Source organism: Thalassotalea nanhaiensis, assembly GCF_031583575.1.
GTDB classification, from domain to species: domain Bacteria; phylum Pseudomonadota; class Gammaproteobacteria; order Enterobacterales; family Alteromonadaceae; genus Thalassotalea_A; species Thalassotalea_A nanhaiensis.
On the sequence record NZ_CP134146.1, the window covers coordinates 922745 to 980415 of the forward strand.

At 38.5% G+C, this 57671-nt stretch carries 56 protein-coding genes and 1 tRNA gene (2 of these 57 running past the window's edge); 32 read left to right on the top strand and 25 right to left on the bottom strand.

From position 1 onward, the window contains the following. From ndk to RI845_RS04230, 13 genes are all read left to right on the top strand, one after another. On the top strand, positions 1-180 hold the end of the coding sequence (ndk, locus tag RI845_RS04170; RefSeq protein ID WP_348388497.1) for a nucleoside-diphosphate kinase. It extends 252 nt beyond the left edge of the window; the window shows 180 of its 432 coding nt (coding positions 253-432); the start codon falls outside the window, past its left edge; it ends in the stop codon at positions 178-180. Between the two features lie 219 nt (positions 181-399). Then, a complete protein-coding gene (locus tag RI845_RS04175; protein ID WP_348388498.1) occupies positions 400-1527 on the top strand; it encodes a bifunctional tRNA (adenosine(37)-C2)-methyltransferase TrmG/ribosomal RNA large subunit methyltransferase RlmN in 1128 nt (375 codons plus the stop codon). 78 nt (positions 1528-1605) lie between these two features. Beyond that, positions 1606-2976, top strand: coding sequence for a type IV pilus biogenesis/stability protein PilW (gene pilW, locus RI845_RS04180; RefSeq protein WP_348388499.1), 1371 nt, complete (start codon positions 1606-1608; stop codon positions 2974-2976). Between the two features lie 12 nt (positions 2977-2988). Beyond that, a complete protein-coding gene (locus RI845_RS04185) occupies positions 2989-3924 on the top strand; it encodes a RodZ domain-containing protein (RefSeq protein ID WP_348388500.1) in 936 nt (311 codons plus the stop codon). A 75-nt stretch (positions 3925-3999) separates the two neighbouring features. Further along, a complete protein-coding gene (gene ispG, locus RI845_RS04190; RefSeq protein ID WP_348388501.1) occupies positions 4000-5115 on the top strand; it encodes a flavodoxin-dependent (E)-4-hydroxy-3-methylbut-2-enyl-diphosphate synthase in 1116 nt (371 codons plus the stop codon). A gap of 136 nt (positions 5116-5251) precedes the next feature. Then, positions 5252-6532: a histidine--tRNA ligase gene (gene hisS, locus RI845_RS04195; RefSeq protein WP_348389496.1), complete on the top strand. Its 1281-nt coding sequence runs from the start codon at positions 5252-5254 to the stop codon at positions 6530-6532. Positions 6533-6539: 7 nt separating this feature from the next. Then, positions 6540-7172, top strand: a complete 633-nt coding sequence (locus RI845_RS04200; RefSeq protein ID WP_348388502.1) for a YfgM family protein — start codon at positions 6540-6542, stop codon at positions 7170-7172. An 11-nt stretch (positions 7173-7183) separates the two neighbouring features. After that, a complete protein-coding gene (gene bamB, locus RI845_RS04205) occupies positions 7184-8404 on the top strand; it encodes an outer membrane protein assembly factor BamB (RefSeq protein WP_348388503.1) in 1221 nt (406 codons plus the stop codon). Between the two features lie 139 nt (positions 8405-8543). Continuing rightward, on the top strand, positions 8544-10007 hold the full coding sequence (der, locus tag RI845_RS04210) for a ribosome biogenesis GTPase Der (RefSeq protein ID WP_348388504.1): 1464 nt from the start codon (positions 8544-8546) through the stop codon (positions 10005-10007). Between the two features lie 453 nt (positions 10008-10460). Continuing rightward, the gene (locus RI845_RS04215; protein ID WP_348388505.1) at positions 10461-11144 is read left to right on the top strand and encodes a MaoC family dehydratase; all 684 of its coding nucleotides are present in this window, start codon (positions 10461-10463) and stop codon (positions 11142-11144) included. Positions 11145-11256: 112 nt separating this feature from the next. Continuing rightward, positions 11257-11341, top strand: a tRNA-Leu gene (locus RI845_RS04220). 263 nt (positions 11342-11604) lie between these two features. Further along, positions 11605-12966, top strand: a complete 1362-nt coding sequence (locus RI845_RS04225; protein ID WP_348388506.1) for a diguanylate cyclase — start codon at positions 11605-11607, stop codon at positions 12964-12966. Positions 12967-13181: 215 nt separating this feature from the next. Beyond that, the gene (locus RI845_RS04230) at positions 13182-13514 is read left to right on the top strand and encodes a hypothetical protein (protein WP_348388507.1); all 333 of its coding nucleotides are present in this window, start codon (positions 13182-13184) and stop codon (positions 13512-13514) included. A gap of 183 nt (positions 13515-13697) precedes the next feature. Here RI845_RS04230 and RI845_RS04235 read toward each other — a convergent pair whose 3' ends face one another. Genes RI845_RS04235 through RI845_RS04255 form a run of 5 tightly spaced genes read right to left on the bottom strand, consistent with a single transcriptional unit; the run spans position 13698 to position 19750 of the window. Next, positions 13698-13916, bottom strand: coding sequence for a formate dehydrogenase subunit delta (locus RI845_RS04235; protein WP_348388508.1), 219 nt, complete (start codon positions 13914-13916; stop codon positions 13698-13700). 31 nt (positions 13917-13947) lie between these two features. Next, on the bottom strand, positions 13948-14742 hold the full coding sequence (gene fdhD, locus RI845_RS04240) for a formate dehydrogenase accessory sulfurtransferase FdhD (protein WP_348388509.1): 795 nt from the start codon (positions 14740-14742) through the stop codon (positions 13948-13950). Continuing rightward, positions 14739-17630, bottom strand: coding sequence for a formate dehydrogenase subunit alpha (gene fdhF, locus RI845_RS04245; protein ID WP_348388510.1), 2892 nt, complete (start codon positions 17628-17630; stop codon positions 14739-14741). The genes fdhD and fdhF overlap by 4 nt, the downstream gene beginning before the upstream one ends. Continuing rightward, positions 17630-19255, bottom strand: a complete 1626-nt coding sequence (locus RI845_RS04250) for a formate dehydrogenase beta subunit (protein ID WP_348388511.1) — start codon at positions 19253-19255, stop codon at positions 17630-17632. The genes fdhF and RI845_RS04250 overlap by 1 nt, the downstream gene beginning before the upstream one ends. Next, on the bottom strand, positions 19256-19750 hold the full coding sequence (locus RI845_RS04255) for a formate dehydrogenase subunit gamma (protein ID WP_348388512.1): 495 nt from the start codon (positions 19748-19750) through the stop codon (positions 19256-19258). 296 nt (positions 19751-20046) lie between these two features. Between RI845_RS04255 and RI845_RS04260 the strand changes: the two genes are divergently transcribed. Further along, complete coding sequence (locus tag RI845_RS04260) at positions 20047-20856, top strand: alpha/beta fold hydrolase (protein WP_348388513.1); 810 nt, start codon at positions 20047-20049, stop codon at positions 20854-20856. Positions 20857-20858: 2 nt separating this feature from the next. Here the strand turns inward: RI845_RS04260 and RI845_RS04265 are convergent, their stop codons facing one another. The 3 genes from RI845_RS04265 to RI845_RS04275 all read right to left on the bottom strand — a co-directional run bounded on the left by RI845_RS04265 (position 20859) and on the right by RI845_RS04275 (position 22738). Beyond that, positions 20859-21491: a DUF2182 domain-containing protein gene (locus RI845_RS04265; RefSeq protein ID WP_348388514.1), complete on the bottom strand. Its 633-nt coding sequence runs from the start codon at positions 21489-21491 to the stop codon at positions 20859-20861. Positions 21492-21605: 114 nt separating this feature from the next. Then, positions 21606-22229: a DUF1326 domain-containing protein gene (locus tag RI845_RS04270; RefSeq protein ID WP_348388515.1), complete on the bottom strand. Its 624-nt coding sequence runs from the start codon at positions 22227-22229 to the stop codon at positions 21606-21608. 137 nt (positions 22230-22366) lie between these two features. Then, the gene (locus tag RI845_RS04275; RefSeq protein ID WP_348388516.1) at positions 22367-22738 is read right to left on the bottom strand and encodes a DUF3718 domain-containing protein; all 372 of its coding nucleotides are present in this window, start codon (positions 22736-22738) and stop codon (positions 22367-22369) included. Positions 22739-22935: 197 nt separating this feature from the next. Here RI845_RS04275 and RI845_RS04280 point away from each other — a divergent pair, with 197 nt between their 5' ends. Continuing rightward, positions 22936-23472 (top strand): DsrE family protein, encoded by a 537-nt coding sequence (locus RI845_RS04280; RefSeq protein WP_348388517.1) that lies wholly within the window; start codon positions 22936-22938, stop codon positions 23470-23472. A 108-nt stretch (positions 23473-23580) separates the two neighbouring features. On the opposite strand, the gene RI845_RS04285 is transcribed toward RI845_RS04280, so the two are convergent. The 6 genes from RI845_RS04285 to ubiU form a co-directional block, all read right to left on the bottom strand. Next, entirely contained in the window at positions 23581-23841 is a 261-nt protein-coding gene (locus RI845_RS04285) for a DUF5062 family protein (protein WP_348388518.1), read from the bottom strand. Between the two features lie 39 nt (positions 23842-23880). Beyond that, positions 23881-24561 carry a GTP cyclohydrolase I FolE gene (gene folE / locus RI845_RS04290; protein WP_348389497.1) on the bottom strand — a complete coding sequence of 227 codons (681 nt, stop codon included), beginning with the start codon at positions 24559-24561 and terminating at the stop codon, positions 23881-23883. 47 nt (positions 24562-24608) lie between these two features. Beyond that, the gene (gene folM / locus RI845_RS04295; RefSeq protein ID WP_405054091.1) at positions 24609-25331 is read right to left on the bottom strand and encodes a dihydromonapterin reductase; all 723 of its coding nucleotides are present in this window, start codon (positions 25329-25331) and stop codon (positions 24609-24611) included. A gap of 3 nt (positions 25332-25334) precedes the next feature. After that, complete coding sequence (folX, locus tag RI845_RS04300; protein WP_348389499.1) at positions 25335-25694, bottom strand: dihydroneopterin triphosphate 2'-epimerase; 360 nt, start codon at positions 25692-25694, stop codon at positions 25335-25337. A 168-nt stretch (positions 25695-25862) separates the two neighbouring features. After that, positions 25863-26735, bottom strand: a complete 873-nt coding sequence (locus RI845_RS04305) for a U32 family peptidase (RefSeq protein ID WP_348388519.1) — start codon at positions 26733-26735, stop codon at positions 25863-25865. Between the two features lie 10 nt (positions 26736-26745). Further along, entirely contained in the window at positions 26746-27741 is a 996-nt protein-coding gene (gene ubiU, locus RI845_RS04310; protein ID WP_348389500.1) for a ubiquinone anaerobic biosynthesis protein UbiU, read from the bottom strand. Positions 27742-27879: 138 nt separating this feature from the next. On the opposite strand from ubiU, the gene ubiT reads away from it, so the two are divergent. Together ubiT and RI845_RS04320 are read left to right on the top strand one after the other, a co-directional pair. Then, positions 27880-28353, top strand: coding sequence for a ubiquinone anaerobic biosynthesis accessory factor UbiT (gene ubiT, locus RI845_RS04315; RefSeq protein ID WP_348388520.1), 474 nt, complete (start codon positions 27880-27882; stop codon positions 28351-28353). A gap of 142 nt (positions 28354-28495) precedes the next feature. Beyond that, a complete protein-coding gene (locus tag RI845_RS04320; RefSeq protein WP_348388521.1) occupies positions 28496-29170 on the top strand; it encodes a GAF domain-containing protein in 675 nt (224 codons plus the stop codon). Here RI845_RS04320 and RI845_RS04325 read toward each other — a convergent pair. From RI845_RS04325 to pdsR, 3 genes are read right to left on the bottom strand one after another with little or no spacing between them, the layout of a single operon-like run. Then, the gene (locus RI845_RS04325) at positions 29167-29751 is read right to left on the bottom strand and encodes an SOS response-associated peptidase (RefSeq protein ID WP_348388522.1); all 585 of its coding nucleotides are present in this window, start codon (positions 29749-29751) and stop codon (positions 29167-29169) included. The genes RI845_RS04320 and RI845_RS04325 overlap by 4 nt on opposite strands. A gap of 35 nt (positions 29752-29786) precedes the next feature. Continuing rightward, a complete protein-coding gene (gene pdsS, locus RI845_RS04330; protein ID WP_348388523.1) occupies positions 29787-31949 on the bottom strand; it encodes a proteobacterial dedicated sortase system histidine kinase in 2163 nt (720 codons plus the stop codon). 12 nt (positions 31950-31961) lie between these two features. Then, positions 31962-32654, bottom strand: coding sequence for a proteobacterial dedicated sortase system response regulator (gene pdsR / locus RI845_RS04335; RefSeq protein ID WP_348388524.1), 693 nt, complete (start codon positions 32652-32654; stop codon positions 31962-31964). A gap of 211 nt (positions 32655-32865) precedes the next feature. Between pdsR and pdsO the strand changes: the two genes are divergently transcribed. The 10 genes from pdsO to RI845_RS04385 all read left to right on the top strand — a co-directional run bounded on the left by pdsO (position 32866) and on the right by RI845_RS04385 (position 44783). Further along, positions 32866-33633: a sortase-associated OmpA-like protein PdsO gene (gene pdsO, locus RI845_RS04340; protein ID WP_348388525.1), complete on the top strand. Its 768-nt coding sequence runs from the start codon at positions 32866-32868 to the stop codon at positions 33631-33633. Between the two features lie 280 nt (positions 33634-33913). Further along, positions 33914-34264, top strand: coding sequence for a DUF6249 domain-containing protein (locus tag RI845_RS04345; protein ID WP_348388526.1), 351 nt, complete (start codon positions 33914-33916; stop codon positions 34262-34264). Positions 34265-34288: 24 nt separating this feature from the next. After that, positions 34289-34807 (top strand): RNA polymerase sigma factor, encoded by a 519-nt coding sequence (locus RI845_RS04350; protein ID WP_348388527.1) that lies wholly within the window; start codon positions 34289-34291, stop codon positions 34805-34807. Next, entirely contained in the window at positions 34807-35121 is a 315-nt protein-coding gene (locus RI845_RS04355) for a hypothetical protein (protein WP_348388528.1), read from the top strand. Before RI845_RS04350 ends, RI845_RS04355 begins: the two co-directional genes overlap by 1 nt. Before the next feature lie 109 nt (positions 35122-35230). Next, complete coding sequence (locus tag RI845_RS04360) at positions 35231-37450, top strand: marine proteobacterial sortase target protein (RefSeq protein WP_348388529.1); 2220 nt, start codon at positions 35231-35233, stop codon at positions 37448-37450. Between the two features lie 2 nt (positions 37451-37452). Then, positions 37453-38181, top strand: coding sequence for a class GN sortase (locus RI845_RS04365; RefSeq protein ID WP_348388530.1), 729 nt, complete (start codon positions 37453-37455; stop codon positions 38179-38181). A 177-nt stretch (positions 38182-38358) separates the two neighbouring features. Then, positions 38359-39738, top strand: coding sequence for an MFS transporter (locus tag RI845_RS04370; protein WP_348388531.1), 1380 nt, complete (start codon positions 38359-38361; stop codon positions 39736-39738). Continuing rightward, positions 39731-42610 (top strand): gluconokinase, GntK/IdnK-type, encoded by a 2880-nt coding sequence (locus RI845_RS04375; protein ID WP_348388532.1) that lies wholly within the window; start codon positions 39731-39733, stop codon positions 42608-42610. The genes RI845_RS04370 and RI845_RS04375 overlap by 8 nt, the downstream gene beginning before the upstream one ends. Next, a complete protein-coding gene (locus RI845_RS04380) occupies positions 42607-43371 on the top strand; it encodes a CBM9 family sugar-binding protein (protein WP_348388533.1) in 765 nt (254 codons plus the stop codon). Before RI845_RS04375 ends, RI845_RS04380 begins: the two co-directional genes overlap by 4 nt. A 41-nt stretch (positions 43372-43412) precedes the next feature. Beyond that, positions 43413-44783, top strand: coding sequence for an ADP-ribosylglycohydrolase family protein (locus RI845_RS04385; protein ID WP_348388534.1), 1371 nt, complete (start codon positions 43413-43415; stop codon positions 44781-44783). 42 nt (positions 44784-44825) lie between these two features. On the opposite strand, the gene RI845_RS04390 is transcribed toward RI845_RS04385, so the two are convergent. From RI845_RS04390 to RI845_RS04400, 3 genes are all read right to left on the bottom strand, one after another. Continuing rightward, positions 44826-45821, bottom strand: a complete 996-nt coding sequence (locus tag RI845_RS04390) for a LacI family DNA-binding transcriptional regulator (protein WP_348388535.1) — start codon at positions 45819-45821, stop codon at positions 44826-44828. A gap of 88 nt (positions 45822-45909) precedes the next feature. After that, entirely contained in the window at positions 45910-47238 is a 1329-nt protein-coding gene (locus RI845_RS04395) for a glycoside-pentoside-hexuronide (GPH):cation symporter (protein WP_348388536.1), read from the bottom strand. 47 nt (positions 47239-47285) lie between these two features. Further along, positions 47286-48617 (bottom strand): GH1 family beta-glucosidase, encoded by a 1332-nt coding sequence (locus tag RI845_RS04400; protein WP_348388537.1) that lies wholly within the window; start codon positions 48615-48617, stop codon positions 47286-47288. 366 nt (positions 48618-48983) lie between these two features. Between RI845_RS04400 and RI845_RS04405 the strand changes: the two genes are divergently transcribed. Both RI845_RS04405 and RI845_RS04410 read left to right on the top strand, forming a co-directional pair. Then, a complete protein-coding gene (locus RI845_RS04405) occupies positions 48984-50252 on the top strand; it encodes a sugar MFS transporter (RefSeq protein WP_348388538.1) in 1269 nt (422 codons plus the stop codon). A 12-nt stretch (positions 50253-50264) separates the two neighbouring features. Further along, complete coding sequence (locus tag RI845_RS04410; protein WP_348388539.1) at positions 50265-52820, top strand: glycoside hydrolase family 3 protein; 2556 nt, start codon at positions 50265-50267, stop codon at positions 52818-52820. A 264-nt stretch (positions 52821-53084) separates the two neighbouring features. On the opposite strand, the gene RI845_RS04415 is transcribed toward RI845_RS04410, so the two are convergent. Beyond that, the gene (locus RI845_RS04415; protein WP_348388540.1) at positions 53085-53438 is read right to left on the bottom strand and encodes a hypothetical protein; all 354 of its coding nucleotides are present in this window, start codon (positions 53436-53438) and stop codon (positions 53085-53087) included. A 60-nt stretch (positions 53439-53498) separates the two neighbouring features. After that, positions 53499-53966: a hypothetical protein gene (locus RI845_RS04420; protein ID WP_348388541.1), complete on the bottom strand. Its 468-nt coding sequence runs from the start codon at positions 53964-53966 to the stop codon at positions 53499-53501. Between the two features lie 178 nt (positions 53967-54144). Here RI845_RS04420 and RI845_RS04425 point away from each other — a divergent pair, with 178 nt between their 5' ends. The 3 genes from RI845_RS04425 (at position 54145) to RI845_RS04435 (ending at position 55275) form a co-directional block, all read left to right on the top strand. Continuing rightward, on the top strand, positions 54145-54420 hold the full coding sequence (locus tag RI845_RS04425; protein WP_348388542.1) for a hypothetical protein: 276 nt from the start codon (positions 54145-54147) through the stop codon (positions 54418-54420). Between the two features lie 65 nt (positions 54421-54485). After that, positions 54486-54797, top strand: a complete 312-nt coding sequence (locus RI845_RS04430; protein WP_348388543.1) for a hypothetical protein — start codon at positions 54486-54488, stop codon at positions 54795-54797. A gap of 58 nt (positions 54798-54855) precedes the next feature. After that, positions 54856-55275, top strand: coding sequence for a DUF6559 family protein (locus RI845_RS04435; RefSeq protein WP_348388544.1), 420 nt, complete (start codon positions 54856-54858; stop codon positions 55273-55275). A 167-nt stretch (positions 55276-55442) separates the two neighbouring features. Here RI845_RS04435 and RI845_RS04440 read toward each other — a convergent pair whose 3' ends face one another. From RI845_RS04440 to ygfZ, 3 genes are all read right to left on the bottom strand, one after another. After that, positions 55443-56090, bottom strand: a complete 648-nt coding sequence (locus RI845_RS04440) for a hypothetical protein (RefSeq protein WP_348388545.1) — start codon at positions 56088-56090, stop codon at positions 55443-55445. A gap of 437 nt (positions 56091-56527) precedes the next feature. Next, positions 56528-57016, bottom strand: a complete 489-nt coding sequence (locus RI845_RS04445; protein ID WP_348388546.1) for an FKBP-type peptidyl-prolyl cis-trans isomerase — start codon at positions 57014-57016, stop codon at positions 56528-56530. 32 nt (positions 57017-57048) lie between these two features. Further along, positions 57049-57671 carry the 3' portion of a tRNA-modifying protein YgfZ gene (gene ygfZ, locus RI845_RS04450; RefSeq protein WP_348388547.1) on the bottom strand. 370 nt of this gene lie beyond the right edge of the window, so only the last 623 of its 993 coding nucleotides appear in the window; its start codon lies beyond the right edge, outside the window; its stop codon occupies positions 57049-57051.

A 57671-nucleotide genomic window follows, 5' to 3' on the forward strand; every position in this document is an offset into this window, starting at 1 on the left:
AAAAACCGTGAAATCATGGGTGCTACTAACCCAGCTGAAGCATTAGCTGGTACTTTACGTCACGATTTCGCTGAGTCAATTGACGAAAACGCATGTCACGGTTCAGATGCACTAGAATCTGCTGCACGTGAAATTGCTTACTTCTTCTCTGACGAAGAAGTTTGTTCACGTACTCGTTAATTTAAACGAGCACTGAACTAGGAATAAGACAAGCGGTATTACTACCTCTACTTGTTCCACAGAAGGATTTTACTTTTTAAAGTAAAATCCTTTTGTTGTTTTAAGGCCTATTAACTTAAATGTTACCGGCTGTAACAAAATCATAACAAAGCTAAATTGTTTCACTTGCCTGAAAAGTGTACAATTTGCACCCTTAAAATATTAAGTGAAGAGATTTACATGACCGACAATGCTATTAAAAAGGTTAACTTATTAAATTTTGATCATCAGATGATGCGCGAATTTTTCGAATCTATTGGCGAAAAGGCGTTTCGAGCTGACCAAGTGATGAAGTGGATTTATCATTTTGGTTATGAAGACTTTGAGCAAATGACTAACCTTAATAAAGCATTAAAGCAAAAGCTTGCTCGATTATGTGAAATTAAAGCGCCAACTATCTCAGAAAAACAAGTTTCAGAAGATGGCACCATCAAATACGCATTATTGCTTGAAGGTGGCCAAGAAGTAGAAACAGTGTGGATCCCTGAAAAAGAACGTGCAACGCTATGTGTATCATCACAAGTAGGTTGTGCATTGGAGTGTACGTTCTGTGCCACCGCTACTCAGGGGTTTAACCGTAATCTAAATGTTTCTGAAATTATCGGCCAAGTGTGGCGTGTCGCTAATGACATTGGTGCCACTCGTATAGCCGGTACTCGTCCAATTACCAACATTGTAATGATGGGAATGGGTGAACCACTGCTTAATATGAAAAACCTTATTCCTTCATTAGATACGTTTTTAAATGACTTGGGTTACGGTTTATCAAAACGCCGTGTAACAGTAAGTACATCAGGTGTTGTACCTGCATTAGCTATGCTGAAAGAAAAAATTGATTGTGCTTTGGCTATTTCAGTACATGCGCCAGATAATGCATTGCGTGATGTATTGGTACCTATCAATAAAAAATACCCACTGGAAGACTTTTTAAAAGCAAGTCGTGACTATATTGATGGTTCTAAAGCCAATAAACAAGTAACTGTTGAATACGTAATGTTAGATCACGTAAATGATTCAACTGAGCAAGCGCATGAACTGGCAAAAGTACTTGAAGGTACACCAAGTAAAATTAATTTAATTCCATTTAATCCATATCCAGGGTCTCCTTACTCAAGACCAAGTAACTCTCGTATCGACAGGTTCGATAAAGTCCTACAAAGTTATGGGCTTACAGTTATCACTCGTCGCCCTAGAGGTGAGGATATTGACGCAGCGTGTGGTCAATTGGCTGGGGATGTTTTTGATAGAACTAAACGTAGCGTTAAAAAACAGATGCAAGCTGACGAAATTTCAGTGAAAATGGTGTAATAGGTTTAATAGCAGGGTACACTGATGTTAAGTGTCACCTGCTTTATAACAATAACAATTACACCAGTGAGTTGCCGTATGCGAAAATTAGTACAAAATTCAGGGAAGATAGCATTTATTTTTATAGCCCTTACGGGGCTGAGTGCCTGCGTTACTCAGAACTTTGCTGAGGATAAACCGGTTGTTGAACGAGATTTTAATGACGATCAAATAGCCCGTACCCGTATTTCTTTAGCATTAGGCTATTTACGAATGGGCAACACTGCGCAAGCCAAATTTAACCTAGAGAAAGCCAAGCAGTACTCTCCTAACCTCGTCGATGTTTACACCGCTTTTGCTCATTATTATGAGAGTGTGGGCGAGTTTGAAAAAACTGAATTGTCTTATTTAGAAGCCCTGTCTATAGAAGATGAAGATGCCGACACGCTAAATAACTTTGGTGTATTCTTATGTCGTCAAAACCGTGTAGACGAAGCAGAAAAATATTTTTTAAAAGCGATTGAAGTACCAACCTATATTCGCGTTTCCGAAAGCTATCAAAACATTGCGCTTTGTCATTTAAAAGTCGAACAATTTACTAAAGCAGAAAAGGCCTTAAAACGAAGTATTGCCCATAGCCCTAATAGTTCGGCAAGTTTAATGCAAATGGCGCAGCTGCAATATGCTAAAGGGAGTTATGAAAAAAGTGCTAACTATTTAAGTCGTTTTGAATTAGCAACTAGACGCTTTACTCCGCAAGCAATTGCATTAGCATTTAAGATACAGAAAAAACTGGGCAATGAAGAAGTGTCGAATAACTACGCGACAATGTTGCTTAAAATGTTTCCTGATTCAAGCCAAGCGAAAGAGTATTTAGATAATGAGCTGGTGCAAATTGAAGCTGACAATCTAGCGCTTAAATACCGTAAATATAAGCTGCTCAATTCTGGTGTTAAAATCAACAAAAAACCAGTGGTTGTTTTGACTAAAGCCGTGCCTAACAAAATAAAATCGGATGGTTTTAAACAAAAACAACCGACCATTAATTTTACTAACGAAAAGTTAGTTGATGATGCAACTATTGCCCAACAAACGGGTCAGAGTATTGCAAAGAATAGCCAAATTGATAGCCAAATGAACGCTAAAACAGGCCATTCTCAACCTGCGTCTAAGCCAGTGAATAATGCCCCTAAAGCAGCTCCTGTTAAGCAAGCGCCGGTCAAAACAGTTGCAGCAAGTGCTAAGCCTAAGGTAAGCAGTCCTGTAAATGCTCCATCTGCTGCAAGTGTGCAAACTAAAAGTATTAGAGTTGCTGATTTAGATAACCCAGTACATACCGTACAAAAGGGGGAAAATCTCTATCAAATATCAGTAAAATATAACATAACCATTAGTACGATTCGCCGTTGGAATGATCTAAAAGAAGAGACCATACAAGTAGGGCAAGTACTAAGACTAACGAAACCATAATTAGATATAAATATGAGCGACAACGAAGAACCTATTGATATCAGTGATGATATTGTTGTTATAGGCCCAGGTCAGATGCTGCGAGATGCCCGCACTGAGCTTGGATTATCAGAAGCAGAGGTTGCTGAGCATTTAAACCTGCGCCTTGCACTTATCATTGATATTGAAAACGAACAATTTGATGCCAATACCCCAACAACATTTTTACGTGGTTATTTAAAAAACTATGCGAAATTTGTTGGTGTTAATCAAACCGATGTTATTGCCAGTTATGAGATGCTGGCTGTTGCTGAGAAGCAGGGCGACGAAATGAAAAGTTTCTCGCAAAGCACTCGCAAAAAAGCTGAAAACAACCGTTTAATGATGGTCATTTATGCAATTGGTTTTGCCTTAGTAGCATTGTTTGTTGTTTGGTGGTGGCAGGAAGCTAAGCAAAAAGAAACTGTACCTGTTACAGATAATGCCGAACAAAGCCAAATTTCTTCTCCTGTAGAGCAACAGCCTGTTATAGATACTACAATAGATGTAAGTAACACCAACAATGAACCTACTCCTGCAGAAGTCGTTATAGCTACTGAAGAAGTGCCAGTCGATGAAGTTTTTGAACAGCATATTGCTAATAATACTGACACTGCAGCTGTTACCGAAAATAGTGTAAATATTGCAGAGAGTGAACCGGAGCCTGTTTTAGAACAAGTGATTGAGCTAGAGCAATTAGTCTTTAAGTTTTCAGGCGATTGCTGGGTAAATATTTTTGATGCCAATGGCGAACGATTGGCTTGGGGCATTAAAAAAGCAGATTATATTATGACCCTAAATGGTAAAGCACCTTTTTCAATTACTTTAGGTAAACCAGAATTGGTGTCAATAGATTATAATGAAGTTGCAATCGATATGAGCCAATTTCAGCAGGGCCAAATAGCCAAGTTTACTTGGCCTAAGTCATAAAGTTTTAATGACAAAGCCTGTGTTATAAATAGATAGAATTAGGCCAAGTAACATTGGTCAAATTATTGAGTAATTATGTTTAGTGAAACCCCAATAAAACGCCGTAAATCCACTCAGATAATGGTAGGCAATGTACCGGTAGGCGGCGATGCCCCTATTACTGTACAGTCAATGACTAATACCTTAACCACCGACGTAGATGCAACTGTTGCACAAATTAGAGCATTGGAAAATGTTGGTGCCGACATCGTACGGGTGAGCGTGCCAACTATGGACGCGGCTGAGGCTTTTAAGTTAATTAAACAGCAAGTGAAGGTTCCATTGGTTGCTGATATTCATTTTGACTACCGTATTGCTTTAAAAGTGGCTGAATACGGCGTTGATTGTTTACGTATCAATCCTGGTAATATCGGTAAAGAAGATAGAATTCGCTCTGTTGTTGAAGCAGCACGCGATAAAAACATTCCAATTAGAATTGGCGTTAACGGTGGTTCTTTAGAAAAAGATCTGCAAGAAAAGTATAAAGAGCCTACGCCAGAAGCGTTGTTAGAATCTGCCCTTAGACATGTTGATATTCTTGATAGACTCAATTTTGATCAATTCAAAGTGAGTGTTAAAGCGTCTGATGTGTTTTTAGCTGTGGGTGCTTATCGCTTACTTGCCAAGCAAATTAATAATCCATTGCATTTAGGTATCACTGAAGCTGGCGGTTTCCGCTCTGGTGCCGTTAAGTCATCAGTAGGCATGGGCATGTTATTAGCTGAAGGTATAGGTGATACATTGCGAGTTTCTTTAGCCGCTGATCCGGTAGAAGAAATTAAAGTTGGCTTTGATATTTTAAAGTCATTACGACTACGTAGCCGAGGTATTAACTTTATTGCCTGTCCAAGTTGCTCTCGACAAGAATTTGATGTTATTTCTACCGTAAACGCATTAGAAGAGCGATTGGAAGACTTAATTACGCCAATGGATGTTTCAATTATTGGTTGTGTTGTAAACGGCCCTGGTGAAGCAACCGTTTCAGATATTGGCTTAACCGGCAGTGCTCGTAAAAGTGGCTTTTATCTAGATGGCGAACGCCAACGTGAGCGTATTGAAAATGATAATATTGTAGATACTCTTGAACAAAAAATTCGTGCTCGAGCCAGCCTTTTAGACGAAAAAAATAAAATAGACGTTAAAGAAGTGTAAATAGCCAGCTTAGTAAGTGCTATTAATGGCGTAATGTGTTGTAAGAATGAGCACTTTTACCCTATAATGCCGCCTTTAATTTAATAAATTGCCAATAGTCTCGATACTATTGGGATAACTGATGAGAACATCAAAAGTGAGTAAAGCGATTCAAGCTATTCGTGGTATGAATGACTGTTTGCCCGGTGAAACCAATAAGTGGCAAATGGTAGAAGACGCAATGCGTCGTGTTGCGGGTAATTATGGTTATGCAGAAATTCGTATGCCGGTTGTTGAATCAACCAACCTTTTTAAACGTGGCATTGGTGAAGTAACCGATATTGTTGAAAAAGAAATGTATACCTTTGACGACAGGAATGGCGATAGCCTAACACTGCGACCTGAAGGGACTGCAAGCTGTGTACGCGCCGGTAACCAACATGGTTTACTTTATAATCAAGAGCAGCGCCTGTGGTACATGGGGCCAATGTTCCGCCATGAACGTCCTCAAAAAGGTCGTTATCGACAGTTCCATCAGTTTGGTATTGAAAGCTTTGGTATTGCAACGCCAGATATTGATGCAGAAGTTATTATGTTAAGTGCTCGACTTTGGCGGGAACTTGGCATCGAAGATTTTGTCACACTAGAGTTGAACTCGTTAGGGTCAAATCAAGCAAGAGCAGATTATCGTGATGCATTAGTTGAATTTTTAACGCTGCATGAAGATAAACTGGACGATGATTCTAAACGTCGTATGCATGCAAACCCGCTACGTGTTTTAGACAGTAAAAATAGAGATGTGCAAGCGTTGCTAGTTGATGCACCTAAGTTATCAGAGTACTTAGATGAAGAATCAACTCAACATTTTGCAAGTTTATGCAAACGTTTAGACGCAGCTGGTATTAAATATACTATCAATGAACGCTTGGTTCGTGGCTTAGACTACTACAACCGTACTGTATTTGAATGGGTAACTGACAGCTTAGGTGCACAAGGTACTGTTTGTGCAGGCGGACGTTACGATGGTTTAGTTGAGCAGTTAGGCGGTAAAGCAACACCCGCAGTAGGTTTTGCGATGGGTATTGAACGCTTAGTGTTGATGCTAACTGAATTAGATAAATTAGAAAATATTAGAGCCACTACAGATGTGTATGTCGCAATGGTTGGTGAAAATGCCGAACTTGCTGGAGTAGCTTTAGCCGAGCAATGGCGTGATGAGGTGCCTGGCATCCGCATTCAAAGTCATTGTGGTGGTGGTAAATTTAATAAACAAATGAAACGTGCAGATAAATCAGGTGCTTTGGTTGCAATTATTTTAGGTGACTCTGAAATAGAACAGCAACAAGCTACGGTTAAATATTTGCGTGAGAATAAAGAACAACAAACTGTGCCATTTAGCAATGTTGCACCGTTACTAGAAGAATTAATTAAAGGGTAGAAGAAAAGTGGAAACGTATCAAACTGAAGAGCAACAAGTAGAAGCAATTAAAGGCTATTGGAAAGAAAATGGCAATTCATTAATTGCTGGTTTAGTGATTGGTTTAGGTGGTTTTATTGGATGGAACTACTATCAAGATAGCGTAGTTGAAGCACAACAAGTTGCGTCTTACCAATATCAGCAGACCATGCAAGCGTTTGAAAGTGAAGAAGCCGATTTCAGAGCCAATACCCAAGCGTTTATTGATGCCAATTCAACAACTGCATATTCAGCCTTTGCAGCATTTGCTTTAGCTAAAGACGCTGTTGAGCACGAAGACTTTGCTGGTGCAGAAACTCAATTAAAGAAAGCTGTTGAACTTGCAGCCAATGAAAATATAAAGGCTATTGCTTACTTACGTTTAGCTCGAGTACAAATACAACTTGAAGCATTCGATAATGCATTAGCTACGTTAGCGCAAACAATGCCAGAAACATTTAAGGCAAGTATTGAAGAAACTAAAGGTGATACTTACCTTAAGCAAGGCAACACTGAACTTGCTCGAACAGCTTATCAAGCTGCAGCGGATGCTGGTGGTTTACAAGCTAACCCAACATTACAAATTAAATTGGATGATTTAGCGGTTAATGTAGCCGGTTAATGGAGAGTTTTGTGACATTTTTTAACAAACGAATTTTAACCGCTTTATTACTTTCCAGCGCTTTAGTCGCTTGTTCATCTGATGATGAAGAAGAAGAGGCGCCGGCCTTTGCCGAGTTAACTGAAATCGAAGCTTTATTTGAGCCTGAAGTTATCTGGGATGAAAGTATTGGTGATGGTGTTGAGCATTATTTCTCACGTTTATCTCCTACAATCGCCTATGGCAAAGTGTATACCGCAGATAGATTAGGTGATGCATACGCGCTTGATTTAGCTACTGGTGATGAGGTTTGGTCTATCGATTTAAGTGACGTTAATGATGAACGTGGCTTTTTTGATGATCGCGTATCTGCTCGCATCGCAGGTGGAGCATCTACAGGTTATGACAAGGTTGTTTGGGGCAGTGAAAATGGCGATGTATTTGCCTTAAATGCTGAAACAGGCGAATTAGAATGGCAAGCGAAAGTTCCTGGAGAAGTAATTTCTAAACCAGAGTTTGATAGTAATTTTGTTATCATCAATACGGCTTCTGGGGCTTTAGTCGCATTAGATGTAACAACCGGTGAAGAAGTATGGAAAGCAGAGCAATCTGTTCCTCCGTTATCATTACGCGGTGTAAGTGGTGTAACCATTAATTCAGGCGGTATATTTGTTGGTTTAGCATCAGGTGAAGTTGGTGTTTATATTGTTGAAAATGGCCAGCAAGGCTGGGCAAAAGAAATAGGTGAACCAAGTGGTTCAACTGAATTACAACGTATCGTAGATGTTGACGTAACCCCGGTTATTTTCGGTGATAAAGTTTTTGCCATTTCATCAAACGGCAATTTAGCAGCAATTGACCTTCGCAGTGGTCGTGAGGTATGGAAGCGTAAATATTCGTCTTACCGTAAATTAACGGTTTCTGGAAATCAGATTTTTGCTACCGATATCCAAGGCCATTTGTATGCAATTAACCGTAATTCTGGTATGGAGTTATGGAGTAATCTAGCGTTAACTAACCGAGGTACTACTGGCGCAGTAAGCGTTGGTGATTATGTCGTTGTTGGTGATTTTGAAGGTTATTTACATTGGATGAGCAAAACTGACGGTACTATTGTTGCTCGTCATCAAGTTGATTCAAGTGGCATTTATGTAACGCCTGTTGTGCACGAAGGCTTGTTGTATGTACAAAGTCGAGATGGTGATTTAGAAGTGATTAAAACACCTGAAATTATTAAGGCAAGTGCCGAGTAAAATTCGAAAGCGATAATTAATCTATCGTCTTTCTGACAATTTGCTAAAATTATAAACGGCTCCGTATTTTTTACGGGGCCGTTATTTGTTTAATTTTATTGAGTTTTTATAGCTCAATATATTCATTTTTGAGGTAGCCATGCTTCCTGTTGTAGCCCTAGTTGGGCGTCCAAATGTTGGTAAATCAACATTATTTAACCGCTTAACACGTACCCGAGATGCGTTAGTTGCTGATTACCCAGGACTAACCCGTGATCGTCAGTATGGTCAAGCGAACGTTGAAGGCTTGCCTTTTATTGTTATTGATACCGGTGGTATTGAAGGTAACGAGCAAGGTATTGATGCCAAAATGGCTGAGCAGTCATTATTAGCCATTGATGAAGCCGATGCTGTGCTATTTATGGTTGACGCTCGTACCGGTTCGACATCTGCTGATATTGCCATCAGTGAGCATTTACGCAAACAAAGTAAAAAAGTATTTTTGGTTGCTAACAAAATTGATGGTGTTGATGCCGACTCTGCCGTTGCCGAATTTTATGACATTGGCCTAGGTGAAGTTCACCCTATTGCTGCGGCTCATAATCGCGGTGTTACGCAGTTAATTAATTTAGCCTTGGCACCTCACATTGAAGAGCTTTCTGCACAAGTTGAAGAAACTGAAATTATCGACCTAGCCGAAGGCGAAGAGTTTGATGATTCAGAAGAAACTCAACAAGATGACAAAATAAAGCTGGCTATCATAGGTAAGCCTAATGTTGGTAAATCAACATTAACCAACCGTATCTTAGGTGAAGAACGTGTTGTTGTTTACGATATGCCAGGTACTACCCGTGATAGCGTATATATACCTATGGAACGCGGCGATCGTGAATATACCCTTATTGACACCGCTGGTGTACGTCGTCGTAAAAATATGACTGACGCAGTTGAGAAGTTCTCGGTAATTAAAACTCTGCAAGCTATCCAAGATGCGAACGTTGTTATGTTACTTATCGATGCTCGTGATGGGATCACTGATCAAGATTTAAGTTTGTTAGGTTTTGTATTGGAAGCTGGCCGTTCATTAGTATTAGTGATTAATAAGTGGGATGGCTTAGACACAGATATAAAAGACAGAGTTAAATCTGAACTTGATCGCCGTTTAGGGTTTATCGATTTTGCTCGTATTCATTTTATTTCAGCATTGCATGGTACTGGTGTAGGTAACTTGTTCGAATCAGTTGAGGAAGCATTTGACTCAGCAACGAAACGTACCTCAACGGCCATGCTTACTAAAATTATGGAAATGGCGGCGTTTGATCATCAACCACCACTTATTCGCGGAAATCGAGTTAAACTGAAATATGCCCATGCTGGTGGTTATAACCCACCTCTGTATGTTATCCATGGCAACTTGGTAGATAGTTTACCGCAATCATACAAACGCTATTTAATTAACTACTTCCGTAAGTCTTTAAAGATTATGGGGACACCAATTAAAGTTGAGTTTAGAGGTACTGCCAACCCATTTGCTAACAAACGTAAGCTTACCTATACCGAGCGTAAGAAGAAAGCTCGCGAAACCCAAGGCTGGAGTGAAGAAGCAAAAGCCAACAAAAAATAATTACGAAAAAGGCGACTGTAACAGTCGCCTTTTTTAATTCAGGGATGAATTAACTTAGAATTGCCAAGGATGGCATTAATTCTGTTACATCAAGGATGATGGAATGCCGACTTGCCAAGGGCCATTCTTTCACATTCCTGCCATCAACAAGCTAACTTTTATACAGGTAAAAAAAATGCCACCTAAAGAGGTGGCATAAAAAAATATAGCATTTCAGGGAGGAAAACTATAAAAGTTAACTGTGATTAATAATACACTAACTCAAAATTAACTCTGTTACCCAAATGTAAAAGTACGCAATAGTTTGTTGTGGGCAGTTTATATGTTGGTTTATTGGTTTGTTAATTCGTTTCGTTGTGAGGGTTCAGCGTACAGGTGTGCTTTGTTCGCCAGCAGTCAGGCGTTACAATAGGAGCATGTCTATCTTTCAAGTTAAATTTTAATGGAACCAGTATGAACGTTGTCGAATTTATTCGCGAACAAAGGGAGCAGTTTCAGCAACGAAACAACGAATTTAGGGCCAGTTTACAGCCTAAGTTTAAAAACATTACTGGTCTTTTGTCAGATAAATTTAAGCCGTTAACAAACACTCTAAATAACCCTTGGTTATCACGTGCAAGTTTTCAAGAACAAGACGAAGACCAAAAAAGTGAACAAGTTGTTCAAACCCCTGCGGCTGCCAAAGCGTATTGCCAATTAAGCGAACAAATAGGCGAAGAAACCCACTTAGGTGAGTGGTTCTCCTTAGATCAAGAATGCATAAATCAATTTGCTAAAGTTACCCATGATGAACAGTGGATTCATACTGATCCTGAACGTGCTGCTAAAGAGTCGCCGTTTAAAGCAACTATAGCGCATGGCTTTTTAACGTTATCGCTTATACCTAAGTTAACCAATACGGTCGAGCCAGAAGCTAATCCATACCCTGATGCTCGTATGGTGATTAATTTTGGTCTAAACCAAGTTCGTTTTCCCTTTCCTGTAAAGGCAAACTCGAGAGTTCGAGCTAGAACGCGATTAATTGAATTAAAACCAATGAAGAAAAGTATTGAAGTCGTGAATGAAATTAGCGTTGAAGTAGAAGGCTCAAAACGCTTGGCCTGCGTTGCAGAAACCGTTTTAAGGCTGTATTACTAATAAATTGGGTGATTTATAAACAAACAAAATAAATAACTGAGAAAATCATTGCCCTAAGTTATTTTTCTCGTATAATTTACCGCAATCAACAAGCGATTGTTGAGCACGTGTTGCCGGAGTGGTGGAATTGGTAGACACGACGGATTCAAAATCCGTTGCCTTCGGGCGTGCCGGTTCAAGTCCGGCTTCCGGTACCATTTATTCTTGTCATTACCACAGACAAGGAAACAATAAACCAGCTTAATGCTGGTTTTTTTGTGTCTAAATTTTATCTTTACACCTTTAATTCAACATTTTAGTTGATAGTGCAGCTTATACATTCGAGCCTTGTTAGTACTTGTCTTTCAAACTTAATTTTGCTTAGTTACATCAGTGTTACACGCGTCTGATTGTATTGATATTTTAGCTGGTAAATAATGGGGATTATATAATCAAAAATAACTAAGGAACGTGGTAGCAAATGAAACTAAACCTACCGCAAATATTATTAATACTTAGCGTTCTATTCTCAGCTAAAGTGTTCGCTGAAAATAAACAAATGGATTTTTACTTTTCTCCCAATTGGTCGCCGCTAAATTGGACTGATGAGCAAGGAAAACTACAGGGTATTAATATTGACTTTGCCAACTTGATTTCGACTAAAGTTGGTTATAAAGCAAACATTTCTAAAGTACCATACTGGCCGCAAGTGCTAGAGAATATTGAATCAGCTAATGGAGACTTAACCTTAGGTGGTACTGCACACGATGATTGGGAAAAACAATTTCTGTTATCAAAGCCTTATGTTAGTTTTCCGCTAGCCATTGCATCACGAAATCAATCTCAGTTTTTCGCCGACATTTCATTTTTAGCGGGAAAAAAAGTGGCCGTGGGTGCTACGTATACCGTTAGGCACATACTAGAAACAGACTATCAAGATGTCATTATCGTGCCCGTTGCAACAACCTATCAAGGATTGGACTTATTAGAGCAAGGTCAAGTTGATGCAGTTTTAGATATTTTGCCGGTACTCATGCAAAGGCTTAGGGATAAGTCTTACAAAAATATAGACATAGGAGGGGTTTTTTCTGAAAAGTTGGAATTGCTGGCTCTTATTAATAAAGATAAGCCTGAAGTGCTGCAGGTGGTTAACCAAGCAATTGATAACATCACAGTAGCAGAGAAAAAGGCGATATTAGACATTTGGTTGCACAATAAGTTACAGGTTGAACACGACGATCAAATCGTTCATCTAATCGTATTAATCCTTTTATTGTTATTGATAGGGTTGTTTGTTCGACAAAGCAAACTAAAGAAAAAACACAGAGCATTATCAAGTGCTTACATTAGAGATACGCTAACAAATACCTATAGCCGAGGTTATGCACAAGAGTTGCTAAGTCGCTGTTTTGCAGATGCTAAACGCAATAATATTATTGCATCAGTTGTTATGTTTGACATTGATTACTTTAAAAACATAAACGACAGTTATAACCATGCCATTGGTGATAAAATTTTAATTGAATTTAGTCAATTAATTGAAAAAAATATTGAGACCAATGACTCCTTCGGGCGATGGGGAGGAGAGGAATTTATCTTAATCTGCCCAAATACCAGCAGTCATCAAGCTGTAGTGTTATCTGAAAAACTGCGTAGCTTAGTGGAAAATCATACCTTTTCTAACGATATTAGGATCAGCTTCAGTGCTGGTGTGGTGCAACTTGATGCCGGTCTGACAATTAAGTTAGCGTTAGATATGGCTGATAACGCGCTATATCAATCGAAACGTAACGGTAGAAATCAGGTAACTCTAGCGAGTGAAGCTGTTACTGGTATTTCATAATTGACCAACGATTTATAAAATTTTTGATCAAAATCAAGCGGAATTATCAATAACACTGCTATTTATTACCCTGGCTAAGAGACAGGGTATGTGAATAAGTACCTATGTTATCTTGATTTGGTTACCCCCAACCAACTTAGTCAACTCCAATGACATCCGATTAATATGCGGACAACTGATAAACAAACCAATTTGGTCAAATTTAAGGTTTAACGATGAAACAACTACTACTTGTCCTTTTGTTAGGGACGACAACTTGCGTGATAGCAAAAACTGGCACGCCTGAGCACTCTAAGGCGATCAAAATTGGAAAATGTTCAACGATAGCAGAACGGCTAGGATACAAAACCGAGGCCAATGAGCTTATCACTGCTGCGGTTAGTCTGGAAATCAATGGGGCCATAACTGGGGATAATTACACTAGGGGTGTTTTGGACACAATTGAGCAAGGATTGATCACCGTAGACGAGTATCGCGAGTATTTAGGTAATGAGTACAGCATGAATAGGTGTGAAACTTTACTCGATGAAATTAGAGGCAATAGATAATAAAACTGGGTTTCAACATGCGTGATTGGCAATTTATTTGGCAATGTCTAAACGTTTTTGTTTAGCTTGTAAAACGCTCGGCCAATTACTCATGCATTTCTCAGGATATCCATAAGCACAATTAAAATGGCTTGATGAACATCACCAGCAAGATGAAGTCGAGTCATTTTAATGTGAGAGGGATTACTGGCTTAACTTTGCTACGGCTAACTTTGAAATATCATTAAGCCCTGAGCCATCATTCTGATAATATTTTATCAAATCAGTTTTCATTGATTTAGCCCAAAATAGGGTTAAATGATTTACTACTTTATCTGCCGCTTGTGTTGGCGTTAGATGATGGCCAATATTATCGGATATTTGATTACACATTTTGATAATGTTGTTTAGTTTTGTGCTCATTAATGTACTTCTCTGAATGTGATCTGGTTAACTAGCTTATTGTGTTATCAGCATAGATAACTTGTCGGGTACTACTTGCAAATGCAATTAAGTTTAATTGATGTTGCTCAGCCCAATCAATTGCTTTACTTGTGGCTGCAGACATACTCACTAAATGATTAATACCCGCAGCAATGGTCTTATCGACCATTTCATAACTTGCTCTGCTGGACACTAATATAAATCCCTTATCAGGCGTCAATTGCTGCTTATTTTTAACTAATGCACCAATTAACTTATCAAGAGAATTATGACGGCCCACATCTTCTCGAATTAACAGCACCTCACCCGTTTCGGTTGAGCAAAAAGCAGCGCCGTGTACACCGCCAACTTTCTGTCTAAGTACCTGCTTATCGATAAACTGCTCAATAGCATGTTGACACGCGGATAAAGTGATCAATGAACTTTTCGGTAAACAGAGGCGTGATTTAACCGTTTGCTCTAATGACTCTACACCACACAAACCACAACCACTATTACCCGCTAAACTACGACGTTTGTTTTTTAAGGCAGAAAACTGTCTAGAGTTAAGGGTAATATTTAACTCTAGACCATTTGTTTGCTGTTTAACCTCAAAATCTAATAAGTCAGTTTCTCGTTCTATAATGCCTTCATTTAAACTAAACCCTAGAGCAAAATCGTGTAAATCATCAGGAGTGGCCATCATTACAGCATGCGAAATACCGTTATACACCAAAGCAATAGCTTGCTCACTAATAACCCAGTCAGTGTCTACCTGAGTTTGTGTTGTCGTTCTTGTTTTTTTCGTTACTTGCTGAACATTCATTGCGTTATTTTTTTCTTTTTGGGCAAGTAATTTGTTTGCTTAATATGGTGTTCTTGATTTCGCTCTTGCCATTTTGAAGGCGATGAAACCTTATTTACCTGTACAGCAGTCACTTTATATTCTGGACAGTTTGTGGCCCAATCTGAATTGTCGGTAGTAACCACATTGGCACCACTTTCAGGGTGATGAAATGTGGTATAAACAACACCAGGTTGCATACGCTCAGTAATTTTTGCAATAAGAACGGTATCACCAGAGCGACTATTTATGCCTAACCAATCGCCATCAACAATACCTCTTTCCTGAGCATCATGTGGATGAATTTCCAATACATCCTTGTCGTGCCAAGCTTGGTTGTCGGTACGTCGTGTTTGAGCACCTACATTGTATTGCGACAGTATGCGTCCAGTTGTTAATAGTAACGGAAATTTACGATTCGCTCGTTCACTTGTCGCGACATATTCTGTAATGGCAAATGTAGCTTTACCAATAGGGAAGTTATCTACATGCATGGTTGGTGTGCCAATTGGATTTTCATCATTACACGGCCACTGAATACTAGTTTGCTGCTCCAACTTTTCATAACTTACACCACTAAAGGTTGGTGTGAGCTGGGCAATTTCATCCATAATTTCACTTGGATGTTGGTAGTTCATTTCATAGCCAAGTGCATTTGAAAGTGCCATCGTCGCTTGCCAGTCAGCTAAGCCGGCAAGTGGAGTCATAACTTTTCTGACGCGGTTAATACGGCGTTCAGCATTGGTAAACGTACCATCTTTTTCTAAAAATGAAGACCCGGGTAAAAACACATGGGCAAATTTTGCCGTTTCGTTAAGGAAAATATCTTGTACGATCAAACATTCCAAAGAGCCTAATGCCGCTTGTACATGATGGGTATTAGGATCAGATTGTGCAATATCTTCACCTTGGCAATATAAACCTTTGAACGTGCCATCAATGGCAGCATCAAACATATTAGGAATACGCAGTCCTGGTTCAGAATCGATGGTAACTTGCCAATGCTGCTCAAATTTATCGCGCAATAAATCATTACTTACATGTTGGTATCCTGGTAGTTCATGAGGGAACGAGCCCATGTCGCATGAGCCCTGTACGTTATTTTGACCACGTAATGGGTTAACGCCAACGCCTTCTCGGCCAATATTGCCGGTGAGTAATGCTAAGTTTGCTATGCCCATAACCATGCTTGAGCCTTGCGAATGCTCTGTCACTCCCAAGCCATAGTAAATGGCTGCATTGTTAGCATTGGCATATAAGCGGGCAGCCAGGCGTAATTCGTTAGCATCAATACCGGTAATTTCGGCAGTACGCTCTGGCGAATGACGAGAGTCTTTTATAAAGTTATACCATTGTTGGTAAGCGTCGGTTTGACAGCGTTGTGCAATAAAGTCTTTATCTTCTAAGCCTTCATCTACAATGACATGTGCCATTGCATTTATAAATGCTACATTGGTGCCAGGGCGTAAAGGTAGGTGATGGTCCAAATGCACATGTGGGCTTTTGCCTAAATCAATTTTACGAGGATCGGCAATAATAAGTTTTGCCCCTTGTCGTAATCGTTTCTTTAATAAAGAGCCAAATACTGGGTGAGCATCGGTTGGGTTAGCGCCAATAACGATAATAGCATCAGCTTTCATTACCGAATCAAACGTTTGCGTACCAGCAGATTCTCCAAGTGTCGCTTTTAAGCCAAAACCGGTTGGTGAATGACATACTCGTGCACAGGTGTCGGTATTGTTGTTACCGAACGCAGCTCTAATCAACTTTTGTACTAGATAGGTTTCTTCATTGGTACAACGAGAAGACGTAATACCACCAATACTATCTTTACCGTATTTTTGTTGAATGCCTTTTAGCTTAGAGGCGGCAAATTGAATTGCTTCTTCCCAGCTCACTTCACGCCAAGGTTGGTCTATATGATCTCTAACCATAGGTGTGGTAATACGGTCTTGATGGGTGGCATAACCAAACGCAAAACGTCCCTTCACACAAGAATGGCCATGGTTGGCTTGGCCATCCTTTGACGGCACCATACGCACAACCTTTTCACCTTGCATATGTGCATCAAATGAACAACCAACACCGCAGTAAGCACAAGTTGTGGTAACTTTATGTTCGGGTTGTCCTTGTTCAATAATGCTATTTTCCATTAAGGTTGATGTCGGGCAGGCTTGTATACAGGCGCCACAAGAAACACAATCTGAACTGATAAAATCGTTGTTATATCCGGTTGATATTTTTGAGTCAAAGCCTCTACCATCAACGGTTAAAGCAAAGGTTCCCTGCACTTGCTCACAGGCACGGACACAACGAGAGCAAACAATACATTTGCTCGGCTCAAAGGTAAAATAAGGGTTAGACGTATCTTTAGCTGCACTAAGGTGATTATCACCATCAAAACCATACCTTACTTCACGTAAACCAACCGTACCAGCCATGTCTTGTAATTCACAATCGCCATTACTTGCACAGGTTAAACAATCCAACGGGTGATCAGAAATGTACAGTTCCATGATATTTTTACGCAGGCGCGCAATTTTGTCATTTTGCGTAGATACTTGCATGTCTTGTTCTACGGGAGTTGTACAGGAAGCAGGCATGCCTTTACGGCCCTCTATTTCCACTGCACAAAGTCGACATGAGCCAAATGATTCTAAATTATCTGAGGCACATAGTTTTGGGATGGCGATATTTAACAAGGCTGCTGCACGCATTACCGAGGTACCTTTGGGTACCGATATACTTTGACCATCTACTGTTAACGTAACCTGCTCAGCAGAATCAACAAATGGTGTTCCTAAATCAACAATGCTGCTCGAGTTTAACCCTTGGTTTTGCTCTGCTTTTGGATCATAAATAGCAACCATTAGTTTATCTCCTTGGCATTGAATTTATCAGCTGTAGCCACGAAGTCATCGCTAAAGTGATTCATAATACTGCGCACAGGGATAGGCGTCATACCTCCCATGGCACATAAAGAGCCATCGACCATTGTATCGCAAAGATCAACCAACAAGGTATTAAGCTCGGCAAGCTCTTCTGCTGAGTTTTCACTTTGTTGTTGAGCCTTTGTCATCTTATTAATAACTTCTACGCCCCTTACCGAGCCAATGCGACATGGAGTACATTTTCCGCAGGATTCGGCTACACAAAATTCCATTGCAAAGCGGGCTTGAGCGGTCATGTCGACGGTATCGTCAAACGCAACAATACCGCCATGACCTAACACAGCGTCAATTTTTGCAAACGCTTCGTAATCAAGTTCAGTAGCCCATTGATTTTCAGGAAGATATGCACCAAGAGGGCCGCCTACTTGAATTGCTTTTAATGGGACTCCGCTATAACTTCCCGCTCCAAAATCATTAATCAATTCAGCTAACGTGGTACCAAATGCCAGTTCAACCAAACCACCTTGCTTTATATTTCCTGCCAATTGAAATGGTAGTGTGCCGCGCGATCGGCCAACGCCAAAATCTTGATAGTATTGAGCGCCTTGGGCAAGAATAGTCGGTATGGTCGCTAAGCTAATCACATTATTAACAATTGTTGGTTGGCCGAATAAGCCTTCAATTGCAGGCAATGGCGGTTTCGCCCGCACTAAACCTCGTTTACCTTCAAGGCTTTCCAGCAATGATGTTTCTTCACCACAGATGTATGCGCCAGCACCTATGCGCACTTCCAAATCAAATTTTTGGCCACTTTGTTGAATGTTATTACCTAGAAAATTCTGTTGGTAGGCGGTATTAATCGCTTGCTCTAAAATAATGTTAGCCTGTGGGTATTCCGAGCGTAAATAAATATAACCTTGGTTGGCACCAACCGCTAAACCAGCGATGATCATCCCTTCAATTAAACTAAACGGATCGGCCTCCATTAATAAACGATCAGAAAATGTTCCTGAGTCGCCTTCATCGGCATTACAAACAATGTATTTTTGTTGTGCTTCAGAGGTTGATTTGGCATCTAGTACGGTTTGCCATTTTATACCTGTCGGAAATGCCGCGCCGCCTCGTCCTCGTAAACCTGAGGTTTTTATTTCATCGACTATTTTTTGCTGGCCGTTGTCACTGCCTTGCTCAAACATTGCTAACGCTTTTGATAAGCCGGAAAAGCCTTCATGTTCGATATAATCGTTGATATTAATCGGGTCGATAATCCCCGCACGACTAAACGTTAAGCGCTGCTGTTTAGCAAGGTAGGGAATTTCTTCAGTCAAGCCTAAATATAAGGGATGATCGGAGTTTCCATTTAATAAACCTTGAGCAAGTAATGACTCAACATCTTCAATTTGCACTGGCCCGTAAGCAACGCGCCCTTTTGGTGTAAGCACTTCTACTAGAGGTTCAAGATAAAACAAGCCCCTAGAGCCATTTCGCACTATTGTTACATCATCGGTTAAGTCTTGGCATTGAAACTTTAACGCTTGAACAACATCGTCCGCACCCATTGATAATGCTGAAGTATCTCGTGGAACAAATAGAGTAATAGCCATCTATGCGAGCTCCCCAACATTTATTTTATAAGTGGCAAGCGTGTCGGTAAGCTTGGTAAATTTTTCACTGTTCATTCGGCCATATACTTTGTCAGCAACTTTTACTGAGGGAGCGCATGCACAGTTGCCTAGGCAGTAAACTGGCTCTAAGGTAAAGTTGTTGTCTTTAGTTGTTTGATTATATTCAATGTTAAGTTGAGATTGAGCTGCAGCCTCTAATGCACCGGAGCCCATTGACTGACAAGCCTCGCCTCGGCATATTTCGATAACGTGACGACCTGTTTGTTTCATTCTAAAGTGAGCATAAAAGCTTATCACGCCAAAAATTTCAGCATCGCTTTGATTTAATGAATAAGCAACGATAGATATTGCTTGCTCAGGAATGAAGCCAAATTCATGTTGAATATCATGAAGAATAGGTAACAGAGCACCAGGTAAGTTTTTTTTATTATCAACAATCTGTTGAATTTTATAGTTTATTTCATCAGTGGTCATGCTTATATCTCATCCTGAACCGATTAAATTATTCGGGCTTAATAATTTATTATATATCTTTTTTGATCCGATTGGTGAAAGCGTTAAATGCATATTTCATTAAAATAACGTCGTTTTAATGTTTTTAAGAACAAAATTATAATTGTGAAAATAAAAAACAAGTAAACTAAACGTTAATTTTTTGTGGGGTATTCAGTCTGTGTTGACTAAATTTTACAAAAATTGTACTAAAAAGTTGTACTAATAGTTAAAATCTACATGGTATGATGCCTCCTTGATTTTTTTATGGACCTTACATGAACACTGCAATGCTTTATCACAAAACTTATTTACACCCAGACAGCAAAGAATGGGTAGTTTTTGTGCATGGCGCTGGCGGCAGTTCTAGTATTTGGTTTAAGCAAATCAAAGAATACAAAAAACACTTCAATTTGGTATTTATTGATTTACGCGGTCATGGCCGTTCGGCTGCGGTTTCCTTCAAAGAGATGCTAAAAAACGGTTACACCTTTAATGATGTTGCGCTGGATATTGTGCAAGTCCTTGATCACTTAAAAATTAAAGGCGCTCACTTTGTTGGTATTTCACTTGGTACAATATTAATTCAAAAGTTAGCTGAACTTGCACCTAACCGAGTTAAAACAATGGTGCTAGGTGGTGCCGTAACTCGCTTTGATTTTCGCTCGAATACACTGGTTAAAATTGGTGACTTCTTTAAGCATGTAATGCCTTATATGTGGTTATATCGATTATTCGCATATATTCTAATGCCTCAAAAGGGGCAGGTTGAATCTCGAGGCATGTTTATTAAAGATGCAAAAAAACTGTGTCAAAAAGAGTTTAAGCGTTGGTTTAAGCTTGCCGCTGATGTGAACCCATTAATGAAGTACTACAAAGAGAATGAAACCAATACGCCAACATTATATTTAATGGGAGAAAATGATCATATGTTCATGCGGCCTGTAAAAGAAATGGTTGCCAAGCATAGTCGTAGTCAATTAACAGAGATTAGTAATTGTGGGCATGTATGTAATGTAGAAAAACCACAAGAGTTTAATCAACACTCCATTGAATTCATTAAAAACAATGGCCAACAAAACAGTTAACGCTAGAATAAGTAACTAAGTCCAAGCAGTATTAACAAAGCCCCTAAATACTTACTAATAATCTCCCCTTTGGGTAAAGCCTTTTCCACCAACACCACTAGCGTAAGAATTAAAATCCATTGTAAGTTCATTACCCCGGTAACAAATAAAATTGCCATTAAAAACCAACAGCAACCCACGCAATAGCTGCCATGTTTTATCCCTAAACTGACTGCACCTTTTATCCCTTCTTGCCAGTCTCCGGTTAACAGGGAAAGTGGCGAGCGGCACAAGTTTAAACATTGTTGTTTAAAAGCACTGAATTGATATATACCGGCAACGATAAGGATGAGGGCACTAAATTGTATATTCGCACTATCCATCATCGGGCTGAGCAACTCCAAGTGATGCAACCAGGTTTGAATGATGGTGATCAGAACACTATAAATAGCCCACGCAATTAGGTAGCCGATAGAAAAGAAAAATGTAGGTGTGAAGCTTGCTCCGTGCTGTTGACGTTGTTGGTTTATTTTATCAATAAGTAAAATAACAGGCAGGGCAGATGGCAACATCATGCCTGCCATCATAATGGCCCACATAATAAATAAAAGCCCAATATCAGCATATGACCAAGTAGCCACTGGCTCCATATTCATGGTCATCCCATAAAGCATATAATACCAACTCAAATATATGAGCAGCCCTATGGATACTAAAACCAACCCTTTATTTACGATGCTTTGCAACAGTACTATTAACCTTTATTTTAATTAAGTAGGCCAATTAACAACAGCTTTGGCAGCAAATGTGTCTGAATAATTAAACGATAAATTGCCATGCTCTACTTTTAACGATGTTGTTTTTCCAACAAAACCATCATTCCACATAAAACCACCACTAGGAAAGGTAATGTGTACTTTATTTTCATCACCTGTTACTGGGTTGATATGTGGCGCTTGTCCGGTTTCTAAAACACCTGAAATTGAAACGGTAGACTTATAATCTTGTGGATCCATTTCAATATCGCTGATTATCGGTCCGTCAAATTCAGAAAACAATGTTGCGATAGCTTCAACTGGCATACCGCCTGCTTGGCCTGAGAAAATCGTCGCTAACGCTGTTACTTGCTCTTCACTTGCGGCTCTATCAATAAATAGTGCGCCTTTACCGTCGCCATCATGCATGGCTTTTGGCCACATAGCGACAAATACAGCTTTTAAACCAGACAGATCTAAATCGTTAAAATGACCTTTTATTACCTGCCAACCTAAAATGGCATCACAGCCGCCATTCGCACTGCTCGGAAAGCCGCCAAATTGGCATCCACATCCATGACTACAGCTACAACTTTCAATCTGGTGCATGGATAATGCCCAAGAATTTTCATCAGACATAATAAACTCCTTTGTAAAAGTGGATTAAGTATAGTTCACTTTTACAAATTATTATTTTATCCGTCATAGTCACTTTTTCGACTTAAAACCAATATTATAAGTCGCTTCATTGTTCATTATGGCTGCTTAAAGGTTAATTACTTTGCGGTAATATAGATAACTTTCACACCTTGATTTATTTGGCTTGGCGAATGTACAGCGACATTGCTAAATGAAGTTGAGTCCTTCCTATAGGCGTCAATGAATTTTGCCGTTCGTGTCGAGCTAAAAGAGTAAGCAAAGTCAGCTATATTTTGTTCATTACACTTAAGGTGATCTGCAATTACTTGATAAGTAAAGCCATGATGTTTTACTAATCTCATATAACGAAGTAGGTTGTTTTCGGCTGCAGCAATACATATTTTAGTATTTGGATCTTTGTCAGTAGCAACAAATTTATATTGGCTTGCTAAAGTTACAGGTGTGGCTCCAATTAATAGAGCTAAAATCGACAATTTGGTAAACGTCATAATACCCTCCTTTACCTATTGTAAAAAATACACTGGCTTAGCAGGTGCAGAGAATAACCAAAGCACTGAAGCTAAGGGGTAGCTAAAGTATAGTAAAAAATTGTGCTTTTAAGATTTCCCTGTAGCTTAAGAGTTTTCATTGAGTTAAATTAGGTTTATTAAATGGTTGTATTTACTATTATTTTAAGAGCTGAACGATGAAAAAAAATCTTATTATGTTGGTTACGCTATTGTTGTCATTCAATAGTTTTGCGGGCAAAGAAAACTTTACCAAAGGGCCTGTGTTTAAAAACTATGGTGAAAATGTTGCAATTAAAGGTGCGTTAATTCATCCAGAAAAACAAACATTTAAAGTAGTATTTGATATTGCCAATATTAATGAAAATGGGGGCGTTAACGGTAATTTTAATACGGTAGCTCGATTTATAAATATGCATGTTCGAGCAGGAGTCCCGTTAGAAAATATTGATGTGGCTATGGTGGTGCACGGAAAAGCTGGATTTGATTTAATGACAAACGCAGCCTATAAAAACAAATTTGATCAAGATAATGTTAGTGCTGAATTAGTAAGTTTGTTGCTTGCTGCAGATGTTAAAATATACCTTTGCGGACAGTCGGCAAGTTATTTAGGTGTTGATAAGGTTGATTTAATACCTAGTGTTGAAATGGCGTTATCGGCAATGACGGCTAACGCTTTGCTGCAACAACAACGGTATACTCTAAACCCATTTTAATTCGTTTTGAAAGTTATTCTATCTAACTACGATTAATTTTAATTACTACTCAGTAATTAAAATTAATCAGCACAGGGGGAGTATTATCAGGAGGCTAAAATAGTAACACTATTTAAGCAGTTCATGGCCCTCAGGCAGTTGCTTTTGAATCCATAATGCGAGTTTATGTTTCATACTTAGCAAGTCTTCTTTATCTTCAGGGAGAGGGTGAACCAATTTGTCCTGCACTAATAATCGATATAGTGCTTCAACCTTTTCTTTTGCTGCATCAGTTGCACCAAAGCTTTTAAAACCTCTATTTACTGCGTACTTTTCACCTACACTTAGGGCTATTTTTAATAAAGCCTGTTCATTTTTCATCTTTTTCATACGCGTTCCAAATAAGGGAGAATGTTATACCAATTGGTATTACTGTAAAAATTCACTGCGGGTCGCAGGATTAGTTTTAAAACAACCACTTAGGGCTGTTGTCGTGGTACTAGAGTTTGAGTCCATTACGCCACGAGCTTTCACACAATAATGCACGGCATTGATGGTTACCGCAACATGTTCTGTGTCTAGTAGTGCTTTTAATGAGATCAAAATTTGCTGTGTTAAGCGCTCTTGTACTTGTGGTCGTTGGCCAAAGAAACGAACAAGTCGATTAATTTTAGACAAGCCGATAATTTTCTTTTTAGGAATGTAGGCAACTTTTGCCATACCATCAATCGTGACAAAATGATGTTCACACGTACTTGTCAGGTTAATGTCTTTAACCATGATCATTTCGTCATTAGCCATTTTATTTTCAATGACCGTAATTTTTGGAAAGTTGCTGTAATCTAAGCCCGAGAAAATTTCTTGCACATACATTTTAGCAATGCGATGGGGCGTTTCTTGTAAGCTGTCATCGGTTAAATCTAACCCCAAGGTATCACATATATCAGTAAATGATTGTTTGATTTTTTGATACTTTTCATCATTACTGAGCTTGTCCGTAATCTGCATCGGAGTTTCTAAACCAGCATCAATTAATGCCTTTTGTACAATTTTAGCTGCTGGACTGCTCGCTTTATTGCTACTAATGCTGGCGAGTGTTTTTGCTTGCATGCTATTCATAATAATTTTCTCAATAATTTACATCAGCCATTATGGTGTTAGGCTAAGTGTCTGCCGCCGTCTAAGTGTAGTGTATGACCAGTTATATACCTACTCTTTAGTAGGTATTGTACTGCTTCAACACCCTCCATTTCACCAGGGGCAATTTGCATTAACGACTTCTTTAAGGTTTTTTCTTTATAGCTGTCACTATCATCAATGTTAAACATTAATAGTGACGGTGCAATCGAGTTTACTTTTACTTTTGGCGCTAAAAGAGCAGAAAAAGAAAGCGTTAGGTTAGCCAATGCCGCTTTACTTGCCGCGTAAGCTATGTGCTTTTTACTACCTTTATCTACTACGTAATCAGTTAAGTGAATTACATTAGCTGCACGATTCGTTTCTTGATGAAAACGCTCTAATAATGGCTGAAACGCAAGGTTTAGTTGATAAGGTGTTTGCACATGAATTTGCATCATGGCTTTCATTATTAACGAAGGGGGCGTCTCGGTGTTTTCAGCGAGCCAATCGGAAGCATTATGTACAATTGCGCTTAATGAAGAACAATGATTTTTAACGTACTGGCTAAACGCGGCAATTCCTTCATCAGAGGAAAAATCTGCTTGGACACAAGTGATGCCAAGGTTTTTCAGCTCGACTAGTGATGCTCGTTCAGTACGATAGGTTATTATTACCGGCGTTAATTTACTGTGTAATGCTTTTGCTAACGCTAAACCTAAACGTTGGCTACCACCTGTAATAATTATTGCATGATCTATCATCGTTTATTGACGCTTGGCACTTAATGTAAGAGAAACAGAGTCAGCAAAACGAAGCGCATGCGGTTTCTCTACGGTAACTTTTGCATAGGTAACCAGCTTGGAAGTCATGGCTATTTCTAATAAATCTGATGTTAGTTTTTCGAGCAATTTAAAGTTGCCACTTTCGACATGACTGATCATCTTTTTTGTGATCGTTTTATAGTTTAATGCCTGAGCTGCCTCATCGGTAGTACAAGCATTACCTGCTGGATAACGAATTTGCGCATTAATAACAATATCTTGCTGTTTACTTATTTCTTCAGGGTTAAAACCAATATAAGTACGTAAACGTAAATTGATGATATCAATAGTTGCATCATCCATAATCAATGTATTGGTATTATTTTGTATATTTTGAACCGAGCTCATACTTATCTCTAACAACGCTTTTATTTAGTATAACAACTTGTAGAAACAATTAAATGGTAAGGCGAACGAAAACAAGAGTAGAAAGATTAAAACTCTACTCTTATCAATCGTGTGGGAGTTGATTTATACAGTATTCATTCCTGCAATTTGATGCCAATAACCATTCGAATGGTTTTTTGGTAATTGCTCAAATATAGGGTGCTGCTGTTTGGCAATAAAGTTATCTAATATGCTAAACGTATCTTCTGCTTGCGGGCTAATACGGATAATGTCTATCAAGTTTTTCATACTTTCTATGTCATTACTTAAGTTATAACAATCGCCTGACATTGTTTGAATGCCGTTTAGCACAAACAGTTGCTTATCTTCCTGGCTATCGGCAATTCGGCCGCTTGGGTAATTGATACAACAAAGCTGGCAGTCATCTTTGCTTTTATTTTCACTTCTTGCGGTGAAGCAACGAGCCGAGTAGGCGAGAGGTAAATGGCCATAACATTGAGTTTCTACCTCAAATTTGTCTCGCAACCCTTGGTCTTCTAATTCACCCAAGGTTTGCTTTATCCAATCCCTACCCAGTTCCACCGGCGTCACCCAACGTTGCATTCCCATGCTAATTAGTCGTTTCAAAGCGGGAGCATTATAGGCATTTATTGCTTGACCACACACAAATTCAACATTGTTTTGGCGGCAAAACTCAATTGCACCAACATCATTGGCTTCAATAATAAATTCTCCGTTATCACAGTATTTTTTTAGAATTGAAACCTCAGATGGTGCTTCTAACAATGCCATGGTAGACAGTACTATTTGTTTGTTTGAATTTGCCAGATCTATGGCGAGCTCCAACCAGTCTTTTTGGCGAAGTTCACGCCGTTTGGAGCAAACAGTTTCACCAAGGTAAATAATATCGGCATTTGAACATGCTGCTTGTTGATAAAACTCTTCTACTTGTGCTTTGGGCCAATAAAATTGATTTGCGCCTAATGAATATTTCATTAACTTTCCTCTATTGCCAATTACGGTGATAAGCACCGAGCGTTGTTTGTGAACCTTCAGAAATATTACCAAGCTCACTCATCCAAGCAGGATCCGCTTTATAGTTATCAGGATCTTTTTTGTAGGAGTCGATGGCTTGTCGCCATAACCGCGTTACGGTGGCCACATATGCTGGACTGCGTTGTCGTCCTTCAATTTTTACTGAAGCAATATTGGCTTTGGCAAGCTCTGGAATTAAATCGATTGTATTTAAGCTCGTTGGCTCTTCCAGGGCATGATAAATATTATCATTAACTTTAAATCGGCCTTTGCACAGAGTAGGGTAGCCGGCATTTTCATCGTCTCTATAGCGATCAATTAATACATCATTAAGTCGTGACTCCAAACCCGTGTCGGTTTGTTTCCAGTCTACATATTTTGCCGGAGAGCAAGCACCTACTGTATTTGGGCTTTCTCCGGTTAAATAGGAAGATAAATAACAGCGCCCCTCGGCCATAATGCATAAGCTACCAAAAGCAAACACTTCAAGTTCAATGTCGGTTTGCCTAGAGAGTTGCTTAACTTGCTGAAGTGATAATACTCGAGGTAAAACAACTCGATGAATATTGAAGTTATTACGGTAAAAATCGATAGCCGCTTTATTGGTGGCTGAAGCTTGTACTGAAAGATGAATTTCGGCATCAGGGTATTTATCTGCGGCGTAATCAAGCACCGCCATATCAGCAATAATTAATGCTTTTGCACCAATGTCTACGGCTTTGTCTACTGTATATTGCCATGATTTAAACTCACCAGGTTTGGCAAAGGTATTAATAGCAATATGTAAGTCTTTATTTTGTTGGTTGATTAAATTGGCCGCTTGTAAAATGCGTTTATCGTTAAAATTAAGTCCGGCAAAATGACGGGCATTAGTTTCATTATTCATGCCAATAAATATTGCATCAGCGCCATGCTCCAGCGCTGTTTTTACTGCAGGCAGACTACCTGCCGGGCAAAGTAATTCCATGGTTAAGATCATACTCTTAGTTATTATTATGCCAGATTATTTTATCTTTTTAGCAAGGCAGATATTTGATATGGATTAAATAAAAGATATTTTTAATTTGTTATCGTTGAATTATTAAAATTTACCGCAAGAGTCGTTATGAATTTACCTAGCAAACTGTCAGTAATCCTGCCTAAAATAGCTCATATATCAAGCCATATCGTACCTGAATCTATTCAAAATAAAGTTATCGAGGTTGCACTTAACAATGTGTTAAAAGAGCAACTCATTGATGGTGAATTAGACTTTCTTGAACAAGTGTTTTTAGAAATCAAAGTTACTGATCTTAATAAGTCTTGGTTTTTTAGTGTTGAAGATGAAAAAATATTGGTGAGTCACGCTAGCATCACCACACAAAGTAGTGACGTTGTGATCAGCGGTGAGTTTAACTCCTTCGTGCTATTAGCATCACAAACGATTGATCCAGACACTTTGTTTTTTAAAAGAAAGTTGCTGATAGAAGGTGATGTTGAATTAGGTTTAGCCGTTAAAAACTTGCTTGATCGGGTTGAGCTTAGCCAACTGCCAGAGTTAATAACTAAACCAATTAATGCCTATGCGCAGATACTGTAATTGTTAATCGTCGCACCTGCTTTTCCGCTTTATAAACAAAAATGTTGGCAACGGAGTATTCTTCTGTATAATAGATTTTTCATTTAGACGTCTATACATCTAAATTGACGAATTAATAACATTATATTTATAGGTAAAGCCAATGCGCTTATTTGACATTTTAGGGGTTCTTTACGAACCAATTAACAGCCTTGATAACCATGATCATTTGTTAACTTATATTGAACCTGAGTTAAACGAAGATGGCACGTGTCCAATCTATAAAGTTGCTGGTAACACCTATGACTTAATGCAGTATGTTGATAGCGAAGAGCAAAAAGCAAATTTGCTGGATCTACTCGCTCGTTTAAATCGTTTAGTACGCTGGATCCACATTAAAAGTGATGTTCTTTGGTTTGGTATATACCTTCGCCATGGTGACAAACTGGTTAAGTACGTATACAACGGCGAAATGAGTAAAGCTGAATTTGAGATCTCAGAGGAGCATTTGGAAAAATCAATTAATACCCGCGTGATCATGGAAAAGCAGCAATATTATATTCCTGATGTCGATACCCACGTAGGTCCATATTATCGTTGTGATGCAAAAGTGAAATCAGAACTATGTTGTCCGATATTTGGCCCTGATGGAGATGTGATAGGAATTTTTGATTCTGAAGATCATCGTAAACATTTCTTCGACGACAAAATTGATTTCATTGGCAATAAAGTAAAGCGTGCCATTGAAATATTCTTAGAAGATCATCCTTATATGACCCACTCTAAAGAGTTCGATATCAATGAAGATGACTACTCTAAAGAGATAAAAGCCAACTAATTATTATCTGCCGCAGTTATCTGAAAAGGTTGCTCAATTGTTGTTAGCAGTGGCGTAACTAAGTCAATGTCTTTGCTAAACCATTCGTTAATCGAATTTTTCGGCACCAATAGCGGCATTCTGCTGTGGTATTGGCCGCATTGCTCAGTTGGTTTAGTGGTTAAGGTGACTAATAGCGGTGTGTCAGAGTCTTTGGCTTGGTAATATATCCCGGCCATTAACAATGGCGTTTGTTGATCATCAACAAACTGATATTTTTGTTTTTTGCCTTGCTCGTCTGTTTTCCACTCAAACCAACTAGAAAATGGAATAACACAGCGTCTATGTTTAAACGCCTGCTTAAATGTTGGTTTTTCAGTAATGCTTTCCGCTTGACCATTAATTAATAATTTATTTGCCCATGCGGGCTTTATTCCCCATAGTGCATCTTGCTGACACAGATTATCTTCTGTTTGTATTATGGTGCTTACTGTCTGACTAGGACATAAATCGTTGTTTTCTACACAGGTAAATGGGCTGAGCAAATTGCTTGTAACCCAAGTTTCAACCTGTTGTTTATTTACTGAGAATCGTCCACACATAATTGCATACCTAAATTTATTAAGCCGAGTTCAGGTTATTTAGCTATAGGTAAGGTAAGTATAAACCTTACACCAGTATTATCAGCTAAGTTTTCAGCAATTATAGTACCCTTATGATGATCGCTGATCAGTTTACAAATATATAAGCCAATGCCTAAATGAGGCTGTTTTTTCTGCTCTTCATTACGAACTGACACCATGGCATCAAAAATATTCGCCTGCATCTTTTGAGGTAACAAAGCGCCTTTATTTTCTACCGTTAACATCACCTGTTTTTTGCTATTGTCTAATGCCAAATTAACGTTAATATCATCACCATTGTCACTAAATTCAACCGCATTTGATATTAGCTTGTCGAACAGTTGCGCGATATGCTCGTCACAGCCATTAATAAATATGGGTTTGTTGGTGATGTTAATATCGAAGTTTTGTTGTTGATAAATTTGTTGATAGCTTTGACCGCAACCTTCAACTAACGCAGCAAGATCAAATTTTTCGCTTTCAGATGTTGCCAATGCCTGCTCTAAATGTGTCGCCTCACTCATTGCCATTAACATTGAATTCAAACGGTTAATGCCATCTTTAGCACGTTTCATATATACCTTACTGTCATGGGGCAAGTGCTGATTTTCCATCATTTCAAGCGATGATCGCACAACTGAAATTGGGGTTTTCAGCTCATGCGACAAACGTGACGACATATTTTGCAAATAATTATTGTACTGGCTTAGTTGGCTTATTATGTTGGTAAAGCTTTTTGATAAATCACCAATCTCATCATTTATTTTTGTACTGGGTAAATTCGCTTTTATTTTGCCTTGTTCATCAACAACGGCATCGGTTTGATTGCGTAATTTTCTAATTCTATATGAAAGCCTTAGGGTATATAGAAACAATGCAGCAACGGATAAATAAATGAAAATACTGGTCAGTAATATCCCTTCAACCGCTTTATTACGAATACTGCGAATACCATGAGTTGTTTCTTCAACAATTACTGCGCCCTTTATTTGATTATCAACATAAATTGGGTGAGCAGCAGACAGAATTACTGCTTTATTGTCATTGGTAGTCCACCATAAAGAGGTTAGCTTTCCGGTATTTATTGCGGTTTGAACATGACGGTTCTTATGACGACGATTTTCAAATTGCTCAATGGTAAATGTCTTTGGCGGCTTAGTTAAAAAGTATTGGTAAAAAGGGTTTATGATCAAGTTTCTTATTTGACTGAACCATGTATCCTGCTCCAGGTAAAAATTATTATCTGACCAATCTCCTGCGGCATTTTGAATATCGCCATGTTCAGTTAAAAGCTGCTGATGCTTATCTACGACTCGAATTTTTGAATGACTGCGGCCCATAGCTTTTATAATACTTTCAATTTGAGGCGAGGGTACCGTAAGAGTACCTAAATCATTTGAGTTTTGAGTATCGGCAGTACCAATGACTACTTTTTCAATTGGCTGGGCGAAAGAGTCAATGTCGGTAATACTAAAACCAACCTTTTCTCCCAGTAATGATTTTTTAATTCGAAGCTCAACAATGTAACCGTCTTTTGTTAATTGCCATTGACCCTGTATTGCCGTCTCATTTTCTGGATGCGTTTCAGAGCCTGCTGGCGGCATTTTGAATGCGCTGATCCAGCCTACGCCATGGTTACTGATAACATAGCGAGAAAACTCTTGGTTTTGATCGAGTGTGGCTATTTCAATATGATCATTTTCAACAACCGATAACGCATTGCTCGGTCGAAAGAGCACACTATCGTCAGATACTTTTAGTAATGCGTATACATAGTCTTTATATCGACCTATTTGAGAACTAAAGTTTAAACTAACCTCAGCTTCGCTGAACGTCGAGTTTATTTGGTTTAAGTGGTTGTAATAGTTGATGCTTTTTGTGTTGGCATGTTCTAGCCAATCATTATCAAGCCCGTCCAGTTTAATTGCTTTAGTAATTTCACTTGGAAAAAAATCTTTACCTTTCACCAATGCATCTTTATAGCTTGCCTGAGTATTAAATAAATTTTCCCGTTCATGCAGTGCGGTTGCCAATGCTTTGGCATTGTTCATTAAGGTTTGCTCTTGGCCTTTGCGCAAGTGTTTTTCCATGTCCCAAATATAGTTGTAACCTATCATTGGAATAGCCAGTAAAAAACTGGCAAAAAACATTAACTTTACGGTGATATTTAAGCGCAATTCGATTATTCCCTATTGCTCATCATGCCAGCGATAACCCATACCATATACGGTATCGATACAATTAAAAGAGCTGTCTTGAGCATTAAATTTTTTGCGAATGCGCTTGATGTGAGCAGTAACTGTATTGTCATCAACAACGATGTTGGCGTCGCTCATTAACTGCTCTTTATTTTTAACATGACCCGGATTTAGCGCTAATGAATAAACCATCCAAAATTCAGTAATGGTGGTATTAATTAATTTATCTCGCCAATGAATACTTAACCTATCTTTATTAATGCTAAGCTCACCGCGCTCTACTTTGTTTTCAATAATAGGCTTATCGATAAATTTAAGGTAATTCAAAATGGCATGAATGCGAGCACTTAAATTTGCAAAACTCATCGTTTTACTAACGTAGTCATTAGCGCCCAAACGCAGGCCACTAATTAAGTCGGCATCTGAATCTCGTGCGGTTAAAAATATTATCGGTAATGTTTCAGACTTGTCTCGAAGGTATCGGCATAAATCAAACCCGCCATCATATTCATCTTCAAGTCCAATATCTAAAATGGCCAAATGCGGCAACGATAAATCAAAAGCATCTAATGCTGTTTGTTTATTTTTATAGGTTTGCACAACAAAACCTTGCTTACGCAAGGCATCGGCATAGTTTTCTCTAATTGCTTCATCATCTTCAACAATTGCAATTCGTTTGCTCATATCTTTTCTTTTTCTTTGGACTGTTTGAAATCAATATATCAATAAAAAGCATAATGTTAAGGATAACAGGCTAATCATCATAATTGGTCATAATTGTGCGTTAAAAGTTCATTTTAGAATAAATAGATTGTCATTTTTATTGGGTTTAATGAAGTCATTGAAAGGTTACGGCCTGAACGATTTATTTATATTAACAAAAAAGGTAAACACTATGAAAAAGACAATGACAGCAATAACCCTTAGTACGGTATTATTAACTACAGCATTTATTACTCCACAAGCGTACGCTGAAGAGAAGAACATTATTGAGCACATTGAAGAAATCCCAACGGAAGAAAAAGTAGGGGTAAGTATAGGTGCAATTATTGGCGGTATTTTTGGTGGACCTCCTGGCGCATTCATTACAGCTATAGCCGGCGACTTCATCGCTAAAAATATGATTAATGAAGAAGAAATAAGTGCGTTAGAAACACAAGTTGAACAGCAAAAACTTAGTGCGACCAATGCAAAGCACAAGTATAAAGGCGAAATTAAAAACCTTGAAATGCAATATCAGCAAGAGGTGATGAACATTGCCAACAGCTATGAAAACAGTGAAAAAGCGCAAGTAGAAAACATTTTAGTAAGCTTAATGTTTAGAACCGGTTCGAGCGTAATTGAACCGCATTATGAACAACAGGTGCAGGCTTTAGCGAAAGTATTACAGCGTTCGCCGCACTTAAATATTGACCTGTCAGGCTATACCGATAAACAGGGCGATGAACAACGCAACCTGCAATTGGCCGAACAGCGTATTGCCAGTGTTAAACAATTATTACTGGATGAAGGGATAGAAGAACAACGAATCTTTACCAATGCATTTGGAGAGTTGGCACCGGTAGATGCAACTGTTGCCTCTGAAGTAAATTACTTTGATCGACGTGTTGTAATGAAACTGAAAGTTGATAGTGAGGAGGTGGCAAAGCAAGCAAACTTATAAATTGATTTTTTAAACATCTAAATAACCCCCGCCAAGTAGAAGCCATTTTTCAGCAGAATTATGGCTTTTTTTGCTCATGGAAGAGCTATATGCAGAAAATACATGGATGTATAATTTTCTGTTTTGCTCAGGGAGAAGGAATGCAAACTGCCATGGAGTTAATAAGTTAATATTGAATTAGTAGCTTTAATAAATTTATTTTCAATCGCTGCATCTAAAACCATCTTTTAACACCTCTTATTAAATAACACACATTATTTTTAAATTATTGGAGTTTATTATGCACGGCAATCTTATCCCTATCGTATTATTTATCATGTTAGGCGTTATTGGCTTTTCATTCTTTTTCTTTTCTTTTAAAGGCAAGCAAGCGTTACATCAAACCTTGCAAGTAGCATTTGAAAAAGGCCAGTCTATGTCCCCTGAAAGTATTGAAAAAATACTGCAAGGTCAGAAAAATCCGCACGCTGATTTTAAACGCGGTGTACTGTTAGTTAGTTTAGCTGTAGCCATTGGTATATATGGTCTTATTAATCCATATGGCATCGACATGGTCGGGTTCTCATTATTCCCATTAGCAATTGGAATTGGCTACCTAGTCGTTTGGAAGTTTGGTCCAAAAGACGCTTAAGCAATGATGTGATACGCTAACCTTATGCTAGACAAATTAATCGCTAAGTTTACAAAGCAAAATGACCAGCATGCATTTACTGAAATAGTAAAGGCATGCCAGTCAGATTTGCGCGGCTATTGCCGGCGATTAACCGCTGGCGACCATGCTCTTGCTGATGACATCGCTCAAGAAAGCTTAATTACTGCTTATCAACAATTAGGTAAATTAAATAATATCCAGGCGTTTAAATCATGGTTATATCGTATTGCCTATCGTAATTTTTTAAATCAAATAGCAAAAAATAAAGAGCAAGTGCAAGAGGCATTACCAGAAATTGCAATTACTGATAATTGTGAAAACGAACACATGGTAATGCAATTAATGCAGTTTTTAAGTAACGAGCAAAGAGCAGTGCTAACCCTGAATATGACGCTGGGTTATGGTCATGATGAAATTGCTTCAATCTTAAACATGCCTTTAGGTACGGTAAAGTCGCACTGCAAACGCGGCAAGGATAAATTATTATCTATCGGCCAACAATTACAATTAGGAGCAGCATAATGTGCCCTTTTAATGAGCAGCAACTAGAATCGCTTTTCAGTAAGCCTATGCCAACAGTCGATTCTAAAGAATTTGTTCAACAAACTCTTGATAAAGCCAACAAACGTAACTTTAAACGATTTTTTATTTTACAATTGTTTGCGCTTATCGCGTTAATCCCCTTGTTGTATTTCTTACCTACAACGATGATTATAAACTCAATCAGCCAATTTAAAATTTATGAATTAGCAAGTATTCAGTCCGTGTTATTAAGCTCTGTACCGTTATTCATTGTTGCGTTGGTGTGTTATTTCATTAACGATGAACTCGCTTAGAACAGCTAATTCATAATTGATCATTTTTTATAGGACTAAGGTCACTTTTTACTAGCCCTATTGTCATAAAGTTTCGCTTAAATTGAATCACAATTTATGGAGAAACTTTATGACACCTAAACCCTCATTCAAACATTATTTAACCGGTTCAGCACTCTGGCTTACCTACCTTATTGTTGGCTCTATGCTTGTTAGTAGCTTTGTTGTATACGCGAGTACAAATTCCAACTCAAACCAGATTACAAGCCAATATTCAAAAACTATAGACTATAACAACATTGAATCAGGCAGCTTATTTCTTAAAAGTGAGCAGGGAATAACGCATTCCTTAGTTACGGCAAGTGACTATAACGTTGATGTGAATGCCATGATGGCAAGGGTGGTTCTGACTCAAAGTTTCACCAACACATCACCTGATTGGGTAGAAGGAATATATGTGTTTCCCCTGACTGAAGGTGTCGCCGTTGATGATATGGAAATGTGGATTGGGGAGCGGTTTATTAAAGCCGAAATACAAGAGCGAAAACAGGCAAAGAAAACTTACGAAGCTGCCAAAAAAGCAGGAAAGAAAGCCAGCTTAGTCGAGCAAGAAAGACCTAATCTGTTTACTACCTCGGTCGCAAATATTCCCCCTGGAGAGTCGATCAAAATTAAAATCAGCTACTTGCAACAAGTACCGTTACTTGCCAACACATTTAGCTTACGCCTGCCATTAACAATAACCCCCCGATATATTCCACAAGAGTACACCGAGGCGAAACTGGAATATGAACATCATCAAACAGCTCAGCAAATAGAACAACAAACTACCCCCATTGATATAAAACAAGGGCTTGGCTGGTCAGTGAATACTTTTACCGTACCTGATGCATCTCGAATCACGCCATTTCAAGTGTCTGAGAGCTTAGGTCAAAAAGCAGCTATCTCAGTAAATTTGAATGTTGGCTTGCCCTTGTCAAAAGTTGAAAGCGAACACCATAAGATTAATCACTCAGCCGTTGAACAAACTCATAAAATTTCGCTAGACAGTAGCAGAGTGGAAATGAATCGTGATTTTGTACTAAATTGGACGATACAAGAAAGTGCTAGACCGCAAGCTGCGTACTTTAAAGAAAGCAAGCAAGGCTTTGATTATGGTTTATTCATGATAACTCCGCCAACAGCGCCGCAAACTAATATCAATATTCCAAAAGAGATGATTTATATCATTGATACTTCTGGCTCAATGGGAGGGGTTGCAATTGAGCAGGCAAAATTAGCGTTAGACTTTGCTGTTAAGCAATTAACGCCTACGGATAAATTTAACATTATTGAATTCAATTCAACTTATACAACACTGTTTAATCAATCTGAAGTTGCTTCAAAAGCGTCGGTGAATCGAGCGATTAATTGGATTAGCCACCTGCATGCAAACGGCGGCACTGAAATGGTCGGTGCATTAAACGCCGCAACCGGGCATTCTGCTGCTTCTGGCTTTATTAGACAAATAGTGTTTATTACCGATGGTAGTGTGGGCAACGAAGAGCAATTGTTTCGAATCATTAAATCTAAGCTCTATGATTCCAGATTACACACCGTTGGCATTGGCAGTGCACCAAATAGTCATTTTATGGAGCGTGCAGCTGAACTAGGCAGAGGGTCTTTTAATTACATTGGTGATATCGGTTCCGTCCAGCAAAAAATGAGTGAATTATTTAATCGTATTGCCCAGCCTATGCTAACTGATATTACGATTAATTGGCCCAGTGAACAGGTTGAACTATTACCGAAAAAAATTCCTGACTTATATGCGACAGAGCCACTCATCATAAGCGCTCGTTGGCCTTCAAACTCTTTACTAAATAACTCTGCAAAGATGACTGTAAGTGGTGAAATCAACCAACAACTTTGGTTACAAGATATGCCCGTTAATAATGCAATGACACAATCAGGAATAGCAACATGGTGGGCGAGACAAAAAATAAAACATCTCAATTACGAACTATATGACACGGATGAAAAAAATGAGAAGCAAGGCATCATTAATAAAATTACAGACATAGCAATTAGTAACCGTTTGCTTTCCAAGTACACCAGTTTTGTTGCCGTGGAAAAAACGCCAAGCAGAACGCTTGCTGACATTTTGAAAAAACGCCCTGTGGCTAATGCTATGCCAAAAGGTTCAACTCAAAAAATCCCATTAGCTCAAACCGCAACCAATGCTAATGTTTTATTTAAAGTAGGGTTGTTAATGTTATTGATCACCGGCTTATGCATGTTAGCAACTCGAACGAGGCGTCAATACCAGCAATTAACTCTGAGCAACAAATCAAAGAAGATTAAGGAATAAGTATGAGTGATATTAAATTTATTCCAGTAACCGATTTGTCAAAATTGAATTGCAGCTCAGCCAGTCAGAAATCGACTGAAACAAAAAACATAAGCGCTGCCAAAATAATGAAGATTTTATCTGTATTAATTTCGTTAGGTTGTATCGCCAGTGCGTCTTTCATTCACATTAAGGCGTATACGGCTCAGTATCTATTAAGCCAGGCTTGGCAAAAAAGTGACGTCAGCAACGTTGCAAAGCCATGGCCTTGGTTTGACAGCCATCCTGTGGCAAAAATTCACTTTCCAACCTTAGATGATGAGCATATTGTTTTGGCGGGAGACTCGGGACAAGCTTTGGCTTTTGGTCCTGGCTTAAGTCACTTAAGTGCACAACCCGGTGAAGAGGGCACTTTAGTCATCTCTGGACACCGAGATACTCATTTTAGTTTATTGCAATATTTAAACCCAACAGAAAATGTAGTACTTGAAAGTATGTCTGGCGTACAGCATCGCTATAAAATAAATAAGATCAGCGTGATTGATATTAACAAAGATGACATTGTACAAACTGATTTTGAACGATTATTACTGGTAACTTGTTTTCCATTTGATAGCGATGATGCTAATACTCCATTAAGATATGTAATTGAAGCTTTTCCTGTTGATAATAATCAACCCTCACAACTCATTGCCAAGCAAATGTCAGTGCCAGTAAAGGTATATAGTAAAAGTGCACCAATAACGTTCTAATTTAACATTTAACACCTTTCTTTAAAGTCAGCTAATGCCAATTTTATTTTTAAATGAACTTGGTATTTAACGCTGGCTTTTTCTATTTTTAATCACGGCAGTTTACAAATTGTAAATTAATTGTTAACGTATATGTAAGCGCTTACATTTTGTGTTTAATAAATTAGTGAACAATCAATGAACTCACAACAAAATAATAAATTTTCAATAAAAGAGAGTGCAGGTTATGCCTGTGGCGATGTTGCGTCTAATTTCTATTGGCGCGTTTTTGACGTATTTCTCTTCATTTTCTATACCGATGTATTTGGGCTATCTGCTGCTGCTGTAGGTACCATGATGCTGGTAACCCGGTTAATTGATGCGTTTTCTGATCCATTGATGGGCGCTGTAGCTGACCGAACAAAAACTCGCTGGGGAAAATTCAGGCCATACTTACTTTGGGGAATTATTCCAATCGCAGCCGCTGGCGTATTAACCTTCACAGTACCTGACTTAGATGACAGTGGTAAGTTAATTTGGGCCTATTGTACTTATATATTCATGATGTTGGCCTATACGTTTATTAATGTGCCATACGGTGCGTTGCTTGGTGTGATCACCGGTGATAGTCAACAGCGTACGCTGTTAACCAGCTTTCGCTTTATTGGTGCCTTTTCAGGAGGAAGTTTAGTTGCGTATTTAACGCCGGAGCTAGTGAGCTTTTATGGCGGTAATGATCAAGTGTTAGGTTGGCAATTAACCATGCTAACCTACGGCATCGTTGCCGGTGTTCTGTTTTTTATCAGTTTTATTTCTACCACTGAACGTATTCAACCAGTAGCCACTAAAAGCACACCCGTGCTCCAAGACATCAAAGACTTATTCAATAATAAACCTTGGCTGATATTATTTTCATTGGCATTAATTATCATGATGACCATTACGTTGCGCGGTAGTTCTGGCACGTTTTATTTTAAGTATTTTGTTGAACGAGAAGACTTAATTGGTAGCTTCAGCTTAGCGTATATGTTGTCTTTGGCTGTAGGTGCTGCGAGCACGCCATTACTGACCAAACTTTGTGATAAAAAAACATTACTGTTCATTTTGATGATTGCGGTTACCGTATTGTCGACATTGTTTTATTTTGTGTCAAAAGATCAGCTCTGGCTTATATTTACCCTGCAAATTGGCATTGGTTTTTGTTTAGGGCCTAAGTCACCATTAGTCTTTTCTATGTATGCCGATACTGCTGATTTTTCTGAATGGAAAACCGGGCGCAGAGCAACGGCAATGATTTTTTCAGCAGCCGCTTTTGCACAAAAGTTAGGGGGCGCATTGGCTGGGGCTATGATGGGATGGTTACTCGCGAGTTTAGGCTATGTTGCCAATCAAGTTCAAAGCTTGGAGTCACAGCACGGCATTGTATTATTAATGACGTTATTGCCTGCAATGTTTGCGTTAATTTCAGTGTTTGTGATCCGCTTTTATCCATTAAGCGATCGTAATGTTGTCGATATACAAGACAAGCTTAATATGCAAAAACATACCATAGCGAAAGAGCTTGCCAAGAATGTATAAACCAACAAATAAACTGGTTTTTGTAGATGACACAAGACAACGAATAGAGCTGTACAGCCCAACAAAAATGCCTGAAGCAGGCAGTTTTTTGTGGAATAAACAAATGATGGTGCAATTTAATTGTCGTGGTTATGCTGTTGGACAGTTTATGCAACCAGAGCCAAGTAAATACGCTTATGCCCCAAATTTGGAAGCTAAAACCTTTATGCAGCCAGAGCATGCGTATTATGCAAATCATCCGGGTCGATTTTTTTATATTAAAGATGAAGATACTGGTGAAGTATTTTCAGCACCTTTTGCTCCTGCCAAAATGTCTCTCGATTATTTTTGTTTTTCGGCTGGTCAACATGACATTAGTTGGCACATCGAAGCGCTGAATATTTCCGTTAAAATCACGGTAAGCCTTAGTGAATCTGATGCGATTGAAATGTGGGAATTAACGGTAAGCAACTTAGACAGTAAAGCTCGAAACGTAAGTATTTACCCTTATTTTACTGTTGGTTATATGTCATGGATGAATCAATCAGCAGATTTTCTGCCTGAATTAAATGCCATTGTAGCGACTTGTATCAGCCCATACCAAAAGGTTGAAGAATACTTTGAACGAACAAATTTAAAAGATAAAACTTATTTAATCGCTGATACCAAGCCTACATCATGGTGCTGTAATCAGAAGGTGTTTGAGGGCAATAGCGACGTATCTTTTCCTGAAGGTATAAAAGCAGAGACATTAGAGCAAATTAATTCATTGTACGAAGTACCTGCCGCGGTGATGCAATATCAAGAAAGTTTCAAAGCTAAGCAAAGTAAGAGTTATCGCTTTTTATTTGGGCCTGCAGAACATAACCAACAAATTGCTGATATAAGGGATAAATACTTTGGTACATCAAACTTGTTCGAGCAAGAAAAACATAATTATGAACAATATATAAAGCAAAGCTCTGGACCAATAAATATTGAATCTGGCGATACGGTTTTCGATCAGTTTGTCAATTATTGGCTGCCCAGACAGGTGTTTTATCATGGTGATGTAAACCGCTTAACAACCGATCCGCAAACTCGTAATTATTTACAAGATAATCTGGGCATGAGCTATATTTCGCCTCAAACAGCTCGTCAGGCATTCATTACTGCATTAAGCCAACAAAATCAGACAGGAGAGATGCCAGATGGTATTTTGATCCACCCTGATGCCAGCTTAAAATACATTAATCAAGTGCCACATACCGATCATTGTGTATGGCTGCCAATTTGCATTCAAGCATATTTAAATGAAACCAATGACATTAGCTTATTAGATGAATTAGTGCCCTTTGCTGATAATAAAAGTACCCAAACCATTAAACAGCATATTGAGCTGGCGTTAGACTGGTTAGTCGCCTCATGTGATGAACGAGGGCTTAGTTATATTGCTCAGGGGGATTGGTGCGACCCGATGAATATGGTTGGCTATAAAGGTAAAGGAGTATCTACTTGGCTTACCTTAGCAAGCGCTTATGCGATAAATACTTGGGTTGATGTTTGTGCTGACTATCAAATTGACATCAATCTAAAATACAGTTTTTTTGCTGGTTTCCTTAATCAAGCGGTGAATAAACATTGTTGGGAAGGGCAGTGGTATAGCAGGGGGATCTCCGATGATAATATTAGCTTTGGCGTTGGCGATGACACAGAAGGGAGAATTTATCTTAATCCACAAAGTTGGGCAATACTTTCAGGAGCAGTTTCTACTGAGAATAAAGCTAAATTGCTTGCTCAAATAGAACTGCAATTAAACACTCCATTTGGCACAATGATGTTGGCGCCGAGTTATACCAAAATGCGCGAAAACGTTGGCAGGCTTACTCAAAAGTTTCCGGGCACCGCCGAAAACGGCTCTATCTATAACCATGCGGCAATTTTTTACGCATACAGTCTATTTAAAATTGGCGAAGCTGAAAAAGCGTTTTCGGTAATGAGAAAAATGCTACCGGACGATAATTTTATCCAGCGTGGACAATTACCTAATTTTATTCCTAATTATTATCGCGGGGCTTTTTATCAACACCCAAGAACTGCAGGGCGTTCAAGTCAGTTATTTAATACGGGGACAGTATCTTGGTTCTATCGCTGTGTGATTGAAGGTATAGCAGGTCTGGTGGGCAACAAAGGCGATTTACTGATCAAGCCACAACTACCAAATCAATGGTCAAAATTAAACGTTATTCGAGCGTTTAACGGGGCTACCTTTAATGTAGAAATTTTAAAAACAAAAAAAGTAAGCCAACAAACAGTCCACATCAACGGTAATTATGAAGCATCTAATCGTATTGCTAACATTACCGCAGGTAAGACCTATCAAGTACAAGTGTTACTACCATTGCCACCAGAGCTGATCATTATAATGGGAGTTAGTGGTTGTGGTAAATCAACTATTGGCAGGCAAATTAGCAAACAGTGTAGTTATAAGTATTTTGAAGCAGATGATTTTCATTCTGAAGAGGCTATCGAATTAATGGCGCAGGGCATACCGCTAACAGATAAACAACGGGAACCCTGGATAGATGAAATGTGCACCTGCTTAGAAACAGAGTTTATTAAGAAAAATGATTGCGTGTTGGCATACTCTGGCCTTAGAGCAGAGCACCGGGAAAAATTTAGACAGCTGGGTTTTAATACCCGTTTTGTTTTTTTAGACGTGGATGAACAACAGTTACAGGTACGGTTGAAAAATAGACCCTCACATTTCTTTAAAGAGGAGTTACTTGCAAGCCAGTTTTCTGCCTTGCAACGTCCCAATGATGAGAGTGATGTTTTTGTTGTTGATGCTAATCACTCGCAAGCGTCTGTTTTAGGGCAGATTGTTTCTTATATTAAAAATGGAGAAGCATGATGAAAGTACCGTCATTAAACCAAGTGATAGTTTTGTCAGGCTTATTTATTTCAACACTAGGTGTTGCTGACGAAAATCTAGTAAGTGTGAACAAAGCCGAATCTGCAATTGTGATTGATGGTGTTGCCACTGAACCAGCTTGGAAAAATGCCCCATGGTTAGCGTTAGATAAACATATTGTTGGGGAGTACCCTAGCTCTGATGACTTCTCTGGGCGGTATAAATTGCTTTGGGATGAACAGTATTTATATTTAATGGCTGAACTTAACGACGATGTATTGTTCGATCAATACGCAAACCCCACTGAAAAGTATTGGGATGATGACAGCTTAGAGGTTTTTATCGATGAAGATGCCTCTGGTGGAAACCATCAATTTAGTTTTAATGCTTTTGCTTATCATGTCGCATTAGACAATCAAGTAGCTGATATAGGCCCCAATAATCCCGACGGCAGTACCAACTTCATTTTGCTTAATGAACATGTGCAAAGTAGGTGGCAGCGCAGCGAAACAAAGCCCTATTCGATTACCTGGGAGCTTGCCATAAGTTTATACGATGATAGTTTCAGCTTAACGGGTAAGCATACGCCAGTGACTTTATCGAAAGGTAAGGTGGTTGGTTTTATGTTGGCCTATTGTGATAATGATGGCAGCAAGGTACGTGAACATTTTGTTGGCTCACATGATATTAAACCGAAAAATGGCGATAAAAACTTAGGTTATATCGATGCCAGCGTATTTGCTAAAGTTAAACTGCAATAATCATTCATTTTATTTAACCGATTGAACATTGAGGTTGTTAGATGAACGTATTTAAAAGTATCCTTTATTTTACTTTCCTCAATGCTATTTGGGCTTGCTCAGATCACAATGATACTCATCAATTAAAACCAACGGCTGAAACAATTGTCATTAAAAAGAGTGAATATAAGGAAAAGTTGCACGGTTTTTGGCTAGGGCAAAATATCGCCAATTGGACCGGATTAATTACTGAAATGGATAAAGTCGGCACACCTGATACTATGCCATTTTATACCGATACTGACTGGGGAAGAAAAGATTTACCGGCAATATGGGGTGAGGGAGTGCCCCATTCAGATATTATTGATTTTTACTTTCAACAAGAAGGTAAACCATGGGGGGCTGACGACGATACAGATATAGAGTATATGTATCAGTATTTACATGAACAGCACAAGACTAGTTTGCTCAGTGCAGAGCAGATACGAAAGGGCTGGTTAACACATATCTATTCTGAAACAGATGCTCCACTTTTTAAAAAGTTTGCTGACTCAAAACCGATGCAAGAAAACTTTTTATGGGAATCAAATCAACAAGCTAGGATTTTAATGGAGCAAGGCATGCTACCGCCTCATACTAGCGAACCTGAAAATAATAACAAATATATGATGATAGATGCGCAATTAACAACCGAGGTTTTTGGCTTGTTAGCACCTGCGAGAGCTGATGTGGCATTAAAAATTGCTCATTTGCCAATAAGAACATCTGCTAAATATGATGCTCAGTTGGCCGCAGAATTTTATGTTGTTATGCATTCTTTGGCTGCTAATGTTGATAATCGTCAATCGATGAAAACGCAAACTCAATGGCTTGCTAAGCAAGCAAGACAATATTTGCCAGACTCCTCTGTTGTTGCAAAAATGTATGACTTTATTAAAGAATCATATGACACCAACCCAGATAAAAATAACTGGGAAAAAACCCGCGACGCTGTTTACTTACGTTATCAAATAGAAAAACTTGATGGATATAATTATAAAGACCCATTCGAGTCTGGAATTAATTTTGCGGCAAGTTTAGTGAGCCTTTTCTATGGTGAAGGTGATATAAAGCGTACGATTCAAATTGGTACTTTAGTTGGTTGGGATTCTGATAACCCAACGGCAACTTGGGGCGGATTATTAGGGTTTATGATAGGTAAAAAAAGTGTTGAAAAAGCATTCGAACAATATCATTTGTCAGATACGTATTGGATACACAGAACACGGCGTAACTTTAAGGATAGAACGCCAAACATAGACGGTGAAGATACCCTTCATGGTATGGCTGATCGAGGTTTAAGTATTGTTGACCGTGTTGTTATAGAGCAAATGAACGGAAAACTAAATGATGCAGGCGATGCATGGGAAATACCGCTACATCAGCCTGATTAAACACATTTATAATAAATATGGTATTTGCTTTTAAATAACAAATTACTTGGTAGCGATAGAGTTTCGAGTTATGAGTTTTGGCTCAAACACATTTTGAATAGCAATATCATCTTGTTTATAAACGTTTTTCAATATGATATCAGTTGCCATCTTACCCATTAAATATGCCGAGTTATCTATGGTGGTTAGCTCAGGATATAAATAGCTGGCAAACATGTTGTTATCAAATCCAACGATAGATAAGTCTTTAGGTAAATTTAAGCCTTGCTTTCTAGCTGCTTTCATCGCACCTGATGCCATTTCATCGTTACCACATGCAATCGCTGTAAACTTTGTCGGCGCGGCGGTTAGCTCGTTATAGCCTTCAAAACCAGTACCTTCATTAAAATCACCTTGATAAAAAAGATCATTTTGATAGGTAATGTCATGTTCGGCAAGTGCTCGTTGGTGACCTACAAGGCGATCATGAGAGTCAACTTTCCAGTCTGGACCAGAAATATAGGCAATATCTTTATGCCCTTTTTCTATCAATGCTTTTGTCGCTAAATAACCACCTAGTTCGTTATTTAAACTGATGCAGTTTTGGGCCATTTCATCAACTTTTCGGTTAACAAGTACTGTAGGAATAGTTTTAGAAATACTAACAAGGTAATCATCATCCACTGAGTCTGTTAGTAAAATTAACGCATCGCATTTTCGACTAATTAAAAACTCAATGGCACTTTTTTCTTGAGCTTCATCACTATGGCCGGTGGTAATAATAATGTGTTTGTTGGCTAAGCGCAGTTCGTTTTCAATACCGTCCATAATGAATCCGAAGAAGCCACCATGTAATTCTGAAACTAACACACCAACACTGTTGGTACGGTTAGATGCTAACGACTGCGCAATTGAGTTAGGACGGTAACCTAACTCATCCATGGCCTGTAATACTTTAGTTCGTGTTTTTTCACTTACCTTTGCATTGTTATTCATTACTCGCGAAACTGTTGCAAGTGACACACCTGCTAATTCCGAGACTTCATAAATTGTGGCCATTTAACGCTATTCCTTAGAGTTATTAAATAATTATTAGAAAAACTACAACCTTATTTTTGTTCGACACTGTACCATGTTTGCTGCCAAATTAACTAGTGGCCTGGTTAAGTTGCTGATGTATATCCGCAACTTTTTTGTCATCCAAAATATACCAGCGCATAATGAATGCAACCAATAGTGACCCTATTGCAGGAAATAAAGTAAACGATAGCAATATGCCTTGTTTAGTTTCTTCCGTTTGTTCCATATCTGCTTGGTAGCCATAATATGCAAGTGCCCAGCCTGCGAGTGCCCCACCAAGTGCTAAACCTAGTTTTATAAAGAACACTACTGACGAGTAGACAATACCGGTAATTCTAACGCCGGTTTTCCATTGGCCATAATCAATGGTGTCGGCCATTTTAGCCCATAATAATGGAGTCGCCATCTCAAGGAAAAAGCGCCATAAGAAAAACACCACAAATGCCAAGGTGATTTGCTCGCTACCAATAAAGTAACTCAAGGCACAAATTATTGCGGCAATGGTTTGTAAGGTTATGTAGGCCTTAATTTTACAGACTTTTTTGGCTAACGGTTGAGCAATAGCAACACCTGCGATACTACCAATCATCCCTAAAGTGATAAAAGCAGACACTAAATCTTCACGCCCAAGAAAATATTTTACGTAATAAACAGATAACGAAAAACGCAATATTTGCCCGGTTAGTAAAGACACTGCAGCTAAACATAAAACACGCCATTGATCATTTTGCCAAAGTGATTTGAAGTCTTCTTTAAAGCTTGATTTTTGACTAATCGGTGTGACGATACGTTCTTTAGTTCCGGCGAAACAGAGTAAAAACATAATGACGCCCATGATGCTCATTACGATCATGGTGTATTGATAGCCTTTGGCATTGTCGCCATTACCAAAGTACTCTACCATTGGCATAGTACATGCGGCGATAAACGCTCCACCCAACATGGCAAAAATAAAACGATAAGTTTGTACCGTAACTCGCTCTTTAGGATCGGCAGTAAGCACACCACCTAAAGCCGAGTAAGGGATATTAATAGCAGTGTAAACCATCATTAATAATGTGTAGGTTACAAATGCATATATTAAACGACCACTTTCTGAAAAATCAGGTGTGGTAAAGGCAAGTACACTAATTAAACCAAACGGAAGAGCCAGCCATACTAGGTAAGGGCGAAACTGACCATACTTTGTGCGCGTTCTGTCGGCAACAGCGCCCATTAATGGATCTGTTATAGCATCAACAACACGTACCAATAAAAACATGGTACCAACGGCAGCAGGGGCCAAGCCTACAACATCGGTATAATAAACCAATAAAAACATCATTACCGTTTGCCAAATAATATTACTGGCGGTGTCACCTAATCCATAAGCAACTTTTTCTTTTACTGATAGCATTTCAGCCCCTTTGTATTTTAATTATTATATGTTTTATACCAAGCTGGTTACGATCTTTGCGCAAGTAGGTCGCTGTATGCTTGACCGCTTGCCTTCACAGTACGCTGCTGAGTTTCATAATCTACATAGACTATACCAAAACGTTTACTGTAGCCTAGAGCCCATTCAAAATTATCCATTAAACTCCAAGCAAAATAACCTTTTACGTTAACGCCTTGTTCTATGGCGTCATGCAATGCATTTAAATGTTGTTGGTAATATGCAATGCGGTTTTGATCGTCGACCTGCTCGTTTTCAATGGTGTCAGGCATAGCACAACCATTTTCAGTGATATAAATAGGCGGCAGCTGATATTTTTCATTTAAACTGGTTAACAACTCAGTAAACGCTTGCGGGTATATTTCCCAGCCCATATCTGTAAGGGGAACATTCTCTGGCGGAATAACCATAAATGGTTCAACTGCATCTGCTTTAAACACTTCTCTGGTATAAAAGTTAACGCCTAAGAAGTCCATTTTTTTACAAATGATGTCCATATCTCCGTCAACGATGTCAGGCTTATGAGCATCGTCTAGCAAATCAATAGTATCAGGATAACGGCCATCAAATAACGGCTTGATATACCATTGATTGTTATAATCGTCAGCAAATTTAGTTGCCGCTAGATCTTCTGGAGAGTCAGTTGCAGGGTAAGCAGGAGTAAAGTTTAAAACGATACCATTCATGCTGTCAGGGCTATATTTATTAAGCACATCCATGGCTAAACCATGAGCAAGTAAAATATGATGAGCAGCCTTACGGCCATATTCTTTACCAACTTTTCCCGGTGCATGAACACCAACTTCATAACCTAGATATGCACTACAAAATGGTTCGTTAAATGTAGCGTAGGAATGTACTCGGTTACCTAATGCTGTTGTTACCAACTTGGCATACTCAGCAAACTTATAGGCTGTTTCTCTGTTTAGCCAACCACCGGTATCTTCTAAATATTGAGGTAAATCCCAATGATAAAGCGTTACAAAAGGTTTAATGCCTTTGGCATTAAGGCCATCTAATAATTTAATATAAAAATCTAAGCCTTGTTGGTTAGCGCTACCATCTTGATTCATAACTCTTGGCCAAGAGATAGATAATCGATATGCATCAACGCCTAACTTGTCAATAAGCTCTATATCTTGTTGCCATAAATTGTAATGATCACAAGCAATGCTGCCATCACTTTTGTCTGAAATTGTGCCTTCTTTTTGGCAGAAGGTGTCCCAAATACATGGCAATCGAGAATTAATGCCTCCCTCTATCTGAAAAGATGCAGTAGCAACACCATAGAGAAAATTTTTGCTTAGCATTTTTGAGCGTTGTGGTAACGAGATTTTCATATCAGACGACAAGTCCTGTTTTAATTTATTATAAATTATTCCTAGACCATCAAACCTGTAAACAGTCTAGGAATATTAGCGTCTTACGGCTCAACAGTAGCTAGGTAAATGCTAGCTAGGTACGTAAGTTTATTATTGTTGTCATTCTTATTATTGTTATATAACTCATGAAAGCGCTTACATTATCTTGTTAAAAAAAATTGCTATTGAGCAATTTTGTGGTATAAATGAAAGCGCTTACATGTTTGAGGTTAACGTTAAAATAACAAAAGGTCAACATTTAACCGCAAACAAACGCTAAAAACTGGGTAAACATCTTTTTTACCTTATATTTGAGACCCAAGCAGAGGTTACAGAGGAAACATTATGGCTGGTGCAACGATTCCGTCAACGGAAAGTAACATATCATCTCAATCTACAGGCAACTACAATTTTGCCCTAGTATCCCTAACATCATTATTTTTTATGTGGGGTTTTATCACCTGTTTAAATGATATTTTAATTCCGCATTTAAAAGGAATATTTGATTTATCATATGCACAAGCGATGTTGGTGCAATTTTGCTTTTTTGGCGCTTACTTTATTGTTTCAATTCCAGCTGGCAAAGTCGTTAAAAGCTTTGGCTTTCAACGCGGTATTGTTATCGGTTTGATGATTGCTGCACTAGGTTGTTTAGGGTTTTATCCCGCTGCTTCAATGCACAGTTACCCAGTATTTTTGATGGCGTTCTTTGTGTTAGCGTCTGGCATTACTTTATTACAGGTTTCAGCCAACCCTTATGTAAGTAGCTTAGGTAACCCTAAAACAGCATCTTCCCGTTTAACACTTACTCAGGCGTTTAATTCTTTAGGTACAACTGTTGCTCCTTATTTTGGTGTTTACTTAATTTTAAATGAAGCTGTTGAAGGGGTTGCTAGTGCTCAAGAAAAAGCAGCTGCAGTGCAAATGCCTTACGTTATGTTAGCGGCAATGCTATTAATATTGGCGGCAGTTTTTGCTTGGTTAAAGCTTCCTCATATTGCCGCCGAAGAAGAAACTGAAGAAAAACCGCAAATAGATGGTAGTGCTTTACAGTTTTCTCACCTTGCTTTAGGTGCGGTAGGTATATTCGTTTATGTCGGTGCTGAAGTCTCTATTGGCAGTTTTTTAGTTAACTTTTTAGGAGAAACACACATTGCTGGTTTAGAAGAAGCTGAAGCCGCGAAGTATATAGTTTATTACTTTGGCGGTGCAATGGCAGGCCGGTTTTTAGGTGCCTTGGTAATGCAATTTTTACCTGCAGGTAAAGTCTTAGCCTTTAATGCGTTTGCGGCTTGTGTACTTGTATTAATGGCGATGTTAGGGTCTGGCGCACTTGCTATGTGGTCTATCATATTGGTTGGTTTCGCTAACTCAATTATGTTCCCTACAATCTTCAGCTTAGCGGTTATCGGTTTAGGTAAACACACCTCACAAGGCTCAGGAATTTTATGTATGGCAATTGTGGGGGGAGCTTTAGTACCCGTTCTACAGGGCGTTTTTGCTGATTCAATTGGCTTACAAGCGTCTTTCTTCTTACCAATTATTTGTTATGTATTCATTGCATATTATGGTTTGGTCGGTTCAAAACCCAAAGCAACATTAATCGCAGAATAGCAGAGCTAAATTATGAAAAATTTAAAATTAAAATTATTACTACCTACTCTTATTATCGCTGTTGTTGGTTGCTCTAAAGAGCAGTCAGAAGAAAGTCATGTTGAGAGAACAGACGATGCTGCAGCTAAACTTCAGCATAATATTGATATTTGGCCAACGCTCGATATACCCGTTAAACGAGATGATGTCCTTGAGCAAAAAATAAAAGACATATTGTCAACTATGACACTTGAGCAAAAGGTCGCGCAGATGATCCAACCGGAAATTCGCGATATCACGGTAGAAGATATGCGCACCTACGGGTTTGGCTCTTATTTAAATGGTGGTGGCGCATTTCCTAATAACGATAAACATGCAACCCCAAGTGATTGGATTAAACTAGCAGAAGATATGTATCAAGCATCAATCGACGATTCGATAGATGGCAATAGTATCCCAACCATATGGGGCACAGATGCAGTGCATGGCCATAACAATGTTATTGGTGCTACGTTATTTCCACACAATATTGGTTTAGGAGCTGCCAACCATCCAGAGCTTATCGAGAAAATTGCTGCAATAACAGCTACCGAGGTTATGGTTACCGGTATTGACTGGGTGTTCGCGCCAACGGTAGCCGTTGTTAGAGATGACCGTTGGGGACGCACCTACGAAGGATACTCGGAAGATCCTGAGATTGTTCGTGAATATTCCGCATCAATAGTGAAAGGGTTACAAGGGCATCCTGATAAAGACTTTTTAGGTGATAGTCGCGTAATATCTACGGTTAAGCATTTCTTGGGTGATGGCGGCACTGAAGGCGGCGATGATCAAGGTAACAATATTGCCAGTGAGCAAGAATTATTTGATATTCATGGTCAGGGATATGTTGGCGGTTTAACTGCTGGTGCACAGTCTGTTATGGCATCTTTTAATAGCTGGCATGGTGAAAAAAATCACGGCAATAAATACCTTTTAACCACGGTTTTAAAAGACAAAATGGGCTTTGATGGGTTTGTTGTTGGTGATTGGAACGGTCATGGACAAATCCCTGGTTGTACGAATGAAAACTGTAGTCAAACCATTAATGCCGGTTTAGATATTTTTATGGTACCAACCGATGCGTGGAAACCATTGTATGAAAACACTATCTCGCAAGTTAAATCAGGCGAAATCCCACAAGCACGTATTGATGATGCTGTAAGTCGTATCTTAAGAGTAAAACTGCGTGCTGGAATATTTGACAAGCCGAGCCCAGCGAATAGAGCTGTGTCAGGTAAGGTGGAATTAATTGGTGCGCAAGCGCATAGAGATGTTGCTCGCCAAGCCGTAAGAGAATCGTTAGTGTTACTGAAAAACCAAGGCAATATACTACCACTGAACCCTAAAACAAATATTTTGGTTGCGGGTGATGGCGCCGATAATATCGGTAAGCAATCCGGGGGTTGGTCTATAACATGGCAAGGTACTGGTAATGAAAACTCAGACTTCCCTGGTGGAAGCTCTATTTACAGTGGCTTTGAACAAGTGGTAAGTGCTGCTGGCGGTAACATTGAATTGTCGGTTGAAGGTGAATATACAGCTAAACCTGATGTTGCCATTGTTGTATTTGGTGAAGAGCCATATGCAGAAGGCACAGGCGATATAGATAATTTAGATTATCAGCGTGGTAATAAAACAGACTTAGCATTATTAAACAAACTAAAAGCACAAGGTATACCCGTTGTGTCAGTGTTTATTTCTGGTCGTCCTATGTGGGTAAATGCTGAATTAAACGCTTCAAATGCTTTTGTTGCTGCCTGGTTGCCAGGAAGTGAAGGAGCTGGGGTGAGTGAAGTATTATTTACTAAAGCTGATGGATCTATCAATTATGACTTTACCGGTAAGTTGTCTTTTTCATGGCCAAACTCAGCAACTCAAGCTGTGCTAAACCGACATGATGAAAACTATAAGCCATTATTACCATATGGTTTTGGTTTGAAATACGGCGACGAAAATGTCTTGGAAAGTGATCTTAACGAGGTTGTAGCGCAAGCAAACAACGTTAATAAAGAGTTGGTGTTATTTGAACAAACTGCAAAAGCGCCGTGGCAATTGACTGTTTCTTCAGATGAACAATCTGAACCGGTAACAAGCTCTATTATTGAGTTACCGGCAATAACACTTAAAACCATGGATAAAGATATCCAAGAAGATGCACGCACGGTTACGTTTACAGGCAATGGCAAAGGCGAGGTAAGTTTAGCAAGCAATTTTGTTGAAGATTTACGCTCGTATGTAGAAAGCGAGGCTGCAATTTCATTCGCAATTCGCAAAGAAGATGTAACTACGGCTAAGGTAATGCTCGAAATGCACTGTGAAGAAGACTGCTTCGGCGCTGTAGATATTAGTTCACAATTTGCTGCTATGGCTGTAAACGAGTGGCAAGAATTCAGTGTTGATTTAAACTGCTTTATTCAAAATGGTACTAATATGGCAAGAGTAAATAAGGCTTTTGTAATATCGAGTAACGATGAAGTATCGCTATCATTCGCCGGTATTAAACTTGAGCCAAACTCTGCACAAAACGCTGATATTAATTGCCAATAATTTAATATTAATAAATACGTAACTCCCGAAAGGGAGTTCGTACATTGGAGAACACATTAATGGTATTGTGGGTATGAAAGTTTTGGCCTCCTGAACTTGTTTTAGGATCTACAATATGCCCCGAGCGGAAGTAGAGAAAGTACGCCGTCATATAAAGTAAGTAGAGAAAATACTCCGTCATCCCCCACGAGTGGAACGAGATGAGGGACCTCCTTCAGTGATGCTGTGGGTCCGCTAAGTGCCATTAGGAGGCGGTTTTAAAGCTCACTTGCAAGGGACAAAATTGAGAGAATTACGTATAATTGATTTGGTTTTCTCCGATATATCATCATCTTTTAAATAACTACTGATACTGTCTTTATAAAGCTCTAAAGCTAGAATTAAAACTTCATTTTCGTTTCCATTCACGCCCTTTTGTGGGCATTCGATATCTTTCAAAAGCCTATAATACCGTGCCTTATCAACAATCTTATCTTCTTGACTTTGGATAAAGTAATTATAAAGAAGCTCTTTTTTATCTCGCTCTTTATCAAGAATGTTTGAGTAATAAGCCGCAATACAAATCATAGGGATAATTAAGACAATAATATCCACGATTCTCTTTTTAATCTTAGTCATTAATAATCCTTTATAAAATTCCGCTTATCGCTCTATTTAGGCAATTAATAGATGACCAACCTAAAAAAATAAATTATTAATGAGCTTCTGAAAAGGGCTAGCCGAAGAAGGGAGCTGAAAATTTGAACATTCATTTGGCTTAAGGTACTCATAGGCTACTAATACACAGGCCAGAAATAAGCTTAGTTCTGAATATAGAAGCACTGGCATATCTAAAGGATTGTTTCCAAAGTACATAAACTCTGCGAAAATGAAAAATAATCCACCACCAATAACACAAGAGATAAAAGTTAAATTCGATATTTTGGGAAATTGAAGAACAGATTTTATTGCCATGACAATTAATGCTATTCCAATAGAACTGAGCGAAAGTAAAAACAAGATTCCAAGTAAATCTTCAAAACCAAAAGTTCCATTAAATCTATTGGGGATAAACCACAACAGCAATATACACATTAGCAACGATATTATGCATGCGGGCAATAATAGAACGGCATAAATCCCTCTTTTTATTTTTTCAAGATTCAAATGATACCCCTTCTCTGGTAGTTTTTGAATGACTCCGAATCGCTCAAAGTTGCCCGTGGCAACTTCAGGAAATTGTATTAAAGTACAATAACATCATGTATTGTAATTACAAATGTTTTAAGTTTTGCCTCAGGCAACTTTGAGCGAGTATGAGTTACTCATTAATAGGAATTAAGTAATGGATTTTCTAAAGCTATTGATGTTGTTAATTGTGTTAGCAATATTTTACAATGCATATCGACATTACAAGGGCGTAGCAACTAAAGGCTTTTGGCAGGGCTATTCTGCTAAAGGGCAATTTTTCACTGGCGTTGCATTCACTTTTGCTTTTTCGTCATTTTATATTGCTGACTTAACTGGTGTTTTTTATCTGTATCCTACCTTCATGTTTGTATATCTATTGTTAGTGGCTTATTCGGCAAAAATAGAATTAGCCGCAAAAAGCCAAGGGTAAGAATAAGCGATTAAAAGGCTATCAAAATCCAACTACATATATGGAATAATTAAAGCTAATTGAATATGGATATCATCAAAAACAACTTCAACGGAAAGAACAAATTATGGCAAGTGTTTTGGATTCAGAACATTTTAATCGGAGCCATATTAAACTTTTCTGTTGAAAATATAGCACCTGGTTTAGGACATTTTTCTATTATTCTTTTAATCGTATTTAGCATCGCTTACAGTATTTGGGTAGCCGTTGGTATGTGGCAGTGTGCGTTTAATGCAAGTTGGGTCGGATGGGGATATATCGTTAGAGGTCTATTGATAGCTGTTATATTGATTATCTTAGTTTCTTCGGTATCTTTAGCTATGAATTATAATACATAGCTAAAGTTGACTGGCAGATATGAGCGAACAAGAGACGGATAGGTTAAGGGAATTCAGAATGTTTAAATGGATATTTCGAAATAGAAAGATTGCTGATTTAATAAGAACTACTACCCCTAAATTAGTCAAAAAGTTTGGTAATGCAGAATACTACACAGTTGAAGAAATCGATTCAGTAGTAAAGTGTTCGGATATAGAAAATCATGAATACATTCATTTCATTTATGCAATGAATTGCGATATAAACCAATTTTACTCAATGTTTGATAAGCATAAATTTGAATATAATAAGTTGCGACTTAAAGTGTCTAAAATTTGCTTTGGTTCAGAAATGCTTTTCACCTCAAAGTTTTTAACTCGCTTTTCTTCTGGTGAAAACATGAAAGGTAATTATCGCCTTGCTAGGTATACAGGCGGTTATTCAGGGGGGAACGGAAGCGACATTACTGGTGGCGGCGGTGGAGATGGTGGCTTCTAACAATTACCTTAAGTTTGTCGCTTATATCACAATGGTATTGAGTTGAACTTAAGCATTTGAAAGGTTAAGGTCGCTTAAGAGCGAGAAGCAGCCCTAGTTATATCTAAATTTTTGCACAGCAAATAACAAAAAGAAGCGGCAATTAGGCCGCTTAAAAAATTGTTAAATTAAAATGAAACTCTTAGATGAATATTAGTTTCATCAAAATCGTCATAGGTAAGATAAGTTGTACCCGCAGCAAACCAATCACTAAAATGATAAAGAATTGAACCACCGATACCAGTATTCCCTTCAATAACATCTTTATGGTTCAAAATTAAACTTCCTTCCCAAGACTCATTAAATCGGTATACAGCACCAATGTTCAAATCATAGCCTGTATCGTCTTCTTTAAACTTTACTGTTTCCATAGGTTCTTCATTAAAGAAATCACCTAGAACTTCACCACTTTTCACTTCAATATTAGCAATTGCTAAATGAACAAATATTTCTGTTTTTTCATTAAAAGTATAGGTATAGCCTGCACCTAATGAAATCTCCGTTTGATCTACACCAAGGTCATCAAAGAAGATATCGATATCATCAGATAAACTAATATATTCTGCTGTAATATAAATGTTTTCAGTAACTTTTTTTGAACCTAAAAGACTATACCCACTTAAACTCAGGTATTCATCATAGTCAGTTTGTTCGTATGAAGCTTGGATAAAATCACGATTTGTAATTTGTTCACTGGCATTGGCATTGGCATTGGCACAAATATTAACAATAATACCTGAAAGTAGAAGTGGAATTAATTTACGTTTATTTTTCATTGTTATTCCTTAATACAACATTCCATTCATGTACAAGCGTACATAATTAAGCGATTAACTTAATGAAATAACAGAATAACTTCAATCAATGGTCATCTGTTTTGAGGCGTAACGGATCGTTTTGAGAGAATTGACAAGATTTTTATTTCTTTTAACATGACAGTATTGTTTAATAATAAGTCCAGTCGCCTTGCCCCATTTTCGATTGTTCAGTATACGTTTAATTTAAGTTTTATTTGATATAGGGTCAAAACTAACGACTGACAGCTAATGGCACTTAACAGACCCTCAGCATCACTAAAGGAGGTCCCTCATCTCGTTCCACTCGTGGGGGATGACAGAGCATTTTCTTTACTTCCGCTTATGGTATAAAAAAGCCCTAAGTATATTGTTAATACTTAGGGCTTACTTTAAATTAAAGTAATTGCTAACAGCAATTAATGGTCGTGACCACAGCCACCTTCAGCATGAACATGACCATGAGCTATTTCTTCTTCAGTGGCATCACGTACTTCTAAAATTTCAACATCAAATTTTAAATCGACACCAGCAAGAGGGTGGTTGCCATCAACGGTAATTTCGTCATCTTCCATACCAATAACAATAACAGTTTGCTCACCGTCATCAGTTTGAGCACGAAGTTGCATGCCCACATCTAAATCTTCAATACCTTGGAACAATGACTTTGGTACAGTTTGTACGTATTCATCATGGCGAGTGCCGTATGCATTTTCTGCATCTACATCTACGATAAACTTATCGCCTACGGCTTTATCATTTAATTCGGTTTCTAGGCCAGGAATTAAAAATCCGGCGCCTTGAATAAAGGCTAGAGGTTTTGAGTCGTATGAGCTGTCGATTAATGTCTCTTCGCTGTCCATTACTGCGTAATGCATTACAACAACTTTATTGTTAGCAATTTTCATAAAATTTCCTGACTGGGGTTAAGTGTTAATTTTTAAGATTCTTCAATTATTGAATATGGTAATGCCATTAAACTAAATTTAATACCATTGTGATGTTTTAGACGTAAGTGAGCATCTTGCTCGGTATCATTAGCAAGCACTGCTTGGATATAAATACTGCCATCATCAGCTTCGTAGTGACTAATAATGTCTCCACCTTTGCGCCAATTTTCACCCATTTGTTTTTCTAAAACAGATTCGTCGTTAATGCCTGCTTCTGCTTGCCATTTGGCTTCGCCTTCGCTTTTTAGGGTAAATAATGCTTTTTTATTTCGACCTAAATATTTCATTCTAGCGACAGTTTCTTGGCCCAGGTAGCAACCTTTGCTAAAGCTGATGCCATTTACAAATTGTAAATTTAACATTTGCGGCACGTATTCACCAACAGCGGTTTCATTCATATGGACAAAACCTGATTGAATTTCGAGTAGAGTCCATAGGGCACTTGGGAATATATCGATGGTCAAAGACTCTGCCATTTTATTTATGTGGCCAGCGGGAGCAACGACCAAGTAGCGGTTCGTTGTTCCACAAACATAAATAACAGACACTTCATCTTGAGTTACCACCGGCGTAAATGAGTCTGGTACGGCGTTAAACGTGTTTTGAATGAACT

Excerpts from the sequence above, each read along its gene's own strand:
- RI845_RS04175 (WP_348388498.1), top strand. The coding sequence starts at position 400 with ATGACCGACAATGCTATTAAAAAGGTTAACTTATTAAATTTTGATCAT.
- pilW (WP_348388499.1), top strand. The coding sequence starts at position 1,606 with ATGCGAAAATTAGTACAAAATTCAGGGAAGATAGCATTTATTTTTATA.
- RI845_RS04185 (WP_348388500.1), top strand. The coding sequence starts at position 2,989 with ATGAGCGACAACGAAGAACCTATTGATATCAGTGATGATATTGTTGTT.
- ispG (WP_348388501.1), top strand. The coding sequence starts at position 4,000 with ATGTTTAGTGAAACCCCAATAAAACGCCGTAAATCCACTCAGATAATG.
- der (WP_348388504.1), top strand. The coding sequence starts at position 8,544 with ATGCTTCCTGTTGTAGCCCTAGTTGGGCGTCCAAATGTTGGTAAATCA.
- RI845_RS04215 (WP_348388505.1), top strand. The coding sequence starts at position 10,461 with ATGAACGTTGTCGAATTTATTCGCGAACAAAGGGAGCAGTTTCAGCAA.
- RI845_RS04225 (WP_348388506.1), top strand. The coding sequence starts at position 11,605 with ATGAAACTAAACCTACCGCAAATATTATTAATACTTAGCGTTCTATTC.
- RI845_RS04230 (WP_348388507.1), top strand. The coding sequence starts at position 13,182 with ATGAAACAACTACTACTTGTCCTTTTGTTAGGGACGACAACTTGCGTG.
- RI845_RS04235 (WP_348388508.1), bottom strand. The coding sequence starts at position 13,916 with ATGAGCACAAAACTAAACAACATTATCAAAATGTGTAATCAAATATCC.
- fdhD (WP_348388509.1), bottom strand. The coding sequence starts at position 14,742 with ATGAATGTTCAGCAAGTAACGAAAAAAACAAGAACGACAACACAAACT.
- fdhF (WP_348388510.1), bottom strand. The coding sequence starts at position 17,630 with ATGGTTGCTATTTATGATCCAAAAGCAGAGCAAAACCAAGGGTTAAAC.
- RI845_RS04250 (WP_348388511.1), bottom strand. The coding sequence starts at position 19,255 with ATGGCTATTACTCTATTTGTTCCACGAGATACTTCAGCATTATCAATG.
- RI845_RS04255 (WP_348388512.1), bottom strand. The coding sequence starts at position 19,750 with ATGACCACTGATGAAATAAACTATAAAATTCAACAGATTGTTGATAAT.
- RI845_RS04260 (WP_348388513.1), top strand. The coding sequence starts at position 20,047 with ATGAACACTGCAATGCTTTATCACAAAACTTATTTACACCCAGACAGC.
- RI845_RS04265 (WP_348388514.1), bottom strand. The coding sequence starts at position 21,491 with ATGAATATGGAGCCAGTGGCTACTTGGTCATATGCTGATATTGGGCTT.
- RI845_RS04270 (WP_348388515.1), bottom strand. The coding sequence starts at position 22,229 with ATGTCTGATGAAAATTCTTGGGCATTATCCATGCACCAGATTGAAAGT.
- RI845_RS04275 (WP_348388516.1), bottom strand. The coding sequence starts at position 22,738 with ATGACGTTTACCAAATTGTCGATTTTAGCTCTATTAATTGGAGCCACA.
- RI845_RS04280 (WP_348388517.1), top strand. The coding sequence starts at position 22,936 with ATGAAAAAAAATCTTATTATGTTGGTTACGCTATTGTTGTCATTCAAT.
- RI845_RS04285 (WP_348388518.1), bottom strand. The coding sequence starts at position 23,841 with ATGAAAAAGATGAAAAATGAACAGGCTTTATTAAAAATAGCCCTAAGT.
- folE (WP_348389497.1), bottom strand. The coding sequence starts at position 24,561 with ATGCAAGCAAAAACACTCGCCAGCATTAGTAGCAATAAAGCGAGCAGT.
- folM (WP_405054091.1), bottom strand. The coding sequence starts at position 25,331 with ATGATAGATCATGCAATAATTATTACAGGTGGTAGCCAACGTTTAGGT.
- folX (WP_348389499.1), bottom strand. The coding sequence starts at position 25,694 with ATGGATGATGCAACTATTGATATCATCAATTTACGTTTACGTACTTAT.
- RI845_RS04305 (WP_348388519.1), bottom strand. The coding sequence starts at position 26,735 with ATGAAATATTCATTAGGCGCAAATCAATTTTATTGGCCCAAAGCACAA.
- ubiU (WP_348389500.1), bottom strand. The coding sequence starts at position 27,741 with ATGGAATTACTTTGCCCGGCAGGTAGTCTGCCTGCAGTAAAAACAGCG.
- ubiT (WP_348388520.1), top strand. The coding sequence starts at position 27,880 with ATGAATTTACCTAGCAAACTGTCAGTAATCCTGCCTAAAATAGCTCAT.
- RI845_RS04320 (WP_348388521.1), top strand. The coding sequence starts at position 28,496 with ATGCGCTTATTTGACATTTTAGGGGTTCTTTACGAACCAATTAACAGC.
- RI845_RS04325 (WP_348388522.1), bottom strand. The coding sequence starts at position 29,751 with ATGTGTGGACGATTCTCAGTAAATAAACAACAGGTTGAAACTTGGGTT.
- pdsR (WP_348388524.1), bottom strand. The coding sequence starts at position 32,654 with ATGAGCAAACGAATTGCAATTGTTGAAGATGATGAAGCAATTAGAGAA.
- pdsO (WP_348388525.1), top strand. The coding sequence starts at position 32,866 with ATGAAAAAGACAATGACAGCAATAACCCTTAGTACGGTATTATTAACT.
- RI845_RS04345 (WP_348388526.1), top strand. The coding sequence starts at position 33,914 with ATGCACGGCAATCTTATCCCTATCGTATTATTTATCATGTTAGGCGTT.
- RI845_RS04350 (WP_348388527.1), top strand. The coding sequence starts at position 34,289 with ATGCTAGACAAATTAATCGCTAAGTTTACAAAGCAAAATGACCAGCAT.
- RI845_RS04355 (WP_348388528.1), top strand. The coding sequence starts at position 34,807 with ATGTGCCCTTTTAATGAGCAGCAACTAGAATCGCTTTTCAGTAAGCCT.
- RI845_RS04360 (WP_348388529.1), top strand. The coding sequence starts at position 35,231 with ATGACACCTAAACCCTCATTCAAACATTATTTAACCGGTTCAGCACTC.
- RI845_RS04365 (WP_348388530.1), top strand. The coding sequence starts at position 37,453 with ATGAGTGATATTAAATTTATTCCAGTAACCGATTTGTCAAAATTGAAT.
- RI845_RS04370 (WP_348388531.1), top strand. The coding sequence starts at position 38,359 with ATGAACTCACAACAAAATAATAAATTTTCAATAAAAGAGAGTGCAGGT.
- RI845_RS04375 (WP_348388532.1), top strand. The coding sequence starts at position 39,731 with ATGTATAAACCAACAAATAAACTGGTTTTTGTAGATGACACAAGACAA.
- RI845_RS04380 (WP_348388533.1), top strand. The coding sequence starts at position 42,607 with ATGATGAAAGTACCGTCATTAAACCAAGTGATAGTTTTGTCAGGCTTA.
- RI845_RS04385 (WP_348388534.1), top strand. The coding sequence starts at position 43,413 with ATGAACGTATTTAAAAGTATCCTTTATTTTACTTTCCTCAATGCTATT.
- RI845_RS04390 (WP_348388535.1), bottom strand. The coding sequence starts at position 45,821 with ATGGCCACAATTTATGAAGTCTCGGAATTAGCAGGTGTGTCACTTGCA.
- RI845_RS04395 (WP_348388536.1), bottom strand. The coding sequence starts at position 47,238 with ATGCTATCAGTAAAAGAAAAAGTTGCTTATGGATTAGGTGACACCGCC.
- RI845_RS04400 (WP_348388537.1), bottom strand. The coding sequence starts at position 48,617 with ATGAAAATCTCGTTACCACAACGCTCAAAAATGCTAAGCAAAAATTTT.
- RI845_RS04405 (WP_348388538.1), top strand. The coding sequence starts at position 48,984 with ATGGCTGGTGCAACGATTCCGTCAACGGAAAGTAACATATCATCTCAA.
- RI845_RS04410 (WP_348388539.1), top strand. The coding sequence starts at position 50,265 with ATGAAAAATTTAAAATTAAAATTATTACTACCTACTCTTATTATCGCT.
- RI845_RS04415 (WP_348388540.1), bottom strand. The coding sequence starts at position 53,438 with ATGACTAAGATTAAAAAGAGAATCGTGGATATTATTGTCTTAATTATC.
- RI845_RS04425 (WP_348388542.1), top strand. The coding sequence starts at position 54,145 with ATGGATTTTCTAAAGCTATTGATGTTGTTAATTGTGTTAGCAATATTT.
- RI845_RS04430 (WP_348388543.1), top strand. The coding sequence starts at position 54,486 with ATGGATATCATCAAAAACAACTTCAACGGAAAGAACAAATTATGGCAA.
- RI845_RS04435 (WP_348388544.1), top strand. The coding sequence starts at position 54,856 with ATGTTTAAATGGATATTTCGAAATAGAAAGATTGCTGATTTAATAAGA.
- RI845_RS04440 (WP_348388545.1), bottom strand. The coding sequence starts at position 56,090 with ATGAAAAATAAACGTAAATTAATTCCACTTCTACTTTCAGGTATTATT.
- RI845_RS04445 (WP_348388546.1), bottom strand. The coding sequence starts at position 57,016 with ATGAAAATTGCTAACAATAAAGTTGTTGTAATGCATTACGCAGTAATG.